The sequence below is a fragment of the Vibrio harveyi genome (genome assembly GCF_030060435.1).
In the GTDB taxonomy this organism is placed as follows: domain Bacteria; phylum Pseudomonadota; class Gammaproteobacteria; order Enterobacterales; family Vibrionaceae; genus Vibrio; species Vibrio harveyi.
This window is the reverse complement of record NZ_CP125876.1, coordinates 1-57,110: the sequence shown is the minus strand read 5'-3', so window position 1 is coordinate 57,110 and position 57,110 is coordinate 1. Positions and strand designations below refer to the sequence as shown.

The 57,110-nt window shown below is 43.8% G+C and carries 57 protein-coding genes (1 of these 57 running past the window's edge); 23 read left to right on the top strand and 34 right to left on the bottom strand.

Translation table 11 applies throughout. From position 1 onward, the window contains the following. The 13 genes from yqfB to malK all read right to left on the bottom strand — a co-directional run. Positions 1–273, bottom strand: partial view of a N(4)-acetylcytidine aminohydrolase gene (gene yqfB / locus QMY49_RS16710; protein ID WP_283315543.1) — the 5' portion only. 48 nt of this gene lie to the left of the window's left edge; 273 of the gene's 321 nt are visible here — the first part of the coding sequence; its start codon is at positions 271–273; its stop codon lies off the left edge, out of view. 151 nt (positions 274–424) lie between these two features. After that, entirely contained in the window at positions 425–814 is a 390-nt protein-coding gene (locus QMY49_RS16705) for a VanZ family protein (protein WP_047515229.1), read from the bottom strand. 2 nt (positions 815–816) lie between these two features. Further along, a complete protein-coding gene (locus QMY49_RS16700) occupies positions 817–2,124 on the bottom strand; it encodes an oligosaccharide flippase family protein (protein ID WP_069219152.1) in 1,308 nt (435 codons plus the stop codon). Positions 2,125–2,132: 8 nt separating this feature from the next. Beyond that, entirely contained in the window at positions 2,133–3,164 is a 1,032-nt protein-coding gene (locus QMY49_RS16695) for a glycosyltransferase (protein WP_009697149.1), read from the bottom strand. After that, positions 3,164–3,994 (bottom strand): putative capsular polysaccharide synthesis family protein, encoded by an 831-nt coding sequence (locus QMY49_RS16690; protein ID WP_050903254.1) that lies wholly within the window; start codon positions 3,992–3,994, stop codon positions 3,164–3,166. The genes QMY49_RS16695 and QMY49_RS16690 overlap by 1 nt, the downstream gene beginning before the upstream one ends. Before the next feature lie 72 nt (positions 3,995–4,066). After that, on the bottom strand, positions 4,067–5,317 hold the full coding sequence (locus QMY49_RS16685; protein WP_283315533.1) for an O-antigen ligase family protein: 1,251 nt from the start codon (positions 5,315–5,317) through the stop codon (positions 4,067–4,069). Then, positions 5,283–6,335, bottom strand: coding sequence for a glycosyltransferase (locus QMY49_RS16680; protein WP_283315531.1), 1,053 nt, complete (start codon positions 6,333–6,335; stop codon positions 5,283–5,285). Before QMY49_RS16680 ends, QMY49_RS16685 begins: the two co-directional genes overlap by 35 nt. 2 nt (positions 6,336–6,337) lie before the next feature. Beyond that, positions 6,338–7,147, bottom strand: a complete 810-nt coding sequence (locus QMY49_RS16675) for a putative capsular polysaccharide synthesis family protein (protein ID WP_017188677.1) — start codon at positions 7,145–7,147, stop codon at positions 6,338–6,340. Then, positions 7,125–9,320, bottom strand: a complete 2,196-nt coding sequence (locus QMY49_RS16670; RefSeq protein ID WP_017819346.1) for a GumC family protein — start codon at positions 9,318–9,320, stop codon at positions 7,125–7,127. Before QMY49_RS16670 ends, QMY49_RS16675 begins: the two co-directional genes overlap by 23 nt. Next, the gene (locus QMY49_RS16665) at positions 9,320–9,853 is read right to left on the bottom strand and encodes a polysaccharide biosynthesis/export family protein (RefSeq protein WP_005453398.1); all 534 of its coding nucleotides are present in this window, start codon (positions 9,851–9,853) and stop codon (positions 9,320–9,322) included. The genes QMY49_RS16670 and QMY49_RS16665 overlap by 1 nt, the downstream gene beginning before the upstream one ends. A 12-nt stretch (positions 9,854–9,865) precedes the next feature. Continuing rightward, complete coding sequence (locus tag QMY49_RS16660) at positions 9,866–11,092, bottom strand: outer membrane beta-barrel protein (RefSeq protein ID WP_426694456.1); 1,227 nt, start codon at positions 11,090–11,092, stop codon at positions 9,866–9,868. Then, the gene (locus QMY49_RS16655; protein ID WP_069688099.1) at positions 11,082–12,482 is read right to left on the bottom strand and encodes an undecaprenyl-phosphate glucose phosphotransferase; all 1,401 of its coding nucleotides are present in this window, start codon (positions 12,480–12,482) and stop codon (positions 11,082–11,084) included. The genes QMY49_RS16660 and QMY49_RS16655 overlap by 11 nt, the downstream gene beginning before the upstream one ends. 413 nt (positions 12,483–12,895) lie before the next feature. After that, positions 12,896–14,014 carry a maltose/maltodextrin ABC transporter ATP-binding protein MalK gene (gene malK, locus QMY49_RS16650; protein WP_005453403.1) on the bottom strand — a complete coding sequence of 373 codons (1,119 nt, stop codon included), beginning with the start codon at positions 14,012–14,014 and terminating at the stop codon, positions 12,896–12,898. Between the two features lie 668 nt (positions 14,015–14,682). Between malK and malE the strand changes: the two genes are divergently transcribed. The 3 genes from malE to malG all read left to right on the top strand — a co-directional run bounded on the left by malE (position 14,683) and on the right by malG (position 18,419). Beyond that, positions 14,683–15,861 (top strand): maltose/maltodextrin ABC transporter substrate-binding protein MalE, encoded by a 1,179-nt coding sequence (gene malE, locus QMY49_RS16645; RefSeq protein WP_005453405.1) that lies wholly within the window; start codon positions 14,683–14,685, stop codon positions 15,859–15,861. Between the two features lie 80 nt (positions 15,862–15,941). Next, positions 15,942–17,516 carry a maltose ABC transporter permease MalF gene (malF, locus tag QMY49_RS16640; protein ID WP_005453407.1) on the top strand — a complete coding sequence of 525 codons (1,575 nt, stop codon included), beginning with the start codon at positions 15,942–15,944 and terminating at the stop codon, positions 17,514–17,516. A 12-nt stretch (positions 17,517–17,528) separates the two neighbouring features. Beyond that, complete coding sequence (gene malG / locus QMY49_RS16635; RefSeq protein WP_005432001.1) at positions 17,529–18,419, top strand: maltose ABC transporter permease MalG; 891 nt, start codon at positions 17,529–17,531, stop codon at positions 18,417–18,419. Positions 18,420–18,788: 369 nt separating this feature from the next. Here the strand turns inward: malG and QMY49_RS16630 are convergent, their stop codons facing one another. Next, complete coding sequence (locus QMY49_RS16630) at positions 18,789–19,034, bottom strand: hypothetical protein (RefSeq protein WP_005453409.1); 246 nt, start codon at positions 19,032–19,034, stop codon at positions 18,789–18,791. Between the two features lie 162 nt (positions 19,035–19,196). Next, positions 19,197–19,682: an acyl-CoA thioesterase gene (locus tag QMY49_RS16625; protein WP_005453411.1), complete on the bottom strand. Its 486-nt coding sequence runs from the start codon at positions 19,680–19,682 to the stop codon at positions 19,197–19,199. A 450-nt stretch (positions 19,683–20,132) separates the two neighbouring features. Between QMY49_RS16625 and QMY49_RS16620 the strand changes: the two genes are divergently transcribed. From QMY49_RS16620 to QMY49_RS16585, 8 genes are read left to right on the top strand one after another with little or no spacing between them, the layout of a single operon-like run. Then, complete coding sequence (locus tag QMY49_RS16620; protein ID WP_230861030.1) at positions 20,133–21,029, top strand: hypothetical protein; 897 nt, start codon at positions 20,133–20,135, stop codon at positions 21,027–21,029. 11 nt (positions 21,030–21,040) lie between these two features. Next, positions 21,041–21,769, top strand: coding sequence for a hypothetical protein (locus QMY49_RS16615; RefSeq protein ID WP_009697141.1), 729 nt, complete (start codon positions 21,041–21,043; stop codon positions 21,767–21,769). Continuing rightward, positions 21,769–22,947 carry a hypothetical protein gene (locus QMY49_RS16610; protein WP_009697140.1) on the top strand — a complete coding sequence of 393 codons (1,179 nt, stop codon included), beginning with the start codon at positions 21,769–21,771 and terminating at the stop codon, positions 22,945–22,947. Before QMY49_RS16615 ends, QMY49_RS16610 begins: the two co-directional genes overlap by 1 nt. After that, entirely contained in the window at positions 22,929–24,326 is a 1,398-nt protein-coding gene (locus tag QMY49_RS16605) for a hypothetical protein (RefSeq protein ID WP_017188683.1), read from the top strand. The genes QMY49_RS16610 and QMY49_RS16605 overlap by 19 nt, the downstream gene beginning before the upstream one ends. Before the next feature lie 18 nt (positions 24,327–24,344). Then, positions 24,345–25,646, top strand: coding sequence for a hypothetical protein (locus QMY49_RS16600; protein WP_005453420.1), 1,302 nt, complete (start codon positions 24,345–24,347; stop codon positions 25,644–25,646). Then, on the top strand, positions 25,636–26,400 hold the full coding sequence (locus QMY49_RS16595) for a hypothetical protein (RefSeq protein ID WP_283315509.1): 765 nt from the start codon (positions 25,636–25,638) through the stop codon (positions 26,398–26,400). Before QMY49_RS16600 ends, QMY49_RS16595 begins: the two co-directional genes overlap by 11 nt. A 26-nt stretch (positions 26,401–26,426) precedes the next feature. After that, complete coding sequence (locus QMY49_RS16590; RefSeq protein WP_009697138.1) at positions 26,427–27,740, top strand: transglycosylase SLT domain-containing protein; 1,314 nt, start codon at positions 26,427–26,429, stop codon at positions 27,738–27,740. A 12-nt stretch (positions 27,741–27,752) separates the two neighbouring features. Further along, positions 27,753–28,334: a hypothetical protein gene (locus QMY49_RS16585; protein ID WP_005453426.1), complete on the top strand. Its 582-nt coding sequence runs from the start codon at positions 27,753–27,755 to the stop codon at positions 28,332–28,334. Positions 28,335–28,387: 53 nt separating this feature from the next. Here QMY49_RS16585 and QMY49_RS16580 read toward each other — a convergent pair whose 3' ends face one another. Then, positions 28,388–29,296 (bottom strand): DMT family transporter, encoded by a 909-nt coding sequence (locus QMY49_RS16580; RefSeq protein WP_009697137.1) that lies wholly within the window; start codon positions 29,294–29,296, stop codon positions 28,388–28,390. A 98-nt stretch (positions 29,297–29,394) separates the two neighbouring features. Between QMY49_RS16580 and QMY49_RS16575 the strand changes: the two genes are divergently transcribed. Next, complete coding sequence (locus QMY49_RS16575; protein ID WP_005453431.1) at positions 29,395–30,183, top strand: AraC family transcriptional regulator; 789 nt, start codon at positions 29,395–29,397, stop codon at positions 30,181–30,183. On the opposite strand, the gene QMY49_RS16570 is transcribed toward QMY49_RS16575, so the two are convergent. Further along, positions 30,178–31,095 (bottom strand): M14 family metallopeptidase, encoded by a 918-nt coding sequence (locus QMY49_RS16570; protein WP_005453433.1) that lies wholly within the window; start codon positions 31,093–31,095, stop codon positions 30,178–30,180. The genes QMY49_RS16575 and QMY49_RS16570 overlap by 6 nt on opposite strands. Before the next feature lie 174 nt (positions 31,096–31,269). Between QMY49_RS16570 and QMY49_RS16565 the strand changes: the two genes are divergently transcribed. Beyond that, positions 31,270–32,175: a DUF808 domain-containing protein gene (locus QMY49_RS16565; protein WP_009697135.1), complete on the top strand. Its 906-nt coding sequence runs from the start codon at positions 31,270–31,272 to the stop codon at positions 32,173–32,175. A gap of 122 nt (positions 32,176–32,297) precedes the next feature. Here the strand turns inward: QMY49_RS16565 and pyrC are convergent, their stop codons facing one another. Further along, positions 32,298–33,326, bottom strand: coding sequence for a dihydroorotase (pyrC, locus tag QMY49_RS16560; protein ID WP_005453436.1), 1,029 nt, complete (start codon positions 33,324–33,326; stop codon positions 32,298–32,300). A gap of 154 nt (positions 33,327–33,480) precedes the next feature. After that, positions 33,481–33,645: a YqaE/Pmp3 family membrane protein gene (locus QMY49_RS16555; protein WP_005453437.1), complete on the bottom strand. Its 165-nt coding sequence runs from the start codon at positions 33,643–33,645 to the stop codon at positions 33,481–33,483. Positions 33,646–33,916: 271 nt separating this feature from the next. Here QMY49_RS16555 and QMY49_RS16550 point away from each other — a divergent pair, with 271 nt between their 5' ends. Then, entirely contained in the window at positions 33,917–35,734 is a 1,818-nt protein-coding gene (locus tag QMY49_RS16550; RefSeq protein WP_283315500.1) for a hybrid-cluster NAD(P)-dependent oxidoreductase, read from the top strand. A gap of 117 nt (positions 35,735–35,851) precedes the next feature. On the opposite strand, the gene nadE is transcribed toward QMY49_RS16550, so the two are convergent. Beyond that, positions 35,852–36,682: an NAD(+) synthase gene (gene nadE / locus QMY49_RS16545; protein ID WP_047515263.1), complete on the bottom strand. Its 831-nt coding sequence runs from the start codon at positions 36,680–36,682 to the stop codon at positions 35,852–35,854. 210 nt (positions 36,683–36,892) lie between these two features. On the opposite strand from nadE, the gene QMY49_RS16540 reads away from it, so the two are divergent. Together QMY49_RS16540 and QMY49_RS16535 are read left to right on the top strand one after the other, a co-directional pair. Further along, positions 36,893–37,414, top strand: coding sequence for a nicotinate-nicotinamide nucleotide adenylyltransferase (locus QMY49_RS16540; RefSeq protein ID WP_074051725.1), 522 nt, complete (start codon positions 36,893–36,895; stop codon positions 37,412–37,414). Between the two features lie 26 nt (positions 37,415–37,440). Beyond that, the gene (locus tag QMY49_RS16535) at positions 37,441–37,923 is read left to right on the top strand and encodes a hypothetical protein (RefSeq protein ID WP_005453441.1); all 483 of its coding nucleotides are present in this window, start codon (positions 37,441–37,443) and stop codon (positions 37,921–37,923) included. 67 nt (positions 37,924–37,990) lie between these two features. Here QMY49_RS16535 and QMY49_RS16530 read toward each other — a convergent pair whose 3' ends face one another. Next, positions 37,991–38,599 carry a cupin domain-containing protein gene (locus QMY49_RS16530; RefSeq protein WP_283315499.1) on the bottom strand — a complete coding sequence of 203 codons (609 nt, stop codon included), beginning with the start codon at positions 38,597–38,599 and terminating at the stop codon, positions 37,991–37,993. Between the two features lie 192 nt (positions 38,600–38,791). Here QMY49_RS16530 and QMY49_RS16525 point away from each other — a divergent pair, with 192 nt between their 5' ends. Then, the gene (locus QMY49_RS16525; RefSeq protein ID WP_005453443.1) at positions 38,792–39,898 is read left to right on the top strand and encodes a 1-acyl-sn-glycerol-3-phosphate acyltransferase; all 1,107 of its coding nucleotides are present in this window, start codon (positions 38,792–38,794) and stop codon (positions 39,896–39,898) included. 125 nt (positions 39,899–40,023) lie between these two features. On the opposite strand, the gene QMY49_RS16520 is transcribed toward QMY49_RS16525, so the two are convergent. Continuing rightward, positions 40,024–40,623 (bottom strand): hypothetical protein, encoded by a 600-nt coding sequence (locus QMY49_RS16520; protein ID WP_017819336.1) that lies wholly within the window; start codon positions 40,621–40,623, stop codon positions 40,024–40,026. 147 nt (positions 40,624–40,770) lie between these two features. On the opposite strand from QMY49_RS16520, the gene QMY49_RS16515 reads away from it, so the two are divergent. Next, positions 40,771–41,043 (top strand): YnjH family protein, encoded by a 273-nt coding sequence (locus QMY49_RS16515; RefSeq protein WP_005453446.1) that lies wholly within the window; start codon positions 40,771–40,773, stop codon positions 41,041–41,043. A 72-nt stretch (positions 41,044–41,115) separates the two neighbouring features. Here QMY49_RS16515 and QMY49_RS16510 read toward each other — a convergent pair whose 3' ends face one another. After that, positions 41,116–41,415 (bottom strand): YfcZ/YiiS family protein, encoded by a 300-nt coding sequence (locus QMY49_RS16510; RefSeq protein ID WP_005453449.1) that lies wholly within the window; start codon positions 41,413–41,415, stop codon positions 41,116–41,118. 528 nt (positions 41,416–41,943) lie between these two features. Between QMY49_RS16510 and QMY49_RS16505 the strand changes: the two genes are divergently transcribed. From QMY49_RS16505 to QMY49_RS16490, 4 genes are all read left to right on the top strand, one after another. Further along, the gene (locus QMY49_RS16505; RefSeq protein ID WP_005453451.1) at positions 41,944–42,405 is read left to right on the top strand and encodes a TetR/AcrR family transcriptional regulator; all 462 of its coding nucleotides are present in this window, start codon (positions 41,944–41,946) and stop codon (positions 42,403–42,405) included. A 465-nt stretch (positions 42,406–42,870) separates the two neighbouring features. Beyond that, the gene (locus QMY49_RS16500; RefSeq protein ID WP_009697126.1) at positions 42,871–43,812 is read left to right on the top strand and encodes a LysR family transcriptional regulator; all 942 of its coding nucleotides are present in this window, start codon (positions 42,871–42,873) and stop codon (positions 43,810–43,812) included. Positions 43,813–43,991: 179 nt separating this feature from the next. Beyond that, positions 43,992–44,948 carry a hypothetical protein gene (locus QMY49_RS16495; RefSeq protein ID WP_049536479.1) on the top strand — a complete coding sequence of 319 codons (957 nt, stop codon included), beginning with the start codon at positions 43,992–43,994 and terminating at the stop codon, positions 44,946–44,948. Positions 44,949–45,035: 87 nt separating this feature from the next. Further along, complete coding sequence (locus QMY49_RS16490) at positions 45,036–45,686, top strand: hypothetical protein (protein WP_222325210.1); 651 nt, start codon at positions 45,036–45,038, stop codon at positions 45,684–45,686. A 110-nt stretch (positions 45,687–45,796) separates the two neighbouring features. Here QMY49_RS16490 and QMY49_RS16485 read toward each other — a convergent pair whose 3' ends face one another. The 4 genes from QMY49_RS16485 to QMY49_RS16470 all read right to left on the bottom strand — a co-directional run bounded on the left by QMY49_RS16485 (position 45,797) and on the right by QMY49_RS16470 (position 48,467). Further along, positions 45,797–46,228, bottom strand: a complete 432-nt coding sequence (locus tag QMY49_RS16485) for a YccF domain-containing protein (protein ID WP_047515274.1) — start codon at positions 46,226–46,228, stop codon at positions 45,797–45,799. A gap of 187 nt (positions 46,229–46,415) precedes the next feature. Further along, entirely contained in the window at positions 46,416–47,630 is a 1,215-nt protein-coding gene (locus QMY49_RS16480) for an MFS transporter (protein WP_038899558.1), read from the bottom strand. Positions 47,631–47,642: 12 nt separating this feature from the next. Continuing rightward, positions 47,643–47,792, bottom strand: a complete 150-nt coding sequence (locus QMY49_RS16475; protein ID WP_009696272.1) for a hypothetical protein — start codon at positions 47,790–47,792, stop codon at positions 47,643–47,645. Positions 47,793–47,948: 156 nt separating this feature from the next. Continuing rightward, the gene (locus tag QMY49_RS16470) at positions 47,949–48,467 is read right to left on the bottom strand and encodes a cysteine hydrolase family protein (RefSeq protein ID WP_017188693.1); all 519 of its coding nucleotides are present in this window, start codon (positions 48,465–48,467) and stop codon (positions 47,949–47,951) included. 120 nt (positions 48,468–48,587) lie between these two features. Between QMY49_RS16470 and QMY49_RS16465 the strand changes: the two genes are divergently transcribed. Continuing rightward, positions 48,588–49,511 carry a GlxA family transcriptional regulator gene (locus QMY49_RS16465; protein WP_283315488.1) on the top strand — a complete coding sequence of 308 codons (924 nt, stop codon included), beginning with the start codon at positions 48,588–48,590 and terminating at the stop codon, positions 49,509–49,511. Here QMY49_RS16465 and QMY49_RS16460 read toward each other — a convergent pair whose 3' ends face one another. The 7 genes from QMY49_RS16460 to QMY49_RS16430 all read right to left on the bottom strand — a co-directional run bounded on the left by QMY49_RS16460 (position 49,512) and on the right by QMY49_RS16430 (position 57,071). Next, positions 49,512–50,444 carry a Gfo/Idh/MocA family protein gene (locus tag QMY49_RS16460; protein ID WP_050941009.1) on the bottom strand — a complete coding sequence of 311 codons (933 nt, stop codon included), beginning with the start codon at positions 50,442–50,444 and terminating at the stop codon, positions 49,512–49,514. It abuts the gene before it with no gap. 122 nt (positions 50,445–50,566) lie between these two features. Next, the gene (locus QMY49_RS16455; RefSeq protein ID WP_283315486.1) at positions 50,567–52,219 is read right to left on the bottom strand and encodes a phosphoethanolamine transferase; all 1,653 of its coding nucleotides are present in this window, start codon (positions 52,217–52,219) and stop codon (positions 50,567–50,569) included. Between the two features lie 21 nt (positions 52,220–52,240). After that, positions 52,241–52,597: a diacylglycerol kinase gene (locus tag QMY49_RS16450; RefSeq protein WP_005453489.1), complete on the bottom strand. Its 357-nt coding sequence runs from the start codon at positions 52,595–52,597 to the stop codon at positions 52,241–52,243. 177 nt (positions 52,598–52,774) lie between these two features. Next, positions 52,775–53,164 carry a glycine zipper family protein gene (locus tag QMY49_RS16445; protein WP_274882027.1) on the bottom strand — a complete coding sequence of 130 codons (390 nt, stop codon included), beginning with the start codon at positions 53,162–53,164 and terminating at the stop codon, positions 52,775–52,777. A 133-nt stretch (positions 53,165–53,297) separates the two neighbouring features. Then, positions 53,298–54,584 (bottom strand): ATP-binding protein, encoded by a 1,287-nt coding sequence (locus QMY49_RS16440; RefSeq protein ID WP_283315483.1) that lies wholly within the window; start codon positions 54,582–54,584, stop codon positions 53,298–53,300. Next, positions 54,584–55,297: a response regulator gene (locus QMY49_RS16435; RefSeq protein ID WP_005453495.1), complete on the bottom strand. Its 714-nt coding sequence runs from the start codon at positions 55,295–55,297 to the stop codon at positions 54,584–54,586. The genes QMY49_RS16440 and QMY49_RS16435 overlap by 1 nt, the downstream gene beginning before the upstream one ends. 169 nt (positions 55,298–55,466) lie before the next feature. After that, entirely contained in the window at positions 55,467–57,071 is a 1,605-nt protein-coding gene (locus QMY49_RS16430; RefSeq protein ID WP_005453498.1) for a BCCT family transporter, read from the bottom strand. Positions 57,072–57,110: the final 39 nt, after the last annotated feature.

The window sequence follows — 57,110 nt, the reverse complement described above, 5'->3', positions numbered from 1 at the left end:
GTAGATCTCACGGATAAGTTCTTTCAGTTTTGTCAGTTCAATCGCTTCTTGCTCTGCGTGGAACTCATTGATGTCATCAAACTTCAGTGGTGCTACTGACAGGATTTTAATGTCGCATACCTTGCGATCTGTTTCTAAGGTAAACACTTCCACTTCGGTATTGGGCACGTAGTGGCTTTCTGATTCATCACGAATCGTGATTGTCTTTTTACCTGCAGTGATAAGTGGTGTTAGGAATTCAAAGAAGGTTATTTTAGTTGGATGTGAAGACATAACCGATGCTCATATTAATGTAATAGGGCGAGAGTATATCTCGCCCTTTAAGAAAAATATCCAAAAAAGTGCTCACCAAAGACGCCTATGTAGAGTCGCTATTTCGAGGTGTGTAGTTTGTCGCTTTAGAGTGTTGAGTGCGCCGAAAATGTTATTGTTTAACAATGATTTTTAGAAGCTTGGCACAGAAATAACCTAATATAATACCGATCCAATTAGTGCTTAAGTCATCAAAACTGAAGGAGCGAGTTGCGATAAATAATTGGCTGAACTCCTCTAAAGAGACGATAAACAATAGGACGATCAGTAACCGAATACCAAACATGTCTGCGTTTGTTGCTGTCACCCATTTAGGGAAGTTAAACACGGCTAGAAAACCAATCAAAAGGCTAAAGGTAAAATGTAACGTACTTGAGCCGCCGACATAATTCTCTAGATTTTGGTACGTGGCATGACTGATATCAGAACTCTTCCAAAGCGATAGAGAAATCGTCAGTAGTAACACTCCGATAAAGCTAATTCGTGCAATCGTATTTGTCATATTTACCCCACTGGAAAAAAGCCAAGATAACGTTTCACGAAGTAGAGTGCGGCTAAGTTTTGGATTGCTAAACCTATCGCCATTGCCCAAGCTGCGCCTAATACGCCGTACCATTGAGAGAGTGTGACCAGTAATGTAATGGAGATAACACCAGATACGATAGTGATGTATTTCATGGTCTTTTCATGTCCACTCATAAGCAATAAAAACCCAACTGAACCTGTTGCCACATTCACTAGTTGCCCTAGCGACAATGCAACGAGTAAGGGCGCAGCTGCAGTAAACTCTTTGCCAAACAGTTGCATAACAAACTCAGGAAAGGCGACGCACACAACCACGGGAATCATTGCTGCTCCAATATTTGCACGGCATGCCAAACGACTAAGGCTTTGCAGTCGATCTAGTTTTCCTTCCTTATAGAGAGAAGCAAACATCGGAGCGACGACGAAGTTAATTGTGACTAACACAAAGCCAATGAGTAATGAGGTGCGTTGTGCTGCTGCGAGTAAGCCAAGATCGGAAGTTGCGAGAAAGAAACCCGCAATGACCAAGCTGCCCCACTGAACCAAATTGGAAAAGATGCTGCCAAACCAAACTTGTTTTGCTGAATAGGTTAGCTCGGTATTTTTATCCGTTTTCCCATGACTATATTGATCAGACTTAAGCCATTTGATGCTCGATTGGAGAGCGACAGCCCCTGTTGCTATGACGAGTAAAATCATAAGGAGGTCTGCATCAATTGAGTAAGCTCTCTGAGCCACTAATACCAGCGCAACCATAAAGAAGCTCACGCCGAGTTGTAACGCAAATAGCGAGGGGACAACTCGTCTAGAGGCTTGCAATACTCGGCTATTTGTCTGCCCAATAACGAGTAATGGGATCGACAACAAAGCAAGTGCCAGTGCAGCGTCGGAAACGCCAGTTGTGTTTACGTGTTTAGGGAAAAAGTTGAATGCCAAGTAGATAAAAGTACACGCTGCTACACTAAACAACAGACTTCGTGCTAGCGCGATACGGTAGTTGTTGCTCTGTTCCTCACTATTGTTATTCGAGAAACCAATAGCGTTGTACTTAACAAGCGAAACATCAAATCCTAACTGAGAAATAATGGCAGTGAAGTAAGCGAGATTAAACAAAAAGAAAAACTGCCCTGATGTCGATGCATCTGTGACTCGGGAAACGATGAGCGTTAAAAGAAACGCAAAACCAGCACTCAGAACACGGGTAACTGCGGTTTGAAAGCCGAGGGAAAACAGACTTTTTTCCTTGTTCTGAGTGGCTGCGCGCTTTTGTTGTAGTTGTTGAAGCATTTGATCCTCTAGCTGTAAATGCTGATTAGCGCGATTCGTTGTTTTTCTTCACTAAATGTTTCATTGAGCTCCTTTGAGTACTGATTGAAGTCAATATCGTGGTAGTGATTAATGCAATGGGTGATTTGTTTTGCCATCTCTTGTGGACCTTGTGCCAAGAAAGGGTAGTTAAGATCTTTGGTGGCACCGATAGAGCGAATGACCATAGGTAAATGCAGCTTCGCCGCTTCAAGAATGGTCAGCGGCATACCTTCCCAAGCTGCAGTATGTAAGTACAAATCCGAAGTTTTGAGTAGGCTAACGACTTCATCTCGTGGAATCATGCCCGTGACTTTAATACCTTGTGCACGTAACTGATCTTCAAGCTCTCTCTCGCCGCCACCAATCCAAGTGATATCAATATCATGTGCTAACTCAGCCTTTTTGATTTGACCGAGTGTATCAAGCAAGAACTGAGGATCTTTTTGTGGAGCGACTCGTCCTAGAATGACCAATTTCAGTTGAGTTTTGTTAGTATTTGGACTGCGCTCTTCGCTACCATAGGTTACGTAGTTATTGAGTAACTCAGCGCGCTTAGCGCCTATGCTGATGGCTAAATCGCATTCGCGTTGACTGCACCCAGCAACAACATCGATTTTTTTGAGCGCGATTTTTTCTAACGTCTTGTAAATCTGTTTGGCAAAATTGGAAATATCTTCACGCTCAAATGCATAACAGTGGGGCGTGTAGATAAGGCGAGCATGACCGAGCTTTAAGAATCGACCGAGGAAGCCCGCTTTACTTGAGTGCAAGTGAACAAAATCTGGCTTGATCTCCGCAATGAATGCGTTTGCGTCCTTCATGAATTGCAATAAGTTGCCCTCTACCCATTTTGTGTGGCTAAAGACATGGTTGCTTGATTCATTAGTCATATCATTTGAGCGAGCACGAGCAAGCAATGAATGCTCGAATGCTTCGCTACGCGAAGAGTGAACGTAGCTGTAGAGTGCTGTTTGAACCCCACCGCCAAAAGCTTCGGTTATGTGCAGTACTTTCTTCATTATGCTTTGGTCCCTGGAGTTTGCTTCCACTTGTTCTTAAATGCTTCACGCTCTTGCTCTGAGTAAAGGTGACGATAAAGAGGAAGATCGTACATGTAGAAAAGCTTGGAGAAGTCGTAATGCTCTTTAAAGTACTGATGGATATTGGAATACCACTTGTTCTTTGCTTCGTTGCTGTTTTTAAGAATAAAATCATCAAGCTGAAGAAACTCACCGATCTCTTTATCAAGGGAGCTCAGCTGTTCGCATTTAATTAGAATGACACTCGCCTTTTCACTACTGAATGTATAAAAAGGTTGAGTGTTATCAATCTCTTGGCGAAGTACATCGATGTTGAAGTTACGTTTAAGCTCGTTATCGAACCAGTTAGCAAAATAATTAAGGTTAAGGTAGTTATCGAAGCAATGCTCTAAATGTTTGTAAGTCACATCCATATCGCGATGGATAGCGTCGTTTTTCTTGCCTTCGATGAATTGAATATGCAGGTCTTGGAAAAAGCGGGAGAAAACCGTTGCAATTGGGTCACGTACCAGAGTCACAATCTTGATGTTGTCGCGCTTTTGTAAGATGCGTTTTCTTTTGTTGAGAACAAGGCGATACATGGTGCGGTTTTTAAAGTCGAAGAATTTACTCACATCTTTTTTATTGTGGTACATCTGGAACTCTTCGTGATCATCAAACGTGTGGATGTGGTAGCTCGGAATTTTACGCTCACCCAAAGTATGCTCAATAGACGACGAACCGACTTTACCCATTTGGTAAACCAGCACGAAATTGTCTGCTTGAAGTTCTCGGTTTTTCTCAAATTGTCGAGAGATTGAATATTTCATTTATCCTATCCTTGATAGCTTTAAATTGTTTGCTCTTCGCCATTTCTATTTGTTGGTTGGTGGCGAAATCAGTTAATTGGGTTTTGAATCATGAGCAGGTTGAGAGTGGAACTCTGCCGAAACGGTTGTCTCTTGCTGGAGGTTATAATGCCTTGCTTTACTGATCATGACGGGTAGTAAAAGTATTAAAATGATGGTGGTATTCACGGCGACAAAAAACACCATGATTAGAGCGTAGATTGCGAGTAGGAAGCTCTTTCTATTCTCTTCCAATGAGTTGAAACAGCCCTTCATAAAGTGCACATAACCACCAAATAACAACAAAATGCCTAATAGCCCGTATTCGATAGAGGTATCTAGAACAAAGTTGTGGGTGTAAATCGCTAACTCATCGTAGTTAAAGTAGTTGATCATGTAGTGAGGTAACATCTTTGCTCCGACACCTAAAATTGGATATTGAAGCAAGATGTCTAACCCGTTTGCCAAGAGCAATTTACGGTGTAAATTGGAGACCCAACGCGCTTCACTTTGGTTGGCAAATAGGATGTCTTCCTGAGTAATTTCGAGCTTGTCTGCAAGCTGGTCAAAACCCACGTAAAGCGTTGTTGATACGACGAAGAAGATGACTAAACTTACCCCAATCAGAACAGTCCAAGTGTAGGTCTCACTGATGGTTTGTCGTACTAATCGCTTGATCACCAGTTGATCCATAAAAACCAACAAGCAAAAACCGAGCAACGCTTTTCTCTCTTGAGAAAGAACCAGTAGTACGAATGCAAATAGCATTAATAGGGGAAAAGCGCGGATTTTGTCTCTGTAAAGGTAGAGTAGGGAGCAGAGAACACCGAAGGCGTACTTACTCACGCCCAATAGCTTGAATCCACTCTGGTAGCCTTGTGAGAAGTGCCACAGCGCAACAAGAGAGCAAATCACCAGTAAGCTGTATGTAAAATAGACCATGATTCGGTCGTCGTTAAAGACACCGTAGGCGTAAAGCAAACACAGCAAACTTAATATGGCTATCCATTGAACTGTCTCCGTAACCAAAGGCATAAATGGGACACGATTAAGAAGTCCATTGACAAAAACATAGCTGGTAAACAGTAATAAGAAGCCCATGCGAGGATGTAGCAATGCATGGGTCTTACCTTCCAGTATGATAAGAGCCACCAAACCGATCGAGAGCAAGCTTGCAATATCGGAAGGCGCGAGTACGAGGCTACCTGCTCCCACTTTAAATGGTGCGAAAAAGAGGGAGAGCGTAATTGCTGCCAGTAATGAGATGCGACTACTTACTGGTGCAGAGTTGCTGGTAAAGTCCATAGTAACCGTCTCGGAATTTGTTGATGGTGTATAACTTGGCGCGATTAACTGAGTACTCGCTTGCTCTGTTGTACATTTCTTGGGTGGTGCAAAGTTGAGTTAATTTGTGGGCAAGTTGCTTTGAATCTCCCAGATCAAACAGGTATTCGCTGCTGCCCATGACTTCATCTAATCCAGGTACGTCAGAAGACAATACTGGCAAACCTGCTGCCATCGCCTCAACCGCAGCTAAACCGAAGCCTTCCACTTTAGAAGACTGGACGTATACGTCGATGTCGCTCAGGAATGACGGAATATCAGAGATGATGCCGTGAAAATGAACCCTTTCGGCAATATTGAGTTGATGACTAAGAGACTGTAGTTCGGTGCGTTTACTACCATCTCCCGCTAAGTGAAGCTCATAATTGGTCGGCATTAGGGCAGTCGCACGAATCAAGGTTTCATGGTCTTTATGCTCATGCAGTCTTCCGACCATACCGATATTAATAACTGGCTTTTGTAGCACTGAACTGGCGGACTTTGCGACCATTGGAAAACGTTCGAGATCAACGCCATTGTGTACAACACGATATTTGTGTTGGTAGTGAGGCATGAATTTCACGAGCTCTTCTTGCACTTTTTCACTGATGCTAACAGTAAGGTTATGACCTCTGTAAAGCAGGTGTTCCATGAATTTGAATAGGGGGTAGTCACGGCGGCGGTTATAAGAACAATGCTCGGTTTGAATTCGTTTTTTCCCCACAGCTAATAGCGCGAGATAGATGGAAGGATATAGGTGACCATGAACTAAATCAGGCCAACGCAACAGTGACCACTTTTCTTTTAGTGAAAGCGTTTTCCAGTTAAAACATTCGATGCCTTGAGCAGATAACAAGTCCAGATAGTCGTTGTCATCGCACAATACAAGAATCTTTATATCGTATTGAGGTGCGTGTTCCATCACAAGATCCACAAGGAATTTTTGCGCGCCCCCATTTTTGGATAAGTCATTGATGATATGAAGTATTTTTGTTTTCATAATTAGGCAGATAAGTAATCTTTTTTGAACTTTTCGATCTCAGATGCAGAAAAGAAATGCTTAGTGAATTTAGAAGTGAGCATTTCTTCAATGAGCGCTACTTTGGGATGAAAAGTACGTTTAAATTCAACAAGAAGAGGGGAGTACCACTTGTTATCGGCTTGGTTGTCATGCTGCACCTTTACTTCTTGTTGTAAAAAGGTGCTAATTGCTTTTTGTGACTGATCGAGTTTATCGACACGAACAACCATAAGAGAGAAGTTGTCCTTTTGGTAAACTTGATATCCAAGCTCATGATCAAAAGGGTGTGTAAACACGTCGATGCCAGTGAGTGGCTTGATTTCATTATCAAACCATTCCAATGGATATTGATGGTTTACATGCTCCTCAAAAGCTTCATGTAACAATTGAGAACGTTCAGAGCGTACTGCACTGTCATCGTTTAAGTACTTTGCCGCCATCCAGAATGGTAGGGATTGGAAGAACATGGATATGTTTCGACCAATCGGCTCACGCACTAAAGAAATGATGCGGACTTGTTTCTTACGCTTGAGCATGCGACTCATGATCAAGCGCTTTAATAAGCGCTTGATGTAGTTAGTCGCAGGGTTATGCAGTTGTGCACGAACTGGAGATATCTGTTTTTCTGCATCGATAGACATCAGATCGTGTAGATGAATCGATTTTGGAATCGATTTCTCCAACGCGCTCGACCCCACTTTTCCCATTTGATAAATCAGTACCGGGCTGTCCTGCTCCTTTAACAGTTGGTACCACTGCATGCTAAGGCTAATAGGCGTACTGCTGGACATAATTCGCTTCTCCTTCCTTTGATTTTGCCTGAGTAATCAGAACGCCAAGCGAAGGAACTGAGTGTTGAATTTGTTTAGATAGCGCAGCGTTAACCAATGATGCCTTGGTCGATTCTGATCGGATTACCGTAATTAATCCGTTTGCTTTCTTACCTAGAATGAGTGCATCGCTCACTGATAGCAGTGGAGGCGTATCAATAATGATGCGGTCATATTTCCCCTTGAGGTATTCGATCAATTTGTCGAAACGATCGGATGCCAACAACTCTTGTGGGTTTGGTGGAATAATCCCTGCAGGCAATACATCTAGATTCGCCTCCTCGCTGCGAACAATACACTCACTTAGCGATGTATCCATCGTAAGGATATTGGTGAGTCCAGGGCTCGACTCCGAGATATTAAAACGTTTGGCGATCGATGGTCTGCGTAAGTCGCAATCGATGATCAAGACTTTCTCCATGGTGGAAAAAGATACTGCCATATTGATGCTCGTTGATGTTTTGCCTTCTTCTGGAATAGCTGAAGTGAAAGGGAGCACTTTCTGTTTCGAGTTTGTTAATCTGAGCAGGAGAGAGGTTCTGACCGAGCGGCAGGCTTCGCTGAACAGTTTCTCATCTTTGTCGAGATAAGCGGTATAGCTCACCCCACCTTTGCGTAGATTACGCTTTTTCACTCTTGGTATTGTGCCTAGGCAGGTGACACCCAGCTTTTCTTGTACATCTGAAGAAGTACGAATCACTTCACGCAATGTTTCTAAAATGATGACAAGCGCACAGGCAATAGCAAAACCAAAGAAGGTTGCAATTAACACCAGCTTCATACGTTGTGGCGCAATCGGGAAAAGCGGAATGATTGCTGGATCAGTAAAACGCGCAGTGACGTTTTTGTAATCGCTAGTGGCGCTGGTCTCTTTCTCGCGGTTCAAAAACGCTTCATACAAATCTTTGTTCGATTCGACCTCTCGCTTCAGTTGCTCATACTTGGCTTTTTGGGAGCCTAACATTTGGAAATCTGACTTTTTGCTGTCTAATTCCGCGCGAAGCATATCTTCTTGCGCTTTCGCTGCGAGTAAGTCTTGTTGTTTGCTGAATGAGATTTCGCGAATCAGCTGTTGAGTTCGGGTGCGAATTGAATCTAGCTGAGCCCTAGCTTGAACCATACGGTCATGCTTTGGTCCATAGCGTTGAGAAAGCTCAGAGACATTTTTCTCAGCTTGAGCTTCAGAAAGTTTAAGATCGCGGATCTGCGCTTGGTTTGCAAATTCGTCGATAGACAGAAGGCTATCTAAGTCTTGTGAAGATTTACGCTTCAAAAGGTCGATCAGAGTCTGCGCTTCAATACGGTTGTTAATCGCGGCATTTAACTTGCGGCTTAGCTCTTCGAGTTCACTGGCGTAGATATCATCAATACCATTGATATCAATCAGACCTTCTTGCAATAAGAAGTCTTGTAGCGCTTGCTCAGACGTTCTCAAGCGTTGTTCTAGCTTTTGTGAGTTATTGGTCAACCAAGTCGCTGCGTTTTGAGTAATTACTAGCTTGGCTTCGAAGTTGGTATCGATGTATGCCTGACCGACGGCATTCGCAATCTTGGTCGCAAGCTCGGGATCAGTAGAGCGAAAGCGAATTTTCACTAGCTGAGTGTTACGTACAGGTTCGATCTCTAGCTTCTCTTTGAATGCTTGAAGAGCTTGGTAGTATGGCTTTGCATGCTGTTGAGTTTCTTCAGGGTTTGGAGACACTCGTAACACATCTTGTACTAGTGGGATGGACTTAATCTCATCAATTTTCTGCTCAAATCTACTTGACCCTGTGAACTCAGGGTGCTGGGTTAAGTTAAGCTGAGTAATCACTTTGTCGGCAATGTGATTTGATTTAAGAATGGCGATTTGAGTTTGAAAGTACTCTTTTTTAGTGGTGTCCACGCCGTACACTTCTTCAATTGAGAGTGCACTTTTTTGCTCTTCTTGAATAAGAAGGGTAGCAGTGGCTTGGTATACCGACTTTTTCGAATAGATATACCAAGTGCAAGTGAGAGAAAAGATGATGGTAAACGCTAAAATGCTTAACCAATTCTTTTTAAGTGTTCGGTAGTGATGCCCAAAACGAATCAACTCGATGCGATTGGAAGAAGGATGAGTAGAATGAATTCCGTTCATTGAATTGCCTGTCATTAGAAGAAGCTCTGATCGATAAATACAATGTCGCCAGGCTCTACCGAGCGCTGCATGTTGACGCTTTCAACAGTTTTACCTGTTGCATGTTGGGTAAGGTTGATACTTTTTCTTGATGCTCGGTCGGTCAAACCACCGGCTAGAGCGATCGCTTTTTCTATGGTGAGCCCTGGTTGATATTCAAACCCACCTGGTTTTCTTACTTCACCGTTCACATAGAAAAGTCGAAAGCTGTTGATTGTGACCATGACTTTAGGGTTAATGAGGTAATCACCTTTTAGCCCGGTTTCTATTTCGTATTTCAGCTGTTTTGGTGTTTTGTTGATCGCCTTGATGCGTCCTAGGTATGGGTAATCGAAGTAGCCATCTGACGTAATTAGGATGTTTTTTATCGTCAGATCTTCTTCGCCATACACTTGTACAGAAATGGTATCGCCTGTATCGAGCAAATAATCTTGCTCACTGGTATTTGCCGAAACAAAGGCGCTAAATAGAACCAGCGTTAAGCCAAGCAGCGTTGTTAAAAGGTTCATTGATATTCCTTGTTATAAAGAGAATCGGGCACTGATAGACCAAACGTTTTGGTCAAAACTATAGCCCTGCAAGTTGGAGTTTTTATCTTGATAGCGCCAATCTGCCTTAAGTAGTACCCAGCGCTTAATTTGATAATCCACACCTGCGGACAAGGCGTAGCGATCCTCGTTACGTGTGACGCCGGTATAGTCATCTTGCTGATAGAGTGCTTCTAAACGTGTGGTTAAGTAGCTGTTCCAATCTTGCTTGAGCGCTAGCGTATAACGAGTTTGCAAGTTGTAATCGCCATCCTGATCTGGGCTAACCGCAGCTTGAGTCGTCTTTAAGGTCAGGAGCGTGTGTTCCTGTGGTTGCCATTCTAATCCGATATCCCAACTAAATCCCTCGAAGGTTTCTCTTTGATGACTATCGAAGTCCTTTATTTGGTAACCCAATCGCGCGATACCTTGTGTTTTCCCCGTGACTTCCCACTGAGCACCGGTGTAATAGAAGCCCGAGTGATTATCTTTGGAAGGTACATTTGGATTATCTGTTTGATAATCTGTTAAGGTTTGTTTTGTTCCGATTAACCAATAAGTCCTGGGTGTGGCGCGCAAATAAAATTCGAGATGCGCGCTCGGCGCTCGAAAGTCGTTGTATTTGGTTTTAGAGTCAGGCTTTCCTGGCAGTCCATCACGGTAGTTCTGATAGGTTTTATCTTGGTAACCTATACCAAACTCAAACCGTCCTTTTGAACCGTCAGAGCCCAATATGTAATTGGATCTGAAAACATTGCGATGAAACTCCAACGGATCGGTAATTTGGTTGCCTTGCCCCTCAGTAAACTCTTCACCTTTTTCTTCATGCTGAGCGCGAAATTGGTAATCCAAGACCAAGCGGTTACGATGATTAAACTCAAAGAAGTTAGTGAATTGAATAAGATGATCATCGTAATCATTTTGTTCATCAGAGGAGAAGCCCGCGCTTAACTTATAAAGCAAGTCTGCACGGTATTGATTGCGTTCAATCTTTGTTAATAGGCTTGGCTCAATACCCCAAATATTTACTGATTCAACGTTTTCACCTTGGTCAGCTTTCGCAATGTTGTCATTGCCTTCATAAAACACGCCTACGGTAGGAATAAACTCAATGCCTGATTCGGTTCTGTAAGCCATCGGTTCTGCCATTGAAGCAGCAGAGCTTAGTACCAGAACAACCCCCAAGTACGTCTTTTTTATCATGATCGACTTAGTACGCATTTGAACCTGTAAATCCTTTGAATATCGTCAGGAAGATGATTTTGATGTCCATCCAAACTGACCATTGGTGGATGTAATCCAAATCGAACTCGACACGCTTTTCCATTTTATCGAGTGTATCGGTCTCACCACGGTAGCCATTGATTTGTGCCCAGCCTGTGATGCCTGGTTTTACTTTGTGTCTTAGCATGTAACGGTCGACGATTTGGCGATATTCCTCATTGTGTGAAACCGCATGCGGACGCGGACCGACAATCGACATCGTGCCTTGCAGAACATTGATAAACTGGGGCAGTTCATCAAGAGAAGTGCGACGTAGGAACCCACCAAATGGTGTAATGCGAGGATCGTTTTTGGTGGCTTGTTTTACGTCGTTCCCTTGCTCCATCGTGGTCATTGAACGGAACTTCCAAACTTCAATTTTTCTGCCATCCAATCCGTAGCGGAATTGCTTAAAGATAACCGGACCTTTAGATGTAGCTTTAATGCCGATAGCAATTGCGAGTAGGATTGGTGAAATAAGAAGCAAGATAATGCTTGATAAAACAATATCTTCTAGACGTTTTACCCATGATGAAATACCAGCGAAAGGTGTATCGAAAACGCTGAGTGTTTGAACTTGACCTATTTGATCCCAACGAGAGTGCAGTAAGTTATAGGTAAAGAAATCAGGGATAAGGTAAGTGTTCGCCGTGGTGTCTGAAAACTGAGTCAGGAATGATGCAATACGCTCGTTAGCGTGCATTGGCATAGCGATATAAACGTAATCCACTTCACCGCGTTTAGCTCGTTCTAAGGCTAGACCAACATTGCCTTTTATTGGGTATTCGGATTCTGGCAATCGGTCTTTAGAGCGCTCATCGTAGAAACCATCAAATAAGACACCATGCTCTGTGTGGCTTTCTAGTTCATTTGCAAGTGTTAAACCGTGTGGCGTTTGACCAATAATGATTGCAGTTCTAGTGTTGTAGCCCATCTTTCTCATGTATGCCAAGACCGCACGAAACGCAACGCGCCAAGAAAGAAGTAGTACTGGTGTAATTAAGAACCAAGATGCAAGAATGTAGCGCTCGAACAAGATATGTACTTGAGAAAAGTACAGAACCATAAACAGGAAGGTGCAGGTCACTAACCATGAAATGCACAGGATAAATATTTGTTCTTTAAATGAACTGGTGCGCCAAGAACGATATAGCTTTCCGCTCTCAGCCATGATGAGGAAAGAAACGCTGCCTACGAAAGATAGGATAACGTAATCTTTGTAGAGTGACGTGTTGGCATCTTTGACAACCAAAAACAGCATAAACGAGACGATGACTACGAGATCAGAGATGCGGTATAAAAATGCGAATTCCATCTCATGAGAACGTATGAGTCCTTTGTGTTTCATAACCTAATTTCCCTTAAGACACGCTACCGCCATTGGGTGTCGTTTCCCAATATCCGTGTCGTTAACGCTTTTTAGTGATAAATAAAATGTGTTTGTCGGTGACCGCAGAAAACCGATCTATCAATCACCATAATTCGGAAATTAGTTTAAAAATTCGCTCTGTTTAGGTAAGTGGAAATAAGAATGAAATTTAGACCTTCGGCTAATATTGGCAGTTTAGGAAAAACTTAATACTTGTCTGAGTAGGGCGGGTAAAAGTACTAATCGTAAAGGATTGAAAAGAAACTAAGGTTTTAATTTGCTTATGGTCTATCGAATTAATTCTTAGGACGGAAAATTAATACGTTAGTTTCGGAAATAAAAAATCCCTCTCGAATGAGAGGGATTGGTAGCAAGCAAAGGTGAAAGAAGTTTTACTCGAAATCTACGCCGTTTTCTTTATGTAGTCGGCGGCATGCGCGACCATCGCTGTGGAATAGGTGACAACGATGTGCAGGGATACCGATTTCTAGTTTGTCACCAGACTCTACTGGTAGTGTATCTGGTTGACGGTAGATAACGTCTGCGTCCGCCCCTTCTAGGTTTAGGTAAACTTGAGTCTCGTTACCTAGTTTCTCTACGATCATCACTTCACCGTGAATTGTCGCATCAGCGTCAACGGCTTGAACTAAGTGCTCTGGGCGAATACCTAGTGACATACGGTCACCGCGGTTCACCGTCGTACCATCTACTGGGATCCAGAATGATACACCGTTAGAAAGTTGTACTTTTACGCGCTCTGATTCGACTTCGTCAATGAAAACACTCATGAAGTTCATCTTTGGTGAACCAATGAAACCAGCAACAAAACGGTTTTGTGGGTAGTGGTAAAGCTCTAATGGCTTACCAACTTGTGATACATAACCACCATCAAGAACGACAATTTTGTCAGCCATTGTCATCGCTTCAACCTGATCGTGCGTAACGTAGATCATGGTACAACCAAGCTGGCGTTGTAGCTTCGTGATTTGCGCACGCATGTTTACGCGCAGTGCTGCGTCCAAGTTTGATAATGGTTCATCAAGAAGGAATACATCTGGTTGAGACACAAGCGTACGACCGATCGCAACACGTTGACGTTGACCACCAGAAAGTGCTTTTGGTTGACGCTCTAGCAGGTGACCCAACTGTAGAATTTCTGCTGCGTGTTCAACACGCTTATCGATTTCAGCTTTGTCAGCTTTTGCTAGTTTCAGACCAAATGACATGTTGTCATATAGGTTTAGGTGTGGGTAAAGAGCATAAGACTGGAACACCATACCAACACCACGTTTGGATGGTTCTACGTCATTCATGCGCTGGTCACCAATATACAAATCACCTGAAGTAATGTCTTCAAGACCGGCAATACAACGTAGCAGGGTAGATTTACCACAACCTGATGGACCTACGAAAACAACGAATTCACCTTCGTTGATCTCTAGATCTACGTTCTTAGAAATCAGTACGTCGCCATACGCTTTACAAACATTTTTTAACGTGACACTCGCCATGTAGCTCGTCCTCGATCAATTTTTATTATTCACCGCTCATCATTATATGAATTATCTAGCGAGCAGTAACAGTAGGAATCGGTAAGTTATTGGGATTGGTAAGAAAAGCAGGGTAGCGCTCCAAATGTCCTGAACTGGAGCGCTACCCATCATAGCCAAATACGAGTTTCTCTCCCCCACATTATTCGTGTTGTCTCCCCCGTGAAATAATTACCACAAACAACACCAATAATGACATTCCACTCGTATGGCAATGAAAAACCAGCAAATCTTTTCACCTATAGGGTAGGTACTGCTGGGAAAGGGTTCTTACCATCCACTCTTGGATGACTGCAGTTTCTAAGATTGTGTTCACTGCTACATCCTCCTAATCGAAATAATTGTAGGGGGAGTAGGCGGGGAGGAGTCAAAAAGGAGGAGTAGAGTGGGAGTTGGGCTGAAATCACATTATTGCGTGACCTAAAGTTGAAACCGATCACAGGAAGTATTCATTTTGTGATTTGAGTCTCTAACCCTTGGCGATTCAGATCACGAAAATACGTCATAATTGCAAGGGCGTAGGGATTAGGAGGATGAGACATATAGGATTATTTCAGATGATATATGTCGAAATACGGCTGAACCTCAATGGACTAGCCCTACATCAAAAATATAAAAAGGATACGAACATGAAAAAATTAAGCGCTGTAGCACTAGGTACTCTTGTTGCTTTGGGTTCTTTTGGTGCTAATGCTGCCATCGAAGAAGGACAACTGACTATCTGGATCAACGGCGACAAAGGCTATAACGGTCTTGCTGAAGTTGGTAAGAAGTTTGAAGAAGACACTGGCATCAAGGTAACAGTGGCTCACCCAGACGGTCTACAAGACAAGTTCCCTCAAACTGCAGCGACAGGTGATGGTCCTGATATCGTATTCTGGGCTCACGACCGTTTCGGTGGCTACGCAGAATCTGGTCTACTAGCTGAAATCAAACCATCTAAAGAAATTCAAGACGGCATCGTTGATTTTGCATGGGATGCAGTTCGTTACGACGGCAAACTTATCGGTTACCCAGTAGCAGTTGAGTCTCTATCTCTAATCTACAACAAAGACCTTGTTCCAAACCCACCTAAGACTTGGGAAGAAGTAGCAGCGCTAGATGCGAAGCTTAAGAAAGACGGTAAGTCTGCAATCATGTGGAACCTAAAAGAACCGTACTTCACATGGCCACTAATGGCAGCTGATGGCGGCTACGCGTTTAAATACACATCTGAAGGTTACGACATTAAAGATGCTGGTATCGCGAAGGAAGGCGTGAAAGACGCGATGAACTTCGTTAAAGGTCTAGTAGACAAAGGCGTAATCTCTGCGGATATGGACTACTCAGTATCAGAGTCTGCGTTCAACCAAGGTACTGCAGCAATGACTATCAACGGTCCGTGGTCTTGGGGCAACATCGAGAAGTCTGGCATCAACTACGGTGTAACAACACTGCCTAAATTCCAAGGTCAGTCTTCTAAGCCATTCGTTGGTGTACTAACTGCTGGTATCAGCACTGCATCACCTAACAAAGACCTAGCGGTAGAGTTCATCGAGAACTACCTACTAACTAACGATGGTCTACGTATGGTTAACAACGACAAGCCTCTAGGTGCAGTAGCGCTTAACTCGTTCCAACGTGAGCTAGATTCAGATACTCGTATCGCAGCAACAATGGACAACGCGATGAACGGTGAAATCATGCCAAACATCCCACAAATGAATGCATTCTGGGGTGCAGCTAAGAACGCTATCATCAACGTTGTTGACGGTCGTCAAACTGTAGATGCTGCTCTAGCAGATGCAGAAAAACAAATGACTAAATAATTCAGTAATACCCTTTTTAAGGAGGGGGCAACTCCTCCTTACTTTTCTATATTTATCCTATATTCGCTAGCAGGTTCCCTATGCAGTCAGTTCAAGGTACAGATGCTATGACAGCACCAGAAGCCAGCCTACCAAGCAGCAAAAAAGTGTTCACCAAATGGGCACTATTGGGCACAGTCGGCATTATCAATGGCTACGCAACTATCTTAATGTATTCTCGCGGTGAGATTGCGTTTGCGCTACTTACGATCATTCTAACCGCATTAGCGCTATTCATTTTTGGTAGTAAGAAAACTTACGCTCACCGATACATCTACCCTGGTATTGCCGGGATGATTCTATTCATCCTGTTCCCTTTGGCATATACCGTCGGTCTGGCGTTTACTAACTACAGCGCGAAAAACCAGCTTTCTTTCGATCGTGCACAGACTGTACTGTTAGACAGAACTTATCAGAGTGGTGAAAGTTTCCCATTCACTCTGTACAAGACTGAGCAAGGTCATCAAATTGTTGTGAAGAAAGGCGACGAGCTATTAGCAACGCCAACCTTCCAACTTGACGGCTTCTCTGCAACGGATCTTGATTTAGCGCCTATCACTGAAGCGACTGGTGACAAAGAGCCAATCAAAACTATCGTTAAGAACCGCAGTGCACTAAGCAGCGTTGACTTGCACCTTCCAAGCGGCGATGACATTCGTATGAGCGGTCTACGTAAGTTCGCAGCTGTGGTTCCGCTATACACACTTCAAGATGATGGCGAATCACTGTTCAACAACCGTACTCAAGAACTATTGCGTCCAAACATGGATGTGGGTTACTACCAACCCGTTGATGAGAATGGTCAGTTTGTTGGCAACACAGTTTCTCCTGGTTTTGTCGTAAACATTGGCACAGATAACTTTGAGCGAGTTTGGAAAGACGACGGCATCAAAGAGCCTTTCATCAGTATCTTCATCTGGACGGTCGTATTCTCAATCCTGACGGTTGTGTTCACGCTAGTTATTGGCTTAGTTCTAGCGAGTGTTGTTCAGTGGGAGGAGCTGAAAGGTAGAGCAGTGTACCGAGTACTATTGATTCTGCCTTATGCGGTTCCGGCGTTTATCTCAATCCTAATCTTTAAAGGTCTCTTCAACCAAAGCTTTGGTGAGATCAACATGGTATTGAACGCTATCTTTGGTATTAGCCCATCTTGGTTCTCTGACCCATTCCTAGCGAAAACCATGGTAATGATCGTGAACACTTGGCTTGGTTTCCCTTACATGATGATTCTATGTATGGGTCTACTAAAAGCGATTCCTGATGACCTTTATGAAGCGTCTGCAATCGATGGGGCGAACTTCGTCCAAAACTTCATGAAAGTAACGTTGCCTATGATGATTAAACCTCTGACTCCACTACTGATTGCGAGCTTTGCGTTTAACTTCAACAACTTCGTAATGATTCAGCTATTGACTGGCGGTGGTCCAAACATGATTGGTACTTCTGAGCCAGCGGGTTACACCGACCTACTAGTAAGCTACACGTACCGTATCGCGTTTGAAGGTGCTGGTGGTCAAGACTTCGGTCTAGCAAGTGCAATCGCAACGCTTATCTTCCTATTGGTTGGCGCGCTAGCACTATTGAACCTACGTTTCACTAAGCTATCTCAGGACTAAGGAGTAACGACCATGGCTATAGTACAAGGTAAATCTTTAAAGTACCGTGTATGGGCGACCCATATTGCTCTTTGGGCTTTCCTGTCACTGATTATTTTCCCACTGCTGATGATCATTGCGATCTCATTCCGTGAGGGTAACTTTGCAACGGGTAGTCTGATTCCAGACAACCCATCGCTAGAGCACTGGAAGTTAGCACTAGGCTTCTCGGTAACAAATGCAGATGGTTCTGTAACACCGCCTCCATTCCCAGTACTAACTTGGCTTTGGAACTCAGTAAAAGTTGCGGGTATCACGTCAATCCTTATCGTGGCACTGTCAACAACTTCGGCTTACGCGTTTGCACGTCTACGCTTCAAAGGTAAGAACACCATCTTGAAAGCGATGATGATCTTCCAAATGTTCCCGGCGGTACTTGCGCTTGTGGCTCTTTACGCATTGTTTGACAAACTAGGTCAGTACATTCCGTTCCTGGGATTAAACACGCACGGTGGTTTGATCTTCTCTTACCTAGGTGGCATTGCACTGCACGTGTGGACCATTAAAGGTTACTTTGAGACGATTGATAACTCGCTAGAAGAGGCAGCGGCATTGGATGGTGCTACGCCATGGCAAGCGTTCCGTTTGGTACTACTACCACTATCTGTGCCAATTCTAGCTGTAGTGTTCATCTTGTCATTTATCGGTGTTGTAGGTGAGGTACCGGTAGCATCTCTACTACTTTCTGATGTAAACTCCTACACACTAGCAGTTGGTATGCAGCAGTACCTATACCCGCAGAACTATCTATGGGGTGATTTCGCAGCTGCAGCAGTATTGTCTGCACTACCAATTACAATCGTATTCTTGCTTGCACAACGCTGGTTAGTCGGTGGTCTGACAGCTGGTGGTGTGAAAGGATAATCTCAGTTGGTCTCTGAGAGAAAAGAATAACTAGAAAAGGGCGACCAAATGGTCGCCCTTATATTTAGCATCGATATTACGCTTTTGGTTTGGCCGCCGATCAGTAATATCAGGCTTTATTGGCGTTACGCATAGCTGGCTGTTAGCTTAGTTCCTTACGCTTTAATCACTAACAGTTTCTTGTAACCATAACCTGAGTCTCGACTCAGGTTTTTTTATATCCGTAGAATCTCTATGCTTTCTTGTTTCCGATACAGACTAACCAGTTTGCAATGGATTACACAGTGACATCAGAATGCCCTGCGTATCACTTCACAGAATTAATTTAAGCGTATTTAGAGGGAAGGGGCTGGATTTTCTGAGAAAGCGTTAAAACTCGCGGCTAGAGGGAGCACAGCCTACATATTGAAGTAAGGTATATAAACTTTCTTGCTGTAGAGCAACACGGCGGAATAGATCGGCAAAAGTTGAGTCACCACCAAAACAAGTTTGTATGTAATGGTTAATTTCTTCTTCGTTGTAGCCTTCGACATACATGGTTCTGACCCACTGATATTCGACCGCTTTTAAATTGGTTAATGTATTTTCACTTAACGTGGTCTTTTTTAAGCTCAAGATCCAAACTCTACCCAACACCAAAATTGTGGGTGGATTTAACCAAATCAAAGTGAAAGATTTATGACAATTTGAACCTGGCATGAAGTGAATGACAGAACCATGACATTACTTCACGGGTACACCCAAGTGTCTGGAGGACACTTGGGTATATAAGTTGATTTATTTGAGATATTTGACGTGAGCTTCCATTTCTTCGCCAATCTGCTTGCGCATATTCATTAGGCGAATAGCCGATTGTTCGAGCGCTTTATCTTCTTCAGACTCCGGTTTCCACTTAGGAACATCAGTTGGCTTTCCGTCTTCGTCAACCGCAACCATGATGACGATGCAATGTGTTGTAAGGCGGTTTTTCAATTCTTTTGGATCGCTGGCTTGTACATCAATAGCAATGTGCATTGAACTGCGCCCCGTATAAATGACCTTGGCACTGACCTCGACTAAATTCCCAACATGAATTGGGGCGACAAAGCGAATACCACCTGCGTACGCGGTAATGCAGTATTTTCCACTCCAAGCTGCACTGCATGCGTAAGCTGCTAAATCGATCCACTTCATTACGGCGCCGCCGTGTACTTTGCCACCGAAGTTTACGTCTCCAGGTTCTGCAAGAAAACGAAGGGTAATGTCTCTTTGACCACTGCTCATCTGTCATTCCTTTGTGCGTTGTTTAGCTTCAATGTAACAGCAATGCAACGACTCTTAAATACGTCAGCAAAACATTTATCACATCAGTGTCGCTTCGAGTTGGATTAAGCAATCCGAAAGCTGGCTAAAAATCCTTCAAAAATCGAGTTTTATCATTTTATAGATAAAACATAAGTCACACTTATTAAAAAAATACACTATTGATAAAAAGCGCACTAATTCAATTAATTGAATATCTGTTTTGTTGGTTATCTTACTTTTGAGAATGATGTGTCTTTGTTTGTAAGGGTTGTGTAAGGATCTGTAATTGTGGAATGAATGTCACATAATTTCATTTGTGAATAAATATTCATTTGGAATGCTGTTTGGTGATTGTTTGCTCAATTGCATACGGTTTAATTATTTCGTATGGTTCTGCCCGTTTTTAAATAACACTTTATGGTTAGTCTCTTGTTCCGTGTTTTAAGTCTTAGTTTAGCTATCTCACTAATTAGTATAAAGATATATGCAGGGGTGGACTCTGGGTATCTGTATGCTTCAGGGTTTGGTGACGCTGAACATGTCGCTCTAAAAGATGCTAAGAAGCAATTGGCACTTAACTTGATTAGTGTTATCGAAGTGAATGAAAAGTCATCTATTGTTAAAACTTCCCATGGTGTCGACACCTCTTTTTCTCAGGATTCATCCATACATTCACTTCCAATTGAAATCCCTCACTTGGAAGTTTTAAGTCATGAATGTGGCGAGAAAGGTTGTGAGTATCGCTATCGGCTGAGTAAGAAAACCTGGCAGAAACAGGTTGAGCATGATTTGACGGTCTCGTACCAAACGGCTGCGATAAAACTTAAAAATCTCAACAACAACTGGCGTGGTGTGAAGGACTACTTTCATGCTGAAGAGCTAATGACGAAAAGTGCCGTTCAGCTCGATGTGCTTGGTATTTTAGATTCCGATGCTGCACAGTCATACCGTGCACAACACCTACAGATTAGCGAAACGATGAACGCGAAGAGAGAAATGCTCTCGATTTCGTTTGTCGCATCGAATGATGCTTTTTCTCATCAAATTCACGAGTTGCTATCACGTCACGCATTTGCGTCGAATCATGGTGGCATCTCCGTTTATATCAAGACGAAATCCCAGCAGGGACGACAAGGGAAAGACTTTGTCGCCAAGCAAAGTATTCAACTTAAAGTCTTCGATTCAAATTCATCTCATATGGTGACCCAAAAAGTGATCACCGTGTTAGGTAAATCCCAAGCTAGCTCTGCGGCGGCAAAACACGCTGCTGAGCAAAAAATAATTAAAAAGCTTACTAATAAATCTATCTATTCAGTATTGATCTAAAGGATACAGAAATGTTTAAAAAAACAGTCATGGCTTCTCTATTTGCTACCGCACTAGCAGGTTGTTCTTCAATGCCAGGTATGGAGTCTGCGACGGTTGACCGCAACGAAATGAGTGCAGCTCTTGTTAAATCTTGTACTGAGCTAGGCTCTGAGTACACACCAGTATCTTACGCTGTAGACAAAGTATCTAAAGTGATGGTGTCGATTCAAGAGCGTCAATGTGCTGTATTCCAAGACTACCGCACACTAGCAGACAAGCATGCAGACGTAGCAGGTTTCCTAAAGATCAATGCTGATAAGAGTGACGAAGAGCTTCTTGTTGCGATGAATGAATTCGATGAAGGCAAAGCTGAAAACAAGAAAATTCGCCCACAAGTTGAAGCGTACAAAGCGGCGTCTGATTCAATCTTTGACAAGAACGTTGAGCTAGCGAAAGACATCGCGCTTGAGGCGGCTGAAATTGCAATTATTGCTTCAGACAACGCGGCAGTAATTGCGCAAGATTCTGCAATGGCGGGTTTAGGCAACGCACTTTCTTTCCTATCAAACGAGTCTGAAGAAGAAGGCGAAGCGGATGCAGAAGCAAAAGAAGAAGTGCCAGTTGTTGAAGCTTACAACGAGATGAAAGCACGTTCTCTTCTTGTTTACGACGCAAACGACATGATTTCTCTAGACCAAAACACAATCGAGCAACTAGAGAACCTAGACAAAGTTTTAGCAGAGAAAGTTAAGTCGTAATGAAATATTCAAAGATCGCAACACTTGTCGCTGCTGGTCTTGTTTTGGCTGGGTGTAATAGCACGCCCAGCCAACAAACTTACGCAGTTGAGAGTAACGCAGGCAACTCGTCTTTAATCATTGGTAAGTCAGCGTTTGAATTCACCAACAGTGACATCGAAGTTCCAGCATACTTCAACACTCAAGGTCTTCAATTCTGTACTTACGAAGCAAACGAGAAAGACAGCCGTTGTCCGTTAGCTAAAAAGACTATTCGCCTTTACTTCGGTGACGTTCAAACTGACGTTAGCGAGAACCTTCAAGGCAAATCTGCCGATGTATTCAATGCAATGCATTCAAGTATTGGTAAGTTCGAAACGAAAGCGCTTGAGAACACGTTAGAAAACCAATTTGCGGGTGTGAACCGTTTCCGTATCTTGACGCGTGACACTAAGTCAGTAAACGCGGCGATGGAAGAGATTCTTGCCGATGAAGGTGCAGCAAAAGTCGCACAAAAAATGAGTGGTCGTGACAAGTTATCGACGGACTACATCATGAAGGTCGACGTGCTTAAAACTGGCGATATGCTCTTTGGTTCTACGCAGTCTTTATTCCAAACATCAATGGAAATGACGACGGGTGTTATTGACCCGTACACTCGTGAAAAGCTGAGCTACCCGAATATCGGTAAGATCCGCGTTTCTAACTTTGATGTTCGTGATAAGGAAAGCTTCACAACCGTAATCGCAAATGGTGACTACTACCGCGGTTTTAACTACACCAGTAGTAAAGACGTTGATTCTGTGATGAACGAAATGGCGTCACGTGGTTTCGATATCATGTTAACTCGTCTGCTAAAAGAGATGCCAGCAACAGCACAAGTTATGGGCATTAAAGGCGACCGAATCTCGCTAGATCGTGGTCAAAATGCTGGTGTATTACCAAATGAAACCATGGTTGTATTTGAGTACAGTGCAGGTTTTGTTGAGCCAATCGGTGTGGCGACGGTTAACCCTAGCCAACAAAGTGCTCAAGGCAAAATTGTCCGCTGGAAAGACAGTAAGCTTGCTGATCAAGTTAAAGACGAAGCTGAGCAGGGTATTTACCGTCCAGATCGTCAGCGTCGAATCTTTGCAGTTAGCGTCGGTGTCCCGATGGAATTCATGAAGGAACGCAGCACATGGGCGCAAAAGGGATAAGTCTTAGTCTTACCCTCGGTGGATTGCTTTCGGCTGCACCTGCAGCTGCGCTTGAACTTGATAAGAGCCAGTCAACACTGGCTCTTGTTGAGCAGGGGTGCGCCTATGGTCGTGGTGCGTTAGCGATAGAGGGGGCGAAAGCGGATGCGATCAATAACCTGCGACTGTTTTTAAATGGGCAGGTTTCACTTTCTTTATCTTCTGAAGATTCCGAATTACTCAACGAACAGTTTAATCAAGCTGCTCGAGAAATGTTAGTAACTGGAATCGAGAGAGGGATGATCACTGCGGATTTTGGGCAACCTGAGATCTACGGCGATGATACCTGTGTGAATGTGCGTCTTATGCCACCAACGCAAACAGAAGAAGACTCAGACGAGGGTATTGTTTGGGGTTCTGACTCGACGGTTTCTGTTGTGGTCATCGGTGAGGGTATCCCGAACGCTAAGCAAGGTTTAAGTGCGCGCCAAGCGGCTGAGCAAGATGCATTTCGTCGTGCTATCAGCCAAGTTTTGGGCGTGATGGTTAAATCTGGCTACCTTCAGCAAACCTATTCAAGCATGTCGGCAAATGCGGTCAGTGATGACTTTAACTTGCATGATGTGGCTGTCCAATCCTTATCAATGCAATCGCAAGGTATGATTACTGGTTGGAGCGAAATTTCTAGCCAAACTAAACCAAATGGTGTGCTTGTCGTGACGCTCGATGTGTCTGTTGAACGCCAAAAGGTTGAGGCTAAGATCGCTCAACTTATCAAGAGTTTAGGGCAACCTGCCGTTTACGTGGATGCGCACCTTCCGGTTGTTCAAACCACGTTCAGTAGCTCTCTTGCTCAGATGGGCTTCGATCTCTCTGGTACTCCAGAGCAGGCAACCATCATTCTTCAAGTTCAAGAAAAAGAGAAAGTGACGCCTTCCGGCTTGCAGTTGGAATTGGCGGCTAAGCTATTAGACCGAGCGGGTAATGAATACGGTAATTGGCACAACGATCCAACACTGATGACCCTTCCTAACAAAGAGGGGATGCTGAATGAACTAGCGTCAGTGCACTTGGCTGTTGATCAAAACCAGAAAATGCTGACTCAAGCGTTACATAGCGCCGTCCAAAAAATGGCAATGCGTGGTGGCCCGGTTAGAGAATTGATCTTTACGCCGAAAGCGGCGGGTCAACAAGGTCAACTTTATACCTTGCTTAGTGCGATTAACGGCGTTTCTGATATCAAGATTGAAAGTCGTTCTGGCAAGGTTATTGTCCGACTTCGCTCATTAAACAACGCCAATGACCTTGCTCAGTTTATCCAGCCAACGTTGCGCATTCATCAGCCAAATTATCAGTCCAAGCTACGTGTTTTGAACGATTACCAAATCAACGTGCTTTAAGACCTCTACAGGATATTTATGTTTAAAAAAACACTTCTTTCATTGGTACTAGCAAGTGCCTTTGGTTCTGCACATGCAAATGTAGATTTTGACCTTAATGATCTCGTTCCTGCAACCGATGCACCTTCTGAAACACAAGCTGTAAATACAGATGACGTAAAAGAGGTGGGTGATCTAGTTGTGGCGGCAGACCCGAAAGCCGCGGTACTTGTTGCTCACCAAAGCCTGATCGAAGACGAAGGTGATGGCGTTAAGATGATCGCAGTTGGCTCGGGTATCGGTATTCTATCTACGGGTTCTGGTAGCTACGAAACTTACGAAAACCGTAACGCGACGTTGTTATCTAAGCGTGGTGCATACATGAAAGCTTTCCAAATTGCGAAAAAGCAATTAGTGGAAAACATGGAAGGCATGAGCAACATGTGTGCGACAGCGATCAACGAAACCATGGATGTGATTGATACTGCGACAGAAGGCGCGGCAAACACCACAAGCATGATGAGCGATAACTGTGCTGAGTCAGTAAAAGGCGCTTTGGCAGGTTACGTGACGTTCGATGTGTATGATGATCCAAGTGAAAACCTAGTTCGTGTTAGTTTGATTTCAACGCCGAAAACACGTGAGCAAACGAAGCGTAAAGTGGGCGCTCTGACTCAGACTACAGAACCAAATGTGATTTTCAAACAAATCATCGCTGATCTGCAGGCGGGTGTGATGCCTCCTGTTGGTGCGAAAGTGATTACCAACGCTGAAACGGGCGAGTCGTTTGTACTTGGTTTCGGTTCTTCGATCATTCGTGACAACAAGAATAAGAGCGTGAAACGCAAGCTGCTTGGTATGTCTAAATCTCAAGCGCAAGCAAAAGCGAGAAACGGTCTAATTGCAGTAATGCAAGGTGAACAAGTTTACTGGGAAGGTGGTTTCACAGAGAACCAGTTAGAGAAGAATGAACAGTTCGAGTACCCACCTGAGAGCGTTAACCCAGCAGATGCGAAAGTATTGGCAGAAGACAAACACACGTTCATGAACAACATCAAGAGCTTTGATTCGTACAAGTCATTTGCAGCGGGTCAAGTTCCTCCAGGTGTTTCTGTTAAAACCTTTAAGAGTAGCGATGGTGACTGGATGTTAGCCGTTGCGGTTTATGCCCCTTCTCTAGAGGCGACGGCAAAGCAAGCAGCTGCAGAAAACAAAAAGCGCGTTCGTGAAGGTCAAAACGCAAGCTCAGACCACAAAATTTCAACAACTGGCGGTTTGACTGACGGAAGCAACAATACTCAAGGACCATCTGGTCAAGTGAGTAACGCAAATGATCTGTAACCACAGATACTTGCTTGTTCTGGTAGGCCTTTTAGGTCTACCAGTTTTTGCTTCCGACTCTCATTCTTGGTCGTTCAACGGCACGGATTATGAGCTTAAAACCAGTGACTCAGAAGTGTCAGTTGAAGTGAAAAGACAGCATGAACTGACCACGAAACAAATGAAGTCATTGTGTCGTAAAGGGCTCGGTTTAGAGCTTCGCAAAAAATACGAAGACAAGTTGCTTGAAGGTGGTTTCATTCGTGAAACTTTAGATTCGTGGCCTTTTGCGAGTCTAACTTACGAACTGACCAATATTCAGTTTTCTTCAGTGAGTAAGAGTCAAGCTCAGTGCCGTGCGAATGTGAATGATACTGGCTACAAAACCAATCTCCAAACCACAGCGCTGAACTATGCCGTTGCGTATTACTCAACCAAGCAGTACCAGCACATCAAGCCGATATTACCGTTGATCATCAAAGAACCTAGCGTTGCGATGGATGCCGCAGGTTTGGTCACCTTGCTCTTATCTCAATCAGACGTGACCAAAGCTGAAAATTACTATCAGCAGTATGTCGATGTTTCCGCAATTTCCAACAGTGAAATCAAGCACTGGCTAGCTCAATGGCAGTTTGAGCAAGGAGAACTTGAGGAAAGCTTGTTCATCGCAAAGCTGTGCTCAAGCAAAGAATGCGAGCGTTTGGTGATAGACATTGAAGATCAAATGTTTGAGCAACAAGCTGAGAGTGTCGGAGATCTGTCTTCTTATTTCTGATTTAACAAATTACGGTAACTCAATTTATGAAATTGAAATATTGCGCACTGGCTGCGTTGTTAAACCTAATTGTGATGCAACCAAGTTTTGCAAATGATCCTTTTGCTGAACTGGACCAAGAAATCGAACAATTAACCGCTGATGATACGGATGAGTTTGAGCAATGGTATGCCGCCCAAATTCAAGAGTTCAATCAATGGCAGCAAGCTTACTTAGCGGACTGGGACAAAAAACAGAAAGCCTCTATTCAAAAATGGGGTGATACCAAAATACCTTCTCCGGATGTGGTAGTGGTTTATGACGAACAACATAACGCACGAACCGTTGTTGATTTGGAGAAAGGTGAGATTACGGTTAGCTACTTACCGCCTGCGGAAGAAGAAAAAGCCGAAGCTCCAGTTGTTGAAGCTGAAGTCGTCAATGCCGTTATCGAGAAAAACGCCAAGGTGTTTGAAGAAGTTGGTGTAACTCAACCTAAAAAAGCTGAGCCCACAATGGTTTTCGTTGAGGAAATTAAAGTAGAACCAAAGACTTTCGAAGAGGTGAAGAAAGAGATTGAGGCGCAAACTGAGCGCCAAATGAGTCAACTTGACATCTTTGCTGCTGAGAAAAGTGCGGTGTTAAGTGAACAAAAGCAAGAGCAAGTGATTGTTCAGCAAAAACAACAAATGGTGAAGCTGGAAGAAAAACGCATTGCTGCTGTGAAGCAAGAATTAGCTCTGCAAGAAAAGCAGCTAAAGCAACAGCCTAAAAAGATTGTTGAGTATAAGGTCAAGATTCCAAAATCATCACTGGCGAACCGCGCTAATCAGTACCTTCCTGCGATTCAACAAGAAAGTGCAAAGCGAGAACTACCGCCTGCACTTGTTTTGGCAATCATGCACGAAGAGTCGCATTTCAACCCGAAAGCAAAATCTCATGTGCCCGCATATGGGCTGATGCAAATCGTGCCGACAACCGCTGGTCATGACGTGAATAAGCTATATCGCGGTAAAGATAAGCCGATGAAAGCGAATGACTTATACGATCCCAATTTGAATATCGAAACTGGCACGGCGTATCTAAAAATTCTTCAGAGTCGATACCTAAAAGGCATTAAAGACCCACAAAGTGCGACTTACAGTGTGATCGCGGCTTACAACACCGGGTCAGGTAATGTGGCCAAAGCATTTGGTGAGCGACGTGTTTCTAGTGCGATTAAGAAAATCAATACCATGAGTTCTGATGAAGTATATGAGCACCTTATCAAGAACTTACCTTATAACGAGACTCGCAAATATCTCAAAAAGGTCAACGATAGAATGAAAACCTATCATGCGCAGTCCAACTCAATTATCTAAAAGGAATTGAAGATGAAATATCAAATTCTTACCGCTGCAATCAGCGCAGTGATCTTATCTGGCTGTGCGAGTCAAAGTGGTTCTGAAAACACGGCGAAAGTGGAAACCAACAAAGGCAGCAATGTGCCTAGCTGGGTACTAAACCCAACTTCAGCGAATGGCTTTGCAGCGTCAAACTGTGTTACGGCGTCAGGTAACTTTTCTGTTGATCGTAACCACGCTATCTCTCTAGCACGTAACACGCTTGCGCAAAACCTTGATATTAAAGTCAGTGTGTTAGAGAAGAACTATCAAAAAATTGATAGCTCAGTTGACGGTCAAACCTCTGGCACATCTTTTGAGCAAATCGCTAAGCAAATAACTAATACTTCAATTCAAAAGAGCCAAGTTGAGCAAGTATCACTGGTTGAAATTGGTGGTGTAGAGCAAATTTGTGCGCTAGTAGTCATGCCAAAGATTGAATCAGAAAAGATGTTTAACTCTGCTGTAACGGCAGGAACGGATATTGATCCAACGGATAAAGCGGCGCTATACAAAGAGTTTGTGAGCCAAAAGACAAGCAAAGAATTGGAAAAGCAGGCTGAAGCCCTTTAATCCAAATGAAAGCAAAAAGAAAAGAGCCATCATGGCTCTTTTCTTTTTAGTTGCTATGAGCTCGTTGCAGTTTGAGCTTCTGGGTCGATGACTTTGCCTTTTCTGCGTACTTTAATTTGCGACAAGATAACGCCAGAGATAACCAACATACCGCCAATGATGTGGTAAACATGAACTTCTTCGCCGAGCATGGTTGAAGCGAGAGCTACCGAAACCACAGGCATCAGGTTCATGAACATGGCACTTGAGTCAGCACCAATCAAGTCAATCGCTTTTACCCACATCAATGGAGCAAAGATAGACGCGGCAATACCAGCGTAAGCAATTAAAGGTAATGCGCTTTGGCTTGGTAGAAGTTGATCGCTGCTTAGCCACAATGGCGCAAGCATAACCAATGAGAAAAAGCCTTGCATGTAAACCAAAGTCATACTGTTGAAAGGCATCTTCCAGCGTTTTAGTAACACACAATAAATTGCGTAGCAAAGCGCAGCCAGCAGCATCAAGCTGTCACCTTGCGTCATATCTTGATGCAGGAAGTAGGTGATATCGCCGTGCCCTAACATAAACGCCAAGCCGCCTAATGAAATCACGCCACCTGCCACGCTCAGCATGGAAATCGACTTGCCCAGTAAAGGTACACTCAAGAAAACACTGATCAAAGGAACGAGAGACGTAATCAGTGCCATATTAGAAGCGGTCGTCGTTAGCCCTGCGTAATAACCTAGGGATTGGTTTAGCACCATGCCTAATAGTGCGAGGAAAGCCAATTTAGCCAGGTATGGGCGAATCACATGACGTTGTTTGATCACTGCTGGTAAGCAAAATGGCGTTAAAAGTACCATAGCAACAAACCAACGGTAGAAACTCATTGCGCTAGGTTCGATGGCACTTGCTGCCATTTTATTTACGATGGAATTCCCACCCCAAATCATGACAGTAAAAAACGGAAGCAAATAAACCATGAGAACCTCATCGCAGAATAATTAATGGCGCTAGTCTGACAGGTCTTTATAATGAAAAGTATCTCTGGAAAGACATCGTAAGCGATAGGAAGACAAATTTGAAAAAGAGCACAAGGAATCTTCATCCGTCATTATCAATCGATAGAGCACCATCAGATGTGTTTATGAATTTTGAAGCCTTTTTGTCGAATACAGAAACTCGCATTCACAGCCACCCATGGGGACAAGTTCAACTGATCAGTGGCGGTATTCTAGAAATGGATGCGGAAGACACACGTTTCTTAGCGCCTCCGCATCTTGCGATTTGGGTACCGGCTGGGATCCGTCACACCAGTTATAATCGTAAGCCTTTGGAATACTGCTCGTTAAATATCGACCCAGAGTTGACTCAGCACTTTCCATCCAAAACGAGCTTGATCAAAGTGACGCCCATTGTTTCGGCGATTGTGGAAGACTTTCGCCAGCGTGATATTAATGTTGCTAAGAGCGAAGAAGATAAACGCCTCGTTCAGGTCTTGTTGGATCAGTTAGCCAAACAAGAAGTCGAACATCACTTTTTGCCAACCACAGACAACAAATATCTGGAGCCAATTCTTAAAGCCGTCGAAGAAGCGCCAACTGATGAAATTAGCTTGGGGGAATGGGCGGAAAAGGTTCATACCACGGAGCGCACTTTAGCTCGCCATTGCCAAAGTGAGTTAGGGATGAGTTTTACCGAGTGGCGATTGCGAGTGCGTTACTTGCATTCGATGGAGTTGTTAAGGAAGGGGCAAACCGTAAAAGAGGTGGCGTTGACATTGGGTTACAACCAGGCCAGTCCTTTTATCGCCATGTTTAAGAAATACTCCGGCATTACACCGGAGCAATATAAGAACCGCTTGTTATAGCTGAGTAAGCACGTAATCTAAACCACCTACAACTGCTGCAACTTGAGCGTCGTTACACTCTTCATCAGTGACTTTCGGGCTGTCTGGGTAAACTTCTGTTGTAGTGCCGTAAGTGCAGTTGGTGACGCCGCCACACAGACCCAGTTTCACCATTGGGTAATTAATCACACCAAATTGCACCACTGGCGAACCAATGATTTCGCCTTTATCGTCAGCAGGTGCAATGTGCGTTACTTTCGCTACTGACTCGATGACGGCTTTTTGGAACTCAGGTTGCGGGTTTTCTGTATCGCCCACCGTGTAGAAACCATCTGGGATCATGCCTTCGATGTATTCAAGACCATCACGTGCTGCAAGTGCAGGGCGGAATTCGGTCTCGTCAGAATCGGTGGTTTCGTGCAGGTCGATGTGCATTAGAACATCACCTAAGGTCGCAACAAGCTTAATCAAGTTAGCTGACTCTTCCGCAGGGCTATTTGCGTAGAAAGAGCGGTTTGGGTCAATCGCATTTGGATTCCAGCGGTTGATCACCTCGTACCCCCAAGGGCTGACACATGGTGCAACGACAATATTGAAGTGTTCTGCATAACGCTCTGCCTGCGTATCAACAAACTTCAGCGCACCATGTACGCCACTTGTCTCGTAGCCATGTACGCCGCCAGTTACTAAAACAACCGGTTTTGCAGCATCCCAGTTACGAGTCTTGATACAAAACAGAGGGAAGCGCGCTTCGTCGTAAGAGAGTGCGCCGTATTGCTCAACATCAAAACGCTCGCGAAGAGCATCAATTTTGGTCACGACTTCTTCTTGGTAGCTACGTTTTACGTCACGTTGCTCACGCCAAGCTTTACGTTCTGCTTCACCCCATGACTGACCTGGGGTACCAATTGGGTAAGTGTATCCGCTTTTCATCTATACTTTTTCTTTTGTGTGCGTGAAAGGTAAGACAAGACTAGTCCTGTCTCAAAGCCACGGCAATAGAAAACACAATTTGTGACCTTATTCTTTGCGAAATCATAACTTTGCTGAGTAGTTTATTGGTGTTACATTTTGTTACTTATTCAATTCCATAAAAGAGATAAATAAATGGCTGGAGCAAGTTTACTAACACTGTTGGATGACATTGCAGCTGTATTGGATGATGTCGCGTTGATGTCGAAGATGGCGGCGAAAAAGACCGCAGGTGTACTGGGCGACGATTTAGCGCTAAATGCGCAACAGGTGTCTGGCGTAGCGTCAGAACGAGAAATCCCGGTGGTTTGGGCGGTGGCAAAAGGGTCGTTTAAAAACAAACTGATTCTAGTGCCATCGGCATTGTTGATCAGTGCCTTCATTCCTTGGCTGATCATGCCATTACTTCTCATTGGTGGTTTGTTTCTTTGCTTTGAAGGGGCTGAGAAGATCTTAGAAAAGCTTTTTCCTCATGCGCACCAACATGAAGAGAAGAAAGAAGAGCTCAATACCGGAGAATCGGTTGAAGAGTACGAGAAGAGAAAGGTCGCCGGTGCGATTCGTACTGACTTTATCCTCTCTGCAGAAATCATCGTGATTGCTTTGGGTACGGTGACAGGCTCAAGCATCGTAACGCAAATTCTTGTGGTCAGCTTAATCGCGGTATTGATGACCATTGGTGTTTACGGCTTAGTCGCTGGCATCGTTAAGCTTGATGACTTAGGTTTTTACCTAGAACGCACATCAAATGGTGAAGGACTGAAAGCCAAGCTAGGTGGAGCGTTAGTGGCGTTTGCGCCTAAGTTGATGAAGATGCTTGCTGTGGTGGGTACTGCGGCAATGTTCCTTGTTGGGGGCGGTATTGTTGTCCATAACGTGCCTGCAATTCATCATCTGATTGAACCGATCATCATGGATTTCCGTGGTCATACGATTGCGACGGCGATTGTGCCGACATTGCTTAATGGTGTGATTGGTGTCATCGCTGGCTTGGTTGTGGTTGCAGCTTGGACTTTAGTAGAGAAAGTTCGTGGTAAATAATTACTCTGTAGACAGTAGACAGTAGACAGTAGACATAAGGCTTTATAGGAGCCAAAAGAAAAGGGTCATGCGTTTCCATATCGAATATGGTGGCATGACCCATTTTTATTTCGTGGAGATGATTACTTCACTTCCCACTCAATCTTTTCATTTGCACGAATTGGCACAACGATGTCGCTACCAAACGGCATCGTTTCTGGTACATCCCAAGCTGCTTTTTCTAGCGTTACTGTGTCTGAGTTGCGAGCGATGCCGTAAAAATCAGGACCATTTAAGCTTGCGAATGCTTCTAGGTTTTCTAGTTTGCCTTCATTCTCAAACACCTCTGCATAAAGTTCTAGTGCTGCGTGTGCGGTATAAGAACCTGCACAACCACAAGCTGATTCTTTTGCGCCTTTTGCGTGCGGCGCTGAATCTGTACCTAGGAAGAATTTCTTGCTGCCGCCTGTCGCTGCTTCGATAAGCGCTTGTTGGTGGGTATTGCGCTTAAGGATTGGCAGGCAGTAGAAGTGAGGCTTAATGCCGCCGACTAGCATGTGGTTACGGTTGAACAGCAGGTGGTGAGCAGTGATGGTTGCTGCGACGTTATCAGAAGCGTTCTTAACGAAGTTTGCGGCATCCGCCGTCGTGATGTGTTCAAGAACGATTTTTAGGTTAGGGAAGTCGTTAACGATAGGAGCAAGAACCGTGTCTAGGAATTCCTTCTCACGGTCAAAAATATCAACGTGGTTGTGAGTCACTTCTCCATGAACCAAAAGCAGCATGCCAACTTCTTCCATCGCTTCAAAAACGTGGTAGATGTTCTTTGCATCGGTTACGCCAGAATCAGAGTTGGTGGTTGCACCTGCTGGGTAAAGCTTTGCTGCGACAATTTTGCCTGTTGCTTTGGCTTTGCGGATTTCGTCTGGCGTGGTGTTGTCTGTCAGGTATAGCGCCATAAGAGGTTCGAATTGCTCGCCGTGTTGCTCTGCAAGGATTCGATCACGGTAGGCTAATGCCATTTCAGTATTGGTCACTGGTGGGACGGTGTTTGGCATGATCAGCGCACGGCCGTTATAACGGCTAATATCGCGAACGGTATCTTTTAGAACTTCACCATCGCGTAAGTGAACGTGCCAATCGTCAGGACGAGTAATAGTCAGTGTTGTCATTAATTGCTCCCACCATTAAAAAGTTATGTTTGGAGCCTAAACGCTGCATTTACCTCAAGAGCAAACGCTTGCGCTTAGGCGACAGGATGATAGAGGAATTGCAGTTCTATTTCACCCCATTTTTCACATTTCTTTACGGTAGGAGCTCAGTTGGTTACTTCATCGTCAACCAAAGCGCGTGAATTGTGCCGGGTAGGAAGAAGAAGAAAGTCAGGATTAGGTTGATGAAGAAGTCTTTCTCTAGACCTTTTTCCATGTAAACCGCCACTGGTGGAAGGAAGATACAAAGTAGAATTAGAATCAGTTTATTAGTATCCATGGTCTATGCTCCGGATAGATTATCTATAGTGTCAAAAAGTTGGCGAATTATGTGCTCTATATCACATCTTGGCAATCCTAGTTTCGTCAATACTATGCAAATTTATGGGACTCCATTCATAAAAAGAAGTTCTTCCACCTGCAAAGCAAGTGTCATATCGGGTGACTGACGAAGGTGCGGTTATAAATCGATATTTTATAGAGGCTTGGGTCATAACTATTATAAGGATATGATAGTCCAATAATGAGAAAGTACCTGTAGGAAGAAGGCTATGTCGCAATCAGTTTTGTCCCAAATTAATGTTTTTCCAGTCAAATCCGTCGGAGGCGTTGCGTTATCTTCCGCTTGGGTAGAAAAACAAGGATTGAGTTTTGATCGTCGATTTATGATTGCGACGTCAGATGGCTCAATGGTGACAGCTCGAAAATTCCCTCAAATGGTGACCGTCAAGTCCGCGCTGTTGCCAGACGGAGTGGTGTTTACCAGTCTTGGCGAAGAGCCACTAAAGATTCGCTATCAAGATTTCAAAATGCAGGAAGCACCTGCAACGGTTTGGAAAGACAGTTTTACGGCATATACCACCACGGATGAAGCGGATGATTGGTTTAGCAAAGTATTAGGTCTTCGCGTCGAGTTACTTTTTACTGGTGAGCAATCAAATCGCATAAGAGAGAAACTGGGTCACAACGTCAGCTTTGCCGATGGCTACCCAGTACTTGTCATCAGTGAGGCATCACTGGAAGAATTAAACCGCAGAAGCTCTGAGCTGCACTCAATGGATCAATTCCGAACCAACCTTGTGGTATCTGATACCAAGCCATTTGAAGAAGACTCATGGAAGCGTATTCGCATTGGCGAAGTGGAATTTGAATCAGTAAAACCATGTGAGCGATGTATTCTAACTACCGTTAATACTCAGCGAGGCACATTTCGAGAAAGCAAAGAACCACTGAAGACATTGCAAGAGTTTCGTGCAAACGAGCGTGGGGGCGTGTTCTTCGGTCAAAACCTTGTTGCCCTGAACGAAGGCATTATTCGTTCTGGTGACAAAGTTGAAGTGCTGGAATACAAAGAGCCAGAGTTCTATCCAGACAACTCTCCCCAGCGAATGACGCTAACTTGTGTCGAACGAGAAGAAATCGCACGCGACTTTGTCACCTTGTGGCTTGAGCCAAGCAAAGGTCAATTACCAACGTACTTACCGGGACAGCATTTACCTATTGAAGTGGATATAGACGGTAAGAAAGTAGGGCGTCGTTATACGCTGTCATCTAGCCCGTCTCGCCCGGGACGCTACGCAATTTCGGTGAAACGTGTTTCTGGTGGGCGCGTATCCAATGCTTTGCTTGACAACCTACAAGTGGGGGATGTTCTGGAAGCGGAAACACCAGATGGTCAATTTCATCTAAAAGAGCATTCTGTTCAGCCTCTATTGCTGTTGTCTGCTGGTAGCGGCGTAACACCAATGCTGTCGATGGTTCGTTATTTGGCTGATCACAACCAACTCGATGATGTGGTGTTCTACCATCAGTGCAGCAGCGAGATTGATATTCCATGCAAAGATGAGTTAAACGAGTTAAAGCGCCAACACCCGGGGTTGGATGTAAAGATCTGCTTAACGCAACCTGCGATAGATTGGTTTGGTCTTAAGGGGCGAATCAGTCTATCTCACATAAAACAGATCAAAGATGTTGAACAGCGCCAAGTGTTTGTTTGTGGTCCTGACGGCTTTATGCAAAAGGCGAAAAACCTATTGCTTAAGAAGGGGCTCCCAGAAGGCAATTATCATCAAGAAGCATTTGGTGTTGCAGCGACAAAAGCTAAGCCAGAGAAAAGTGTTGAGATTGAATTCAACGGCTTTAAGTTGATGGGTAACAACCAACAAACGTTACTTGAACAAGTTGAGAATGCCGGTCAAAGTATTACCAATATTTGTCGTGCGGGCTTGTGTGGTGCTTGTAAGGTTCAATTAGAATCAGGACAGGTAGAGCATCCTGACGTGCCTGCACTGAGCGCAGAAGAGCGCGCGATGGGTAAAGTGCTCGCGTGTTGTGCTATTCCAGAAACGGATGTGACGCTAACAGACTAACGTTGCTGAGCATAAACACTGCTTGTAACAAGCAAACAAAAACGCCGCTAAATTAGCGGCGTTTTTATATATTGTTGAACGATTTAAAAACGAATCGTTCACGTGCACAATTGTGATTTAGTCGTAGATCGTTGGGATCGGCTGACGCTTGTGCTGAGTCATTTTGTAGATAGCCACAAGGCGATCGCTGACTTCTTGAGATACTGGCTTGCCTTCTAGGAAGTCATCGATTTGTTCGTAAGTTAAACTCAGAGCATCTTCATCAGCTTTTTGAGGATCAAGCTCTTCTAAGTCTGCCGTTGGTACTTTCTTCACGAGTTGCTCAGGCGCACCCAATGTTGCTGCAACTTCGCGAACTTGACGTTTGCTCAAGCCGAATAGTGGTGCCATATCGCACGCGCCATCACCGAACTTAGTGTAAAAACCAGTGATGTTTTCTGCTGAGTGATCAGTACCAAGAACCAAGCCACCAACGTAACCAGCAATTTCGTATTGAGCGACCATGCGTGCACGCGCTTTTACGTTACCCTTCACGAAGTCCACTTTTGCAGCATCCGTTGGAAGAAGGTCTGTTCCTTCAAGTGCGACGTGAGAAGCGGCATGAAGACCATCGACACCGGCTTTAATGTTTACTGATACAGAGTGCGTTGGTTGGATGAAAGAAAGTGCGAGCTGTGCTTCATCTTCGTCTTTTTGTTCGCCATAAGGCAAACGAACAGCGATAAACTGGTAGTTGTTGTCACCAGCTTCTTCGTTTAGTTGGTCTACAGCCAGTTGAGCCAAGCGACCACATGTCGTTGAGTCAACGCCACCGCTAATGCCAAGAACAAGAGACTTACAGCCTGCTTCTTGCAATTTACGCTTAATAAAAGCGACACGGCGTTCAATTTCGAAATGCGGATCGATAGAAGGGAGTACTCGCATTTCATCGCGGATGGATTGTTCCATTTAGGGTTCCTTTTCCTGCAAATATGTACGACACCAAGTGAGTGTGAATAAATTCATACTGTCGCAGACGTTTATAGTTCACAAATGGCGATAAACCATGCAGTTGATGTCTATAAACGTCGCTTTAGTGTCAAAAAGCTCTAAAGATTAGTAGTATCATACCGAATTCATCGGATTAGAAAACTCTCTTCAACCAGGTAATCACCGGATATGAAAAAAATCGCCGTTTTTGGCAGCGCATTTAACCCACCAAGCTTAGGTCACAAGAGTGTGATCGAGTCACTGAACCACTTTGATCTTGTGCTATTAGAACCAAGCATTGCACACGCTTGGGGCAAAAATATGTTGGATTACCCAATTCGGTGCAAACTGGTTGATGCCTTTATTAAAGACATGGGGCTTTCTAATGTTCAACGCTCAGACCTTGAGCAAACTTTGTACCAACCAGGACAAAGTGTGACGACTTTTGCGTTATTAGAAAAAATTCAAGAAATCCATACGCAAGCCGATATAACTTTTGTCATTGGTCCTGATAATTTCTTCAAATTTGCTAAATTTTACAAAGCAGAAGAAATTACGGAACGTTGGACTGTGATGGCATGCCCTGAGAGAGTGAAAATCAGGAGCACCGATATTCGCAATGCATTGCTCGAAGGTAACGATATTAGCGGGTATACAACATCAACGGTCAGTGAATTATTGCTAAGCGAAGGCTTATATAAACAATCGTAATCTGAGAACTGAGAGGTCAGGTTTTCATGGTCAGAATCGTCGTACTTAGTGCATGCGCAATGCTTGTGGCAACACAGGCGAGTTCCGCATGTAACTATTTATCTGATCGTTCCGTTGTATTTGCTGATAACACCATGCCAGTTTGTGAAGACATCTTTGACAGTGTTGGCGTTCTTAGTATCGATACGCTCAATTGGTATACCGCAGAAAAACAGATAGAAGGTCCGACAGAAAGTTACTGGGATCAATGGGCGTTCAAGTCTGAAGACTCTCCAATACTTACTCAAAATTTAGATAGTAACTATTTTGGGCTCGGGTTATGGATGCCAGAAGAACTGCGTGATGATGAAGCCAAAATGAGTACAGAAGAGTGGCTGAGAAGTCATGGCTTAATGTTTAGCATCGGCTTTGGTGACAAGAACGGCAGTGAACCACGAATGCGTGTTGATTACCGCTGGCATGAATACTATGACGCTGATTGGATGATGCAGATCGAAGTACCGTTTTAATATTCGAATCAAAATAAAAAGGACGCACATTGATGCGTCCTTTTTGTATTCTATTGCGACTTACCCTTTATAGCGCTTCCCCAAACACCAAAAAGCAAAGCTGTTCGTATTCTTCTTCATTGTCGTTAAATAGCTTCGCAACGATATCCGCTTGTTTTTTGCCGGATAACTTCATCTTGCGTGCTTCTCGAAGCGTTAATACTAGACAAAGCTCAATGGAAATCTGAGATTCACAGCCTGGTTTCCACTTATTGATAGAATCCGTTAATGCTGAACTGGTAAGCATTGGTTTGAGTGTTAGCACTTCGTGTTTCACAACCGCTAGCAAGTCGAGCTGATGTTCGCTGCGTGCTTTTGTCATCACCAACTTTTCAATCAGCGCTGACAATAACACTGGTTGTTTCACGTAGCCTGCTTGTTGAGCAAATGCATCAGTTAAGCGCACAGAGAAGTCACAGCGAGTTACTCGTGTGTTAGGTAAAAAGGTGAGGGAGCTCAAACATCCCTGAGGAATCCAGAAGTGTTGACCCGGTTCAATGGCATACTCATGTTTACCCAATTTAATGATCGCCAAACCTTCCACTACTGATAGTAAGCTGTGTTTTAGCGCTTTTTTACGCGCAGCAACATTAAGAAAAGGGTAATTAGCGTCGTGAAATTCAATTGCGTAGTTCATTGTGAATACCAGAGTTTTTGGGGCGCTAAGGGTAACGCTAAACCCCTAAATTGCCAACCGGATAACAGATTTTTTTGCGAATAGAAATTGTAATGCTACTGGTATGACCATGTTAAAAGTATGGTCTGAAATACTGCGGGTTGGCAAAACAATGCGTAAAATGTGCCAGCTTTTTTTGAAATGAATTGAATAATGACTGCCAATAACGATCCTTATATTGAAATTCGTCCATACAACGACGAAGAAATTCCAGCTGCGCTGGACCGCCTGATCAAAGACGATGAGTTTATCAGTGCGATTTTAAACCACCGTTTTGCAAACAAAGCGGCGTGGTTCAAAACACTCATGAGTCCGATTATCCGTGTCTACTTAAAAGCGAAGTGGAGTAAACTGGATTCTGTGGAAGCCATTCAGCTAGAAGTGAAGAAGTACCTTAAAGACACACTAGATACGACTACTGACGGAGTTACTTTTTCTGGTTTGGACAAACTCGACAAGAACACATCGTACTTGTTTGTCTCTAATCACCGCGATATCGCAATGGACCCCGCGCTTGTTAACTTTGGTTTACACCAAACAGACCACCGTACAGTGCGTATTGCGATTGGTGATAACCTGCTTAAGAAACCTTGTGCGACGGAGCTAATGAGGCTCAACAAGAGCTTCATCGTAAAACGTTCGGCGAAAGCACCACGTGAAATGATGAAAGCGCTTGGTCTACTGTCGGGCTATATCAAGCACTCTTTAGATACCGGTAACTCAATCTGGATTGCGCAAAAAGAAGGTCGTGCGAAAGACGGTAATGATTTCACTGACCCAGCAATCTTGAAGATGTTCCATGTTGAAGGTCGTAAGCAAAAAATCAGCTTTGGTGAATACACTCGTTCACTGAAGATTGTGCCTGTTTCTATCTCTTACCAAAATGACCCTTGTGATATTGCAAAAGCTAAAGAACTGTATGAAAAAGCAGAGAACGGCAGTTATGAAAAAGGTGAGTTTGAAGATATTGAAAGCATCATCCAAGGTATCGTGGGTTACAAAGGTAAAGTGCATGTCGCATTTGGTGATGTGATCGATCAAGAGTTCGAGACGCCGGATGAGTTGGCAAACGAAATCGATCGCCAAATCCACAATAACTACCGCGTATTCCCTATCAACTTGCTCGCTGCGGGTCGTGAAGACGAATCGATCACTGAGTCAGTAAAATCTCAGTTGCAAGAGAAACTTGAACAGCTACCGACAGGTGCGCACAGTTACTTGGTTGCAAGTTACGCTAACCCAGTAAATAACCAAGAATAACCTTGCTATTGTCCATTGCGCGAAGTAGCAATGGACATTCAATTGCGAGGAACGGGACCTAATCGGAATCTATCTCAGGCGTGTTATTTGTTAGATTCTGAGCTCGTTCCTCACTTCAATTACTTTTATGGTGCAACCGCACCGCCTAAGGTCAAATTCGTTGGCCACTTTGTCACTCGATTTCCTCCCAAGAAGATGTTGCCTTTGACTGTCATGGTGTCAGGAAATGTTGTGACCTTTGAACCTCCTATATAGAGGTTACCATCCACCACCAATCCTTCTGGTAGTTCAGTCAATGGTGTCCGAATGACGCTCAAGTCGCCTTTTACTCTTAGTCTTGCTGGTAGGTTAGTTAACGGGGTATCGGTTAAATTCAAATAACCACCCAGTTTTACACCGCGAGGCCAGCGTTCAACTTTACTACCAAGTAAATTTGCATAGCCTTTAATTTTAACTCCAGGTCTTATCGTTTTGAGGGCGCTATTCGTTGCTTCAAGGCTGCCTTGAACATCGAGTCCTTTAGGAAGTTTAGTAATCGGTGTCTGGGAAATATTGAGGTTTCCTTTTACGACAAGACCATCAGGTAGGGTCGTATAGGGCTTGTTGCGGAGATCGATATTACCGTAGTTGTCGGTATGACCGAATTTAGCATAGTAATCAAGCTCGTAAGCGATAGAAGAGCTCGAGAAAAACACCAGAGCTAATAAAAGAGGGAAAATGCGCATAGCAACCACAGTATTGGTAAAAGCGAGAAAAGGATAACGTAAAGCTTGGGGGGCTGCTACCTATCCATGTCTCAAGAATATGAGATGCTGCCAAGAACTGAAAGCGCTTCTTTGTTAGTTTTATGGCTCTTCATTAAGGGGATATTCATGAACGTAAGATCGATTTCTGTTTTGCTTGCAAGCGTTGCTGCTGTTTTATCAAGTTTTGCGATGGCGAAATCCTATAGTACGCCAGATTCAAAAGCGTTAGTGGTGGCAGACGGTAAGCTAGGGCAGCGTGTTTGTTACTATGACGACAAAGCCTACACTACTGGGGCAGTGCTAAACGTAGATGGGGTGCTACTGATGTGTACCGATGAAAATGATTTTGAAACTAATGGCTCGTTGAAGTGGGTTGTGTTTCAGAAAGACAAGAAATAGATAGGTTCATCAGAGATCAAAAAAGCGAGCTGGATGCTCGCTTTTACCTATCTAACGATGAAATATCGACGATTAACGCGCTAGAGAGCGAGTCTTAAGTTCGAAGATTAGCTTTTCAGCGCTTACTTCAAACTTGAATCGAGCAGTAAGCTCTTTCGAATCTTCCGTTAGTTCAGAAACGTTGTATTCAACGCCTGTACAAACTTGTTTTGCTAGTTCGATGTATTTCGCCAACTCAGCTTCAAGTGCTGCTTTAGTCTCTGCGAAAATCGTTACGTCAGCGACATCGTCGCCTTCTTTGATGATAAAACCCATTTCACCAGCGCAACCGCAAGCTTCACATACTTGGTTTTCTTCTAATTCGACACTCATAACGAATCCTCTTGTAAATACTGTCAGTATTCTATCAGGTATTTGATCTCTATCTACAAAAATGAATGATTTTGGATAAAAAAAGGACAGTATGTTATGTTGTTAATGGAGGGTTAACTAATTTTATTAGAACTTCCTTAAGGAAATTAGTGTGATATGTATCAATATTTAAAATCAATTAACCTAGATATTCGTGAGATTTCTGTCAGGTGAGTTGAACTGGGGTTCAATTTATAAGACTATTTCCGGATTAATTATTTTTACATAATTATCATTCTTAGCCTGAGAATAGTTTCGATGAATGATTTGGTGCAAGGTTTTGATGGAGTGGACTTTTCGCCATATTTTGAGTCACATGTATTGACAGAAATATCACTGTAAATTGCACGTTACGCAGTGCAGTTTAGTTATGATTGGTCCTCTAACTTTGATGTTTGAGGTATACAGTACATAATGCTGAGGATGATTTTCATTCTGGCCTCATTTAATTGTGAGTTAGATGGATTTACAAAGAGAAGAGCTTAAAATATGCCAAAGCGTAGTAAAGAAGATACCGAAATCACTATCCAGAAGATCATGGATGCCGTTGTTGATCAGCTTCTGAGACTTGGTTATGACAAAATGTCTTACACCACGTTAAGCCAGCAGACAGGTGTATCGCGTACAGGTATTAGCCACCATTTCCCTAAGAAAACGGACTTTACCGCCGCTTTAGACGGTCGTATTTTCAAAATGTTCGTTGAACATCTAGAATTCGATAAAGGTCTAGAAGCGTTTTCAAAGAGCTGGATCACGGCTCTAGAAGACTCTGAATTCTTAGCGATTTTGCGTCTATTATTCCACCATATTGTTACTTCTGAGAGCGCGCACGAGTTTGCGGCAAACGGCATTGATCGTTTGTACAAAATGGCTGAGAGCCAGTTTGGCGCAGGCAGTGACAAAGAGCTAGAGTGGTTGATTGGTCGCTCATTGATCCAAATGAGCAAGTAACACCACAGTAAATAGCTAAAACCAAGAGGCTGTTTGGCTCTTGAGTGTGTTTAGACCTGATTTCAAAGTGTTTGAAGTCAGGTCTTTTAATTTCTTTATGTTGGCGTTTAGCCGACGTTTTTGCTTTCTATCTTTCTCATTAAACGCGTCATGTTTGATGAAATTAACCTTTTCCTATCTCCTCTAGACTTCACCCCATCATCTCTTTTCTTTGCTGCCTATCGAGTTGACGATCTTCATACATTGACAGCAGGAATGTAATGTATGTATGGCGTCAGACAATGAGTTCATTTACAAATTTGCGTCGTCATTTATTCCTTTTTTCAAAATAATCTTACTGTCTGTTTTGTTATTTTTGTGTCATAGAGAGTTATCGAGCGCAAAGAATTCATGCACTTCGGTTGGAAACTGCGCCAATCTGTTCTTATGCTGAATAATAACCTCAAGTTATTAACGAAGTGGAACATGGCTAAAGATCTATTCTCAACTCTTGACTTAAACCTGCTCAGGACATTCATCATTCTTCATCAAGAGCGCAATATGCGGCGCGCTGCTGAACGTTTGTTTGTTTCCCAACCCGCCGTGAGCAAAGCGCTACAAAGATTGCGTGATCATTTTGAAGATGAGCTTTTTGTGAAAACTCACCATGGTTTGCGAGCAACCGAATATGCCAATGATCTTGCAGAGAGCTTAGCGCCTTTGTTGGACGATATTTCCATAACGATAAATGGTTCCAAGGCATTTAACCCACTGGAAATGAACGGCACGGTAAAGATCGCTCTGGCACCATTTATTCTTAGTTCTTACGCGAGTGAGATCTTTCAAGCCATCAGGCAAGCTGCCCCTCATGTCCAAATTCATTTGCTGAATTGGTCTCGCTCAACCATGGAAGAGATCATCAAGGACGAAGTTGTGTTAGGAGTTAATTACGAAATAAACCATGCACCCAAAGAGCTTCTGACTAAAATGATCGTTAAAGATGAATTCTGTGCTTATGTGCGAAAAGATCATCCTCTGCAAGGTCACCGACTGCAGATATCTGATTGCAATGATCTAGAATTTGCAACTGTCATCGCTGCTGACTGGAACTCGAACATTTCTTTTTCAGAAAAGATCATGAAAATTAAAGGGGTAGAGCCAAAAATTGCTTTTAGATCAGAGCTTCCATCAGCCATCATCGACGTAGTCGCAAACTCAGATATGGTGTTTCCTGCATCAAAAACCGTCAATGTCGATAAACTTTATAAGCTACGTAGGTTGGATATTGAGTTGGATGGTATGGTGATAGAACCATGCTTGCACGCTTACTTCCATCATAAGAATCGTCGCAACGAAACCGTGCACTGGTTACGTAATATCGTGACCGAAGTGATCATTAGTCACCTCGAACGCCCTCAAGAACAATAATAACCATCGGTTATCAAGCTCTCTACCTTGGTTTATTAATAACCCGCCGTTAATGGCGGGTTTCTTATAAGCGATTAGAGCAATAAAACACCGCTCAATATACTTCTCTTCATCGGGCAGGGAGTCCACTGAATCTGCAAGAGGCAGCCCTGAATTTCGACAAATTAAGAGAGTAAATCATGAAAGTTAAATTACTAAGTGCAGTTATCGCAGCGTCTTTTCTAGCCGGTTGTTCATCATCTGGTTCTTCGGACTCCCCAAGTGAGCCTGCAGGAGTTGCATCGGTACAAACCTTCGAAGGTGAGCACTTTGATGGCATGGCAATTCAAGGTGACAACGGCGAATACAACACAGTGGCTATTCGCGGCGTAGAAGGTAACACCGTATTCAACGTTGGCGGTGAGCTGTACTTCACTGACGGCGATGTGGTGAAAGACGCTTCAGGTAACGTAGTTGGTAACATTGAAGTTCGCAATAATGAATTGGTGTTTGTGAATGACAAAGGCTTTATTCACTTATCTGTTGACGATGGTCGTCTAGTAGTCGAAGAGGTAAAACCTAAGATCGAGCATCCTATTGAAGAAGATGTAGATCCTGGTTACGGAGGCGGTGTTGTTCCTACATATGGTGATATCATCGAGCTTGAAGGCGCTGCGGTTATCGTTGGTGATAATGGCAACCATGTGTTCATCAGTAAAGACGAAACAGGCACGATAAACATTGCCGTTGGTGATTCGGGTGCCTCTTACACCGTTAATGGTAGTGAGATTCGTAATGAAGACGGTGAGATTGTCGGACACACTTCAAAAGAGGGTGATAACTACATCGTACGCTTAGAAGATGGTACAGAAGTCGTATTCCGTAATGAAGATGGTCGTTTATTCGCAGGTGTTACGAACCGCCCGGATATTAGCCATCCAATTGAAGGTGTGCCAATGCATCCAATTGAACTGCCGTCGCCAGTTAACCCAATCGAGCCGGAAATTGGTCACCCGATCGAAGGTCCAGTAAATCTTCCTGCAAATGAGTTAACCAAAGAACAGCGTGCGGAGCTGCAACAAAAGGTTCAATCTCTGTCACAAGAGCAACGTCAGCAAATAAAAAGAGCGATTCGCGACCGCGTTGAGCGTTCGTAAGCTAATCGCATAAGGGTAAGTAGCAAGGAGCCGCTTGAATAAAGTGGCTCCTTTTTTTGTTTTAACTCTTCTTCACAGGTCTCTCCAATGAATAAATCTTTGACATTGCTTTGCACGCTCTTTGCTATCCCGTGTTTTTCCGCTGACTATAAAATGCCAGAGTTTGGATTGGACGTATCCAATACAGATGATGAATGGATTGTCACTGCCAGCGGCTACTTACAAGCAACGGAAGAGTGGAATATTTCAGCGGAAATCGACTCGACTGGTTACCTAGAACTTGGGACTGGATATGGTGTCATGCTGGGACAGTTTTATACCGAGGCTTTTGTGAGTTACGGACGTGCTGATTTGTTTGATGTGTATGACGCCGGCGTATTTACTGGAACAGCGTTGGGTGAAGATTGGATGGTTTATGCCAATAGCTCTCACGAATGGAGAAAAAGCGCTATTGGTAAGTCATTTCCGGCATTCGAAAATACAACAAGAGAATGGAGAAACACCATCGGGGCAAGTTATACACCAATTGAATTTGTCAGCCTCGGCTATGCTTATAACTACGATAAAAAGCTCACGGAAGGCGGTCATCGTACAAACCATGAAGTGCGAATTACATTAAAACCAAAGTGGGTTGAACCTTACGTGAAATACACATTTGGTGAACATAGAGTCTCTCCAGGTTCCACGAAGGTAAGTGAAGAAAATAGTGTGGAGCTAGGCGTTAACTTCAACTTTTAAGGAGTCGATATGAACATACAATCAACGATGATTGAATACGCAGTGGCGATTATGGGGTTGCTCTTGACGGGAATCACCCTCTAAGCCGGAAGCTTAGAGGGTTTAGTAAATTAACGATTGATATTGTAGCGAGCCATTGCTGCTTCTTCTGCTGTCACGACTGTTTTACCGATCGGAGCTAGAGAGATAACCGCAAGTTTCAGGTGTTGAAGGGCAAACGGGATGCCGATGATGGTGACAAAGCACGCTACGGCAGAAAGTACGTGACCGATTGCCAACCAGATACCTGCAAACACAAACCAAATTACGTTACCAATGACACCAAGTGGGCTCGTGCCTATGTCCATTTCATTGGTTAATTCATCTCGTGAGACTGCTTCTTTACCGAATGGGAAGAACGAGAAGTTCCCCATTACAAAACAAGCGCGTCCCCATGGAATGCCGATGATGCTGATGAATGCTAGAAGTCCAAAGAACCACCATAGCAAACCCATGAATACGCCACCGAAGACAAACCAGATGATGTTGCCGAGTGTTCTCATTTAAAACCCTTTTTGATTTATAGCGTTGTGTTAAGTATGTCACACGAATCTTAACAGAGGATGAATGGACACACTTTATCTTAAATAAGCAATCATTGATGAGAACACAGATTTAATACAGGTATTAGACCGCATGAGATGGAGTAAAGAAAAGGCTCTCAACGAGAAATGTCGAGAGCCTTTCAGGTTAGGCAGTAGCTAAGTTCAAGCGAGGGACTGGCTTGTCATTGATTGGCAGGTGAATCAGTGCTGCAATAAATGCTAATACAACGGTTGACCACCAGATTGGGTCGTACGAACCGTAGTAATCGTAAATACGACCACCAACCCAAGCTCCTAAGAAGCTACCTACTTGGTGCGTAAAGAACACCAAGCCATACAAGGTGGAAAGGTAACGGGCTCCAAAGATTTGACGAACTAAGCCGGAAGTCAGTGGCACTGTGCCTAACCAGCAAAAGCCAATTGCACCGCCAAAGATAGCAGCGGTGTGTTCGGTGACAGGTAGCGTCACAAAAGCACCGATTACGACTGTGCGCATCAAATAAAGTGCAGACATAACATGACGCTTGTTAAAGCGGTCTGCCATTACACCCCAGAAGTACGAGCCAAAGATGTTGAAAATACCGACGTACGCTAGCGCCATTGCCGCCGTTGATGCCGGTAAATCTTTATCGGCTAAGTAACTCGGCAGGTGAGTCGCGATGAACATTACGTGGAAACCACAAACAAAGAAGCCAGCATGGATTAGCCAATAGCCTTTATGTGAAAAGGCTTCTTTCAATGCTTCTTTTAGAGTTTGTGTGTCTTCTTGAGCATTAGTTGCATTGCTCGCTTGTGGTTTCGCCGTTCTCATGAACAGTGCAAACATGATCATAAAGCTACACAGTACAGCGAATGCTTGAAGCGCGCCTTGCCAGCCAAAATCACTCAACAGCGCTTGGGCACCTGGGATCATGGCGAACATACCGAATGAACCTGCGGCTGTTGTCAAACCAAATGCTTTCGCAGCATGTTGCGCAGGGACGACCTTTGCAACGGCACCTAGCACGATCACGTAACTGGTCGCGCTCAGACCAAAACCGACCAAAACGCCAAGTGACAGGTACATCATGGTTGGTTCAACTGCGATGGAAGTCAGGTAGAGACCCAAAGCGTAAGAAATGGCACCTAAAATGATAATACGCTTCGCGCCCCAACGATCTGAAGCCATACCAACAAACGGTTGGAACACACCAAACAACAAGTTTTGCAATGCAATAGCAAAGCTAAAGAACTCGCGACCAGTGTGAAAGTAGTCTGAAATTGGCATCATGAAAATGCCGAAAGATTGTCTGATCCCTAGACAAATAATCAAAATCCCTATTCCAAGCCAAACAAGAATTGGAAATCGGAAAATACTCATAATTTGCTCTTATTAATGATGGTGGTGATGAGAATGATCATGATGCTCGCCGTCGCCTGTGGTTTGGTGACAGCCGCTGTTGATGGCTTGCTCTGCTAATATTTCCAGCAACCTAGGAGAGTGATGGACGATAACTAAAGATAGCCCCAACATGACGGACATTCTCAGCACCTGAGCGAAAATGGATTGAGAAAAAAGCATGCATTGTGCGCTCAAGTAGAAAAATGAGCGCGAAGTGTAGAGATAATTGTCTAGCGAGACAAATTACAAAAAGTGAATAGAGGTATGCGTTCTATGCATACCTCTATAATATTTCGTTTATAGCTTTTGTTCTGCAGTTATTAGGGGGACGCGGGTAGAGACTGCGTGTAAGGCAATGTTGTGGATCATTTCGTCAACCGTTGTGCAGCAGTCCATAAGAATTGAGACATCATACTTTTCTGCCGCTTTAGAAATTGCAGTATGAGTGACACAGTTTTGCGTCATCATACCGCATACCAATAGTTCTGTTACCCCATGTTTTTGCAGCACTTCTTCAAGGTTTGTTTGCTCAAAGCTGTCTGCAAAGTGCTTGATAACTACATCTGCACTCGGCGCCAGCGCTAAGATCTCAGGGTGAATATCAGCACCTTCGGACCCCTCATTAAAGAAAGGTGCAATACCCATTGCCGGATCCGCAATGTGCTGAATATGAATGATAGGAATATTTTTCTCATTCGCTTTAGCAATTGCGCTCTTGATGTTGTTTAGCGTTGCTTCTGTATTCCATAGAGGAAATTTACCATTTGGGAAGTAGTCGTTTTGTAGATCGATAACAAGAAGTGCTGCTTGGCTCATGGTGTTTTCCTTTTGTTTTCAGTGAATGTATTGCTTTGGTATGGGAGCTATTATGCGTGCTTTCTTTTATCTTGCTCAGTGTCTAAAATGACAAAAAATAGGTTAAAAACGACAATTGGAATGAATGAGATAAACATTGCCATTGTGAGCTATCCGGGCGCCTCCAAAGCGTCAGTCTTTGGTTTGCAGGAGCTGTTTGAGATGGCAAACCGCGCTGCGATTGAGCTGGGTGCTGAATGCCGCTTTGATGCAGACATCATTGATTGGCAAGAAGACGTTATTCGAGCCGGTGATTTCACGGTCGTCATATTGCCGCCAAGCGGCGCGGAGCAATATTATCTTTCGCCAAGTGAGGCGTTAACATCTTGGCTGTTTGAGCAACACAAAGCAGGAGCGGTTGTTACGTCTGCATGTGCCGGGGCTTTTGTTCTCGCTCAAGCTGGTTTGTTGAACAACAAAGCGTGCACGACACACTGGGGGCTTGCAGGGTTATTCCGAGATAGGTTTCCTAACGTGAGGCTTAAGCCAGAATCCATCCTTATCAATGAGGGCAGTATCATCACGGCTGGTGGCATGATGTCTTGGCTCGATCTGGGGCTGGAGTTGGTATCTCAGTTAAGCACACCTGCAGTGATGCGGTTATTGGGAAAGATGCTGGTGGTTGATACTGGTGCCAGAGAGCAACGTTTTTATCAGCAATTCATGCCTAATTTTCAACACGGTGATAGTGCCGTTCTTAGTGCTCAGCACTACATGGCCGATCATTTCTCCCATATGATTTCAAACCAAGCTCTATCGGAGATCAGTTGTTTAACTGAGCGCACGCTTCAGAGACGTTTCCAAAAAGCGACAGGTTTGAACTTGAATCAGTATCTACAACACCTCCGGGTACAAAAAGCATGTGACTTGCTGGAATCAAGCAACCTCGCTTTTGAGGCGATTGCTTACCACGTGGGGTATCAAGATGCGAGCGCGTTTCGAAAAGTATTCATTAAAACCATGGGACTGGCACCCAAAGCATTCCGCGCTCGTTTTAGTGCTTAATTATCGACGCACTGATTGTTCAATGTGCTGACAAATCGCTTCGGCAAGTTGATGACTAGCAATGTTGCGCTGGACAATTTCAGTGGCGACTTTACCTGATTGAATGACGTTAAACCAATCAAGCAACATAGAGTGGAAACCTTTACTGGTCAGCATTGGCGTCCAATCTTTCAAGCTGAGCTTTTGCTCTTGATTGTCTTGCCACATTTTCCCTTCAACAAATGAATCAAATTCAATCGCTTTATTTGAATAGCAAGCTTGGACTCGCTCCGTTGTGATACCAAAATGGCGGTTCATTGATGCGTGAAACAGTGTCTCACCATGCTGCCATTGGATATCTAAACGAGCCAGTTGATCGCCTTCCATTTGGTGCGTAATGTAAGCGTCTTGTAGATCTGCTTTGGTCGTAATGTTCACGCTATCGAGAGGGTGGATAAAATCATCGAAAATGAAGGTACGAATATCCCCCGGTAATTGATGACGATTCTTCTCCCAACGTATTGATTTCAAGCCTGAAAGTTCGCCTTGCTGTACGCCCGGCATATGCTGATTGTAGAGCGGAATGTGACGGCGATTGAAACCGACATACAAAGGCTGATTCACGCGTTCTGCTAGTTCGTATAGCTTTTCCACCTCAGCAGCGCTGTCTGCCAAAGGTTTGTCAACAAATGTCGGGATGCCTTGTTCTAAAAAGAAAGATGCGATTTGAGGGTGAATGCTCGTCGCTGCATGAATCATTACTGCATCCACACCCATGCCAACCAACTGTTGGTAGTCCTGACAGGTTTCTGTGATGCGATATTGTTGAGCCAGTGTGTTAAGTGTATTTGCGTTACGGGTACAAAATACCAGTTCAACATTTGGAATCTGGGTGATAACAGGAAGGTAGGCTTTTTGAGCAATGTCGCCCAAGCCAATGATGCCAATTTTCATTTGGTTCTACTTTGTTCGTTGACGGGATAAACATTATAACGAGAACCTGTTGGATTTCTGAGAGCAAAAGGTCATAAAAAAGCCTGATTCATATGAATCAGGCTTTATCGTGCTGTTTGATACTAAGATGTTCTGCAGGTTTTAAAGATATCCAAATCTCCATCATAAGCATCGGTTTCTACGTCCATGATGCCGAGTAAAGAGTGGAATACATTATCGTGAGAGTGCGTCGCGGTTTGTTGCGCCTCTTGTTCCAAACAATCAGTATTGATGTGTTTAGCTTGCTTAAAGCCCGGAGACATCCAAAGTATCATAGGAACACGCTTTTGGAAATCAGGCGCCAATCCGTAAGGCATGCCGTGTAAGAACAAGCCATTTTCACCTAAAGACTCACCGTGATCAGAAACATAAATCATGGCCGTATTGTATTTGTCTTCTAGCGCTTTCAATTTCGCTATAGTTTGATCCAAAACGAAGTCCGTGTAGCGAATAGTATTGTCATAAGTATTGACGATTTGTTCAACGCTACAGTTTTCGATGTCTGCACGAGGGCAGTCTGGTTGGAAGAAGGCTTTGTCTTTTGGATAGCGTTGGAAATACGTTGGACCATGACTACCAATGAGATGCAGCGCAACAAGGCGGTTACCTTTCATGCTTGCGATTTGATCATCTAGGTTATTTAGCAATGCGATGTCATAGCAAGTGCTGCCGTTGCACTGTTCATTTTTCTGGCTGCGGTCCACATCCATCTTATTGATCTTATGCGCGACGCCTTTATCTCCGCCGTCATTGTCTTTCCACATCAAATCAATGCCAGCACGTTGCATTATATCCAAAGCATTGTCTTGGTTATCTGCTGTACTACGATCGAAGTCGCTACGAGGCAGTTGCGAAAACATACAAGGAACTGACACCGCTGTTGCTGTACCGCAAGAGGAAACGTCTTGGAATGAAATGACGTCTAGCTTGCTGGTGTATGGGTTGGTTTCGCGATCGTAACCGTTGATTTGGTAGTTTTGAGTACGCGCAGTTTCTCCCAATACGAAGACAACCAGAGTAGGCTTCTCTTTGGCTTGTTCTAAAGCTAGCTGAGATTGCTTAGCATCAGTGCCAATCTCACGGTATGGTTGTGGTGTTGTCAGGTAGGTTTCTTTGACATAACTAGAGATCGCATACACGTACTGAGTAGGGATAATGATTTTCTTTAGGTAGCTATTATTACGACCAACGGATGCGTAGTCTTGGTAATACAAACCAGCAATCACCGCAATGATCGCTAAAGAAGCAAGCATTGAGACGATTTTAGTTAATGTGAATCTTAGCCAGTTTCCTTTTAGCGGTTGAAACTTCACTTTAAAGACAAGTAATGCAGGAAGTACCCCCATCAAAACTGTCCAGATCAACGAGTAAGCGCTGAAGTAAGAACTTGCTTCACTGGTATCAGTTTCGACAATATTGGTGATCATGTCGGTATCGAAGAGTGTGCCGTAGTTGTAGCTCGCGTAGCTCACTATACCAGAGGTGATCAGCAATAAGATAAAGAATGGTTTACTGATCCAAGGCCAACTGAACAAGTTGAATAAGAAGTTCAGCGCTGCAAAAAAGAAGATGGGAATGGTAATAATGAAACCGATCTTAACTTGATCGAGATTAGTAAGGATGTGAACCAATTCCTTGTAAATGGGAATGTTCACCACAAGGGCGAAATACAAGGCGAGTAAAAGCGTAAAGGTAACGTAAGAGAGACCTTTAGTTGGTAGTTCAATTGTCTTCATAATTGACGTACTTCGATGTAACTAAATTAAAATCGACGCCCAAACAAATAGGGCGAGAACAAGCGCAACAAATACTGCTGCGGAACCAATGTCCTTGGCTCTTCCACTGAGTTCATGCCAGTCATCGCTGACACGATCGACAACCGCTTCGATGGCGGAATTAATCAATTCAACTATTACAACCAGCAGCAAGCTGCTGATCATCATTGTTCGTTCAAGCATGGTGACGGGAAGCAAGAATGCAGCGATAGAGAGTACTAACGTCAGTACTAACTCTTGTCTAAATGCTGCTTCGTTAATCCATGCTGCTTTCAATCCTTGAAGTGAATAGCCGGTTGCGTCCAATATCCGGCGAATGCCTGTTTTTCCTGGTTTCAAAATGGGGCCTATACTGCTGAGCCAAAAAAGAAGGGGCGCTTGAGGGATAAGCATCCCCTGATAAAAGAAAAGGCATCAAATTGCGAAAGTTGAGAGTAATAGGTCGAGCGTGAAACATTTGTGAAAAAGATGTCGCCTGACTATTATTTTATGCAATTGATGCTAATTTATACGTTATTAATCAAGGTCGTATACGGTATAGCCTTTATTTTCTAGGCATTTACGAAGCACGAGCGATTGGGTTTTGGTTGAGTCATTTGCACCGCCAAGTGCACCTGCGCCAGCACCGACTGCTGAACCAGCTACGGCACCTACGGCAGCACCACCGACGCCATCTTCTAGTGCGCCAGCTACGGCACCAACAAGAGCACCCGTCACAGCTCCATTTTTTGCTTCAGTTTTTGCCGCTTCGCCTTTGTCGACTTTTTCGGCATAACCTTGGCAATAAGCGAAGTCTTGCTCGTATTGAGCTTGGTCGACATTGGTCATATCAACGACAGGCTTTTGGTTGTAGGCACAAGCAGCAAGTGTGGAAGAAAGGGTGAGGAGAAAAAGGTGTTTATACATTTTTGTAATCCATTATTGCTGTGAATTGATGGATTAAATGTACACTGTTTTATTTTTGAGCTCTGTCTATCGTATGTATTGAAATGTCGTGTTTTGTAACAACAAGGTAGGAGTTACTGATAAGTTTATGATTTTATTTTTGAAAGCATACCGTGAAGCATGCGCCGCCCAAAGGACTGTGAGAGACAGACACGCAGCCATCTTGTAACTCGACAATCTGTTTTACGATGGCGAGCCCTAAGCCAAAACCACTGGTGCTTTTGTTTCGCGCTTTATCGGCGCTATAAAATGCATCGAACAAGTGAGGCCAGTTTTTCTCTTCAATTCCGCAGCCGTCATCGTGGATCTGAATACAGCAGTGGTCGGGAGTATCAACCAGCTCCAAAACGATCTGCTTTTTCGCATAACGCATTGCATTGCGAAGTAGGTTATCGAGTGCACGTTTGAGCAGTGTTGGATCGGCGTTGACAACCACGCCTTGTGATTCGGCATCATCAATCACAATGGATAAAGGCGTATCGCGCTGCCATTTAGGAAGAAGCGATTGAAGAAAGCGAGATAACACCACGGTAGATGTTTGTATCTCGGAATTTGGTCGCTCCATTTTTGCGTAGTAGAGCAATTCTTCAACCATTTTTTCCATATCGTCAATGTCTTCTACAATGCTATCGACGTATTTTTGCTGATGCTCATTTAACGAAGCGTCCGCCAGAAGATCGGCTTGCCACTGGAGTCGGAAGATTGGTGTTCTTAACTCATGAGCGACAGCATTGGTTAGCATTTTGTTACTCGTAATAAGACGAGAGACCTTCTCTGCCATATGGTTAAAGCTTTTGTTTAATGTTCCCACCGACTTCGCGCTGGAAGTATCGGCGCGAGCATTAAAATCACCGGATGCAAAATCCATCGTAACCTTCTCTAATGCCCTTACGCGGCGGCTTAAAAACCAAATCAGCAGAACACAATACAGTGCAAATCCAGCGAGGAAGAACAGCCAAACGATATTGTCGTCAAAATTAATGGCTTGAATGATTGGGCTGTTGGGGTTTTGGCTTAATTTGAATACTGGCGAGCCTGGTTCAAATCGAAACCATAAATCTCGATCCTCATCAAACGCGGTATTGACGGAAGGATCTTCATCGAAAGCCTGTTGAACCTCAAGAGGGACACTAGTCATCTCTTGAGCGATCAACAACATATGGCTAGAGGTTGCGAATTTCTCCAATTGTTGAATGGTGTAGTCTTCACCTTTCTCACGATAAATCGGATAAATAAGCTCATGGAAAGCTTGCGCCTCATGCTCTTCCAGTAGGTAGTCGTAGTCAGTGTTCAGTTGATAAACAATGATTTCGTAACCAACTAAACTGGCGACAAAAAGAATAATCAGACCTAAGAAGCTTTCCAGATAAATACGTTTCATTACGCATTCCAAGCATCAGGCATAAACAAGTAGCCTTTACCACGCACAGTGATGATCTTTTGTGGTGGAGTGGTGCTGTCGCCCAGCTTTTTGCGTAAGGTAACGATGCGGTTATCGATAGTACGGTCAGTGCCGTCATATTCGATACCACGTAAGGTTTTTGTTAGCCACTCGCGAGAAAGAGTTTGTTCAGGGTGGTTTGCGAGGACCCAAAGTAAGTCAAATTCACCATCGGTTAGGGCAATGGGCTCATGATTTAGAGCGCAAGCCTTACGTAGGCGGTTAAGGCATAATAACCCCACTTCTAGACAAGTATCGGAATCAGACGTCGTTGCCTCCTTACGACGCAAAAGCATGCGAATTCGAGCAAGCAAAACTCGTGGTTTGATTGGCTTGTTTACGAAGTCATCTGCGCCGATTTCAAGGGCAGCGACGTGGTCAAAATCATCGTCGCTAGCAGTTAGCATCAAGACTTTGCCTTTAAAGCACTCGCGAATCTGGCGGCAGACGCTCAATCCATCTTGGCCAGGCAACATTAAATCAAGCAGTACGAGGTCGGGCTGAGCCTCTATAATCGCATCTGGAGCATCTGTTCCATTATCGATACAACGGACGTCGAAGCCTTGTTCAACAAAGTATTCGCTTAACATGGCTTGCAGTTTAGGATCGTCTTCAACGATGAAAATTGATTGCTTAGTGTCTTGTACATTCATGGCAGTGATGCGCTTTGTAGGAATTCTTCCTGAAACTTAAACAAATTTGTCAGTGATTTCAATAAACATCAATAGTCTTGTGGAATTTATAGACGGCATTGATTGAACTTAACAACCAATAAAAAAAGCTCCGACGTTTATCGGAGCTTTTGAGAGTTAGAAGTCGATGCTAGCTAGCTTGAGGAGCGGGTGTCGAGTTTGTTACTTCAACTTGTTGCTCTTGTGCTTGTTTTGCAAGAAGTTCGTCTTGTTGGCGTTGATGCTCCATAATTTGTCCATAGTTTTGCTTAAGGTATTGGAGTGTTTTAACCGCCGCGATGAAGAACACTGGCACGATCAATACGATGATCAGTACAGGGAACGCTTTAAGGATATTCAAGTCAGCATTAATCAGTAAGAAGATGATTGGTAGTGCTGTTAGCAATAAGCACCAGAACAGACGAAACATTGGGTTTACGTTTGCTTCTTCATCTAGCTGTTTAGTTGCGATGCCTGCTAGTGAATACGAGGTGCCATCTAGTGTTGTTACTGTAAACAGAATCATCGTGACTAGGTAGATAGCAGTTAGCAACATTGGAATAGATGTTGAGTCAAATACTTGCTTCACCAACTCAGTTGGCTGACCTTCACCAATCAGTTTGACACCATCAACGACGCCGTTGTTTACAAGATCCATTGAGAAGGTGCCACATACACCGAAGATAACCGCAGAGCCCATTGTGCCGCCAATCACGAGGATGAGAACCACGTCTTTTAGCTTCTGACCTTGGATGATCTTAGTGATGAAGACACCTACACCCGGTGAGTAAGAAATCCAGTTCGCTAGGAAGAATACCGTCCAGTATTGAGGGAACAACGTTGTGCCATATGGATCTGTGTTGGTGCTCATGCGGATGTATTCAGTCAACATGATACCAATGCCATTGGTTAAGTTGTTCATGATCAGAGCTGATGGTCCGATGATGAAGATGATACCAACAAACGCTGCACAGATATAAATGGTTGCACTAGATAGGCGGGCCATGCCTTTCTCAATGCCGATGTAAGAGCTGAGAGAGAAGATCACTGACAACCCAAGGATAACGCCAATACCCAACATTAAATTGTCTGGAATGCCCGTTAAGCTCGCTAGGTTAGAGGAAATCATCGGGATGCCCAAACCTAATGTTAATGCGGTTGCGGCAAGCGTTGTGATGATAAACAGTAGGTCAATAAACTTTTGCGCCCAAACCGGTAAACGGTCATCAAACAGTGAGTTAATGACACCACTTAAGCTCATTCGACGGCTTTTCTTTAGGTAGAATACGACGGCGAATGGGATGGCTACAATGAGGTAGATAAACCAGCCTGCTGCGCCCCAGTGGAACATGTTGTAAGCCGTAGCGTATTCCATTGCCATGGCTTTATCTGTAATACCGAACTGAGGGTCCATGAAGTAGTATACCGCTTCAATAAAGCCCCAGTACATGGTGCTTGCGCCCATGCCCGCAGACAATGCCATTGCGAACAGTTGGAATTTCGTAAACTTAGGTTTGGTGTCACCCATACGAATATCGCCATATTTAGAAAAGGCGAGGAACAATAGGGCACCTGTTGCAAAAAGTGTGTACCAAAGGAAACCAGAACCGAAGTTAATGACGGTAAAATCTAGCATGCCGCTCATGGTGCTTTTTACGGCTTCTGGGTATACCACTGCAAGAATACCTAGAAGCAGTACAAATCCAAAACTGCCAAAAGTAAGTTTCCAGTCGATTTCTGAAGTATTCAATTTCATTGTGACTTTCCAATATTGTCTATTAATGAGAATACTCGG

Bases quoted from the DNA above. Each gene is read 5' to 3' on its own strand.
- QMY49_RS16705 (WP_047515229.1), bottom strand. From the start codon at position 814: ATGACAAATACGATTGCACGAATTAGCTTTATCGGAGTGTTACTACTG.
- QMY49_RS16700 (WP_069219152.1), bottom strand. From the start codon at position 2,124: ATGCTTCAACAACTACAACAAAAGCGCGCAGCCACTCAGAACAAGGAA.
- QMY49_RS16695 (WP_009697149.1), bottom strand. From the start codon at position 3,164: ATGAAGAAAGTACTGCACATAACCGAAGCTTTTGGCGGTGGGGTTCAA.
- QMY49_RS16690 (WP_050903254.1), bottom strand. From the start codon at position 3,994: ATGAAATATTCAATCTCTCGACAATTTGAGAAAAACCGAGAACTTCAA.
- QMY49_RS16685 (WP_283315533.1), bottom strand. From the start codon at position 5,317: ATGGACTTTACCAGCAACTCTGCACCAGTAAGTAGTCGCATCTCATTA.
- QMY49_RS16680 (WP_283315531.1), bottom strand. From the start codon at position 6,335: ATGAAAACAAAAATACTTCATATCATCAATGACTTATCCAAAAATGGG.
- QMY49_RS16675 (WP_017188677.1), bottom strand. From the start codon at position 7,147: ATGTCCAGCAGTACGCCTATTAGCCTTAGCATGCAGTGGTACCAACTG.
- QMY49_RS16670 (WP_017819346.1), bottom strand. From the start codon at position 9,320: ATGACAGGCAATTCAATGAACGGAATTCATTCTACTCATCCTTCTTCC.
- QMY49_RS16665 (WP_005453398.1), bottom strand. From the start codon at position 9,853: ATGAACCTTTTAACAACGCTGCTTGGCTTAACGCTGGTTCTATTTAGC.
- QMY49_RS16660 (WP_426694456.1), bottom strand. From the start codon at position 11,092: ATGCGTACTAAGTCGATCATGATAAAAAAGACGTACTTGGGGGTTGTT.
- QMY49_RS16655 (WP_069688099.1), bottom strand. From the start codon at position 12,482: ATGAAACACAAAGGACTCATACGTTCTCATGAGATGGAATTCGCATTT.
- malK (WP_005453403.1), bottom strand. From the start codon at position 14,014: ATGGCGAGTGTCACGTTAAAAAATGTTTGTAAAGCGTATGGCGACGTA.
- malE (WP_005453405.1), top strand. From the start codon at position 14,683: ATGAAAAAATTAAGCGCTGTAGCACTAGGTACTCTTGTTGCTTTGGGT.
- malF (WP_005453407.1), top strand. From the start codon at position 15,942: ATGCAGTCAGTTCAAGGTACAGATGCTATGACAGCACCAGAAGCCAGC.
- malG (WP_005432001.1), top strand. From the start codon at position 17,529: ATGGCTATAGTACAAGGTAAATCTTTAAAGTACCGTGTATGGGCGACC.
- QMY49_RS16625 (WP_005453411.1), bottom strand. From the start codon at position 19,682: ATGAGCAGTGGTCAAAGAGACATTACCCTTCGTTTTCTTGCAGAACCT.
- QMY49_RS16615 (WP_009697141.1), top strand. From the start codon at position 21,041: ATGTTTAAAAAAACAGTCATGGCTTCTCTATTTGCTACCGCACTAGCA.
- QMY49_RS16610 (WP_009697140.1), top strand. From the start codon at position 21,769: ATGAAATATTCAAAGATCGCAACACTTGTCGCTGCTGGTCTTGTTTTG.
- QMY49_RS16605 (WP_017188683.1), top strand. From the start codon at position 22,929: ATGGGCGCAAAAGGGATAAGTCTTAGTCTTACCCTCGGTGGATTGCTT.
- QMY49_RS16600 (WP_005453420.1), top strand. From the start codon at position 24,345: ATGTTTAAAAAAACACTTCTTTCATTGGTACTAGCAAGTGCCTTTGGT.
- QMY49_RS16595 (WP_283315509.1), top strand. From the start codon at position 25,636: ATGATCTGTAACCACAGATACTTGCTTGTTCTGGTAGGCCTTTTAGGT.
- QMY49_RS16590 (WP_009697138.1), top strand. From the start codon at position 26,427: ATGAAATTGAAATATTGCGCACTGGCTGCGTTGTTAAACCTAATTGTG.
- QMY49_RS16585 (WP_005453426.1), top strand. From the start codon at position 27,753: ATGAAATATCAAATTCTTACCGCTGCAATCAGCGCAGTGATCTTATCT.
- QMY49_RS16580 (WP_009697137.1), bottom strand. From the start codon at position 29,296: ATGGTTTATTTGCTTCCGTTTTTTACTGTCATGATTTGGGGTGGGAAT.
- QMY49_RS16570 (WP_005453433.1), bottom strand. From the start codon at position 31,095: ATGAAAAGCGGATACACTTACCCAATTGGTACCCCAGGTCAGTCATGG.
- QMY49_RS16565 (WP_009697135.1), top strand. From the start codon at position 31,270: ATGGCTGGAGCAAGTTTACTAACACTGTTGGATGACATTGCAGCTGTA.
- pyrC (WP_005453436.1), bottom strand. From the start codon at position 33,326: ATGACAACACTGACTATTACTCGTCCTGACGATTGGCACGTTCACTTA.
- QMY49_RS16555 (WP_005453437.1), bottom strand. From the start codon at position 33,645: ATGGATACTAATAAACTGATTCTAATTCTACTTTGTATCTTCCTTCCA.
- QMY49_RS16550 (WP_283315500.1), top strand. From the start codon at position 33,917: ATGTCGCAATCAGTTTTGTCCCAAATTAATGTTTTTCCAGTCAAATCC.
- nadE (WP_047515263.1), bottom strand. From the start codon at position 36,682: ATGGAACAATCCATCCGCGATGAAATGCGAGTACTCCCTTCTATCGAT.
- QMY49_RS16540 (WP_074051725.1), top strand. From the start codon at position 36,893: ATGAAAAAAATCGCCGTTTTTGGCAGCGCATTTAACCCACCAAGCTTA.
- QMY49_RS16535 (WP_005453441.1), top strand. From the start codon at position 37,441: ATGGTCAGAATCGTCGTACTTAGTGCATGCGCAATGCTTGTGGCAACA.
- QMY49_RS16530 (WP_283315499.1), bottom strand. From the start codon at position 38,599: ATGAACTACGCAATTGAATTTCACGACGCTAATTACCCTTTTCTTAAT.
- QMY49_RS16525 (WP_005453443.1), top strand. From the start codon at position 38,792: ATGACTGCCAATAACGATCCTTATATTGAAATTCGTCCATACAACGAC.
- QMY49_RS16520 (WP_017819336.1), bottom strand. From the start codon at position 40,623: ATGCGCATTTTCCCTCTTTTATTAGCTCTGGTGTTTTTCTCGAGCTCT.
- QMY49_RS16515 (WP_005453446.1), top strand. From the start codon at position 40,771: ATGAACGTAAGATCGATTTCTGTTTTGCTTGCAAGCGTTGCTGCTGTT.
- QMY49_RS16510 (WP_005453449.1), bottom strand. From the start codon at position 41,415: ATGAGTGTCGAATTAGAAGAAAACCAAGTATGTGAAGCTTGCGGTTGC.
- QMY49_RS16505 (WP_005453451.1), top strand. From the start codon at position 41,944: ATGCCAAAGCGTAGTAAAGAAGATACCGAAATCACTATCCAGAAGATC.
- QMY49_RS16500 (WP_009697126.1), top strand. From the start codon at position 42,871: ATGGCTAAAGATCTATTCTCAACTCTTGACTTAAACCTGCTCAGGACA.
- QMY49_RS16495 (WP_049536479.1), top strand. From the start codon at position 43,992: ATGAAAGTTAAATTACTAAGTGCAGTTATCGCAGCGTCTTTTCTAGCC.
- QMY49_RS16490 (WP_222325210.1), top strand. From the start codon at position 45,036: ATGAATAAATCTTTGACATTGCTTTGCACGCTCTTTGCTATCCCGTGT.
- QMY49_RS16485 (WP_047515274.1), bottom strand. From the start codon at position 46,228: ATGAGAACACTCGGCAACATCATCTGGTTTGTCTTCGGTGGCGTATTC.
- QMY49_RS16480 (WP_038899558.1), bottom strand. From the start codon at position 47,630: ATGAGTATTTTCCGATTTCCAATTCTTGTTTGGCTTGGAATAGGGATT.
- QMY49_RS16475 (WP_009696272.1), bottom strand. From the start codon at position 47,792: ATGTCCGTCATGTTGGGGCTATCTTTAGTTATCGTCCATCACTCTCCT.
- QMY49_RS16470 (WP_017188693.1), bottom strand. From the start codon at position 48,467: ATGAGCCAAGCAGCACTTCTTGTTATCGATCTACAAAACGACTACTTC.
- QMY49_RS16465 (WP_283315488.1), top strand. From the start codon at position 48,588: ATGAATGAGATAAACATTGCCATTGTGAGCTATCCGGGCGCCTCCAAA.
- QMY49_RS16460 (WP_050941009.1), bottom strand. From the start codon at position 50,444: ATGAAAATTGGCATCATTGGCTTGGGCGACATTGCTCAAAAAGCCTAC.
- QMY49_RS16455 (WP_283315486.1), bottom strand. From the start codon at position 52,219: ATGAAGACAATTGAACTACCAACTAAAGGTCTCTCTTACGTTACCTTT.
- QMY49_RS16445 (WP_274882027.1), bottom strand. From the start codon at position 53,164: ATGTATAAACACCTTTTTCTCCTCACCCTTTCTTCCACACTTGCTGCT.
- QMY49_RS16440 (WP_283315483.1), bottom strand. From the start codon at position 54,584: ATGAAACGTATTTATCTGGAAAGCTTCTTAGGTCTGATTATTCTTTTT.
- QMY49_RS16435 (WP_005453495.1), bottom strand. From the start codon at position 55,297: ATGAATGTACAAGACACTAAGCAATCAATTTTCATCGTTGAAGACGAT.
- QMY49_RS16430 (WP_005453498.1), bottom strand. From the start codon at position 57,071: ATGAAATTGAATACTTCAGAAATCGACTGGAAACTTACTTTTGGCAGT.